Below are 57,671 nucleotides of genomic sequence, written 5' to 3'. Positions count from 1 at the left end.
TCTTTTAATATTTCAATTACTTTTATACTCGATTTTAGAAAACAAAAAAGCCGACAATCTTTTCAGATTATCGGCCGTTATTTTATCTCAGAATTTCAGAGCCCACAACTTTCCCTTTATGAGAAAAATATTGTTTATAGGAGGTCTGAATTTTCATCTCTTTTCTTTTTGCAAAAATAGTAATTTTAAATGAATATTCAAATTCTATTTTTCAAGGATTGTTTCAATGGCTGCAATCTTCTTTATTTTTTCTTTTAACTCACTGTCTTTCTCTTCATTAGAAATTTTCTGAGCTACTTTATCAAAGTTATCATTAAAGAAAGGAAGTGAAAAAGTTTCCACCACATTTCCTCCATGGAAAGGGAAACGCTTTGATGCTGCTTCCAAAACTCCTGCTCCACCTCTACCTCCGGGAGATGTAGACATCAATAGCATAGGTACTTCATTCCAGACTGTTCTGTCTTTGATTCTGGATACCCAGTCGAATACATTTTTGAATGCTGTAGAGTACGTTCCGTTGTGCTCTCCCAAAGAAACCAATAATAAATTTGCACCGTCAATTTTTGCTGCAAAATCATGAGCTTCCTGTGGAACACCACCTGCTAATTCTCTTTCATGTTTATAGATAGGCATTTCGAAAGGATTTAAATCGATCACTTCTACTTCTGCATTTTCAAATAATGTTGATGCATATGCTACCAACTGTTTGTTCATTGAAGCTTCTGAGTTACTTCCTGCTATTGCTAAAATTTTCATAGGTGAGGTTTATTTTAAGATTACAAATTTAGTTTTTTATTTAAGATAAGACGGCAGTTCCATTGGGACTTCCATTAATAATACTTCAGTGTCTTCTACTGCTTCAATATTAAAGCTCTGTGTATCCCAGATTCCCAACCCGTCTCTTTCATTCAGAACGCGGTCTCCGATTTTTGCACTTCCTTTTAAAACAAATGCATACACTCCGTTTCCTTTTTTGTTGAGCATATAATTTTTGCCATTTCCTTTTGTAAAGTTGGCCAAGTTGAACCAGGCGTCCTGATGAATCCAAACTCCGTCATCATTTTTATTGGGAGATAAAATCTGTTGGAATCCATTGATTTTCTCGCCTTCTTTGATGCTTTTCTGATCATATCTCGGCTCAACATTCTGTTCTTTTGGGAACACCCAAATCTGAAGGAATTTTACCTCCTCGTCTTTATTTTTATTGTATTCACTGTGCATTACACCGGTTCCGGCGCTCATCACCTGAATTTCTCCTTTTCTGATCACCGCTGTGGTTCCCATTGAATCTTTATGCTCCAGATCTCCTTCCAAAGGGATTGAAATAATTTCCATATCTCTGTGTGGGTGTGTTCCGAAGCCCATCCCCTGAGAAACGGTATCGTCGTTTAATACTCTTAAAACTCCGAAGTTTGTTCTGTCTCTGTTTTGATAGTTGGCAAAACTGAATGTATGGTAAGAATTCAACCATCCGTGGTTGGCATGGCCTCTTGAATCTGCTTTATGATATACTGTTTTCATTTCTGTGATTATTTATAGTACAAATGTACGGCAAGCAGGCGTTTAAAAAGTTGATGTAGGTTAAGAAAGGAAATTTGGAGAAGTTAAAAAGGTTGAGAGAGCTCAGAAAGTGAGGATCATTTTAGGTTGGATTACGCAAAGACGCGATTTTTTTACTTTCAATATGTTTTTAAGGCGCAAAGATTTTATCTGCGATAAAATTTTATACCGTATATTTTTTCTTCTAAAGGTTGATGGATTACACCAATTGTATAAATAAGTGCAAAAACATCTGTGTTATCGGTGAAAATCTGCGGGAGATTATTATATTCTGAAGATCGAAAACAAATAAATATATAAAGGATAAATATTAAGTTTTGGCTAAAGCCAATGGATTAATACTTAAAGAGAAAGCGGGCTAAAGCCCGCTCCTATTGATACTTATTTAAACCAGTTAACTTATTCCTAATACCCTAGATTAATGATTAACAAAGGTTTCTTATTGATAACCCTTCGACAGGCTCAGGGTGACAACCCGAATACTAACCGGAATTTTTATGCGATGTCAGGCTGAGCCTGTCGAAGCTATTATTACGGAAAAGGATATTTATTTTTAAAAGTGTACCTGCTTGATTTCTTCTTCAATTTCCTTAGGCGTTTCATCTTCAGATTTCACAAAAATCATAGTTACTACGGCTCCAATGAGCATGCAAACACCTCCTACGACAACATAATCCATTGCCTGTTTTCCGAAAATACCACTTACAACAGGACCTCCGAATAAACCATTGATAATCTGTGGAATCACAATAAAGAAATTGAATATTCCCATATAAACACCCATTTTCCGTTGTGGAATCACCTCAATAAGCATCGCATAAGGCATTGCTAAAATACTGGCCCAAGCAAAGCCTAATCCGATCATTGAGATCCATAAATTGTTGACGTCTTTAATAAAATACATGGAAACAAGCCCCAAACCTCCGCACAATAAAGCTAAAGCGTGAGTCTGCTTTTTACCAATCATTTTCGCTATTGGAGTCAACAGAAAAGCAAACGGAATTGCCCAAAGATTATACATTCCGAAAAGCTTTCCGGTAAGGTCTCCGGCATCATTAAATGCTTTGGAATGGGTATCTTCCGGGGAAAGTCCGAAATGATGGGTGGCCAACGCACTGGTTGTGAAAACCCACATCGTAAACAATGCAAACCAGGAGAAAAACTGAACAATTCCCAACTTTTTCATCTGTGCAGGAATCGCAGCAAAATCTTTGAAAATATCTGAAAACTTGGATTTGTGCTGATCTGCTTCTTTTCCATCTTCAAAATCAGCAAATTCCTGTGGAGAATATTCTCTGGTTGTTATAATGGTATACAGAATTGATATAATCAACAATGCTGCCCCGATATAAAAAGAATAAATAACATTATCAGCTACAAACCCTGCTGGTGCTTCATTGGAAATCCCCATTTTTGTTAACCAGTCCGGAAGATAAGATCCTAATACGGCCCCAATTCCGATCAGAATTGTTTGTACAGAAAATCCTATCGTACCCTGATGTTTCGGGAGCATATCTCCTACCAAAGCTCTGAAAGGCTCCATTGCGATATTCACCGAAGCATCCATCATCGCGAGAAATATTACCGCTAACAGAAGAGCATTGGCGGCAAACATCTGGGTAACGGATGCGGCATTCGGAAGTAAAACCAATCCTATCGCGCATAAAACAGCGCCAATCAGGAAATAGGGCTTTCTCCTACCCAACGGACTCCACGTATTATCTCCCATATGGCCGATAATAGGCTGAACAATGAGTCCTGTAATGGGAGCTACCAGCCAGAACCAGGATAACTCGTGCACATCAGCTCCTAAATTCCCCAGAATACGGCTCGCATTTCCATTTTGTAATCCGAATGCCATCTGGATTCCCAGGAATCCCATGCTCATATTAATAATCTGGAGCATTGATAAGTCTGGTTTTATTCTTTTTCCCGCTGCTCCGGTATCATTTTTCCCCATCATTATCGCCATTATGACTTCAGTTTTTGAATTAACGCATCTTCAATAGGTGCTTTTTCAGTAACCACTTTATCTACCACCTCATTAGGTACTGTTACAGAAAGAACATATTGTTTTACCTTCCAGCTGCCATTGATTTTTTCTACCACTCCGGAACCTCTGCAAATTTTCATCTGGGTATCCAATAATTCGTCAAACCAGGCTAATTTTCCGTCTTTGCTGAAATAAATATTTCTTTTCAACGCTTTAAAATTCCAGGTTTTCTTTTTATCGAAGTAAGGTTTTGCCCATACCATAAATGCTTTTTTATCCCAGATTTCGGTAGCATCTGTTCCAATGAACGTGGATTCATCTGCAAAGAGGTTAAAATAGGCATTATAATCTGCTTTTGCAGCCGTTGCATTAAAGGTATCAAGCATGGTACTGATTTCCGTTTTTTCTTTTTCAAATCCGGTTTTTGATTGCGCGGTAAATAAAGAAAAACCCAGTACAACAAGGATTAAGGTATAAGCAGTCGTTAGTTTTTTCATATATATTAATTATTTTTCTAGTTCAATGATGAATGGCGTTTTTGCAGGGATATTCATACTGTTTTGTAATGAAATTTCTTTTCCTGAAATTACTTCTTTTCCTTTTGTATACCCATTCAGTGATTCTGCAAATCGTTTCAAGTTTAACGTCTGATCTTTTTCATTATTGTTGATGACCACCATTACACTTTCTTTTTCATTATATCTGAAATACACAAAAACACCATCCTGAGGAACGAAATTTTTAGTTTTCCCATTATGAATTACGTCTTTTCCTTTTCTCCAGTTTAATAATTTTTGAGTAAACCGAAAAAATTCTTTCTGTTCCGGAGTCTGAGTAGATGGATTGAAGGCATTCTGAGAATCAGACTTCCAGCCTCCTGGAAAATCTCTTCGGATATCCGCATCACCTCCTTTCATTTTATCGCCTCTCATACCTATTTCTGATCCATAATAAATCTGTGGAATCCCTCTCACTGTCGAGATCATGGCAAGTCCTAATTTATAAGCCTCCGGGCTTGCGTTAAAGATTTCATTCCATCTTTCAGTATCATGATTTTCCAGGAAGACCAGAAGATTATTGATATCCGGATAAAGGAAATCACTGGTAAAAGAGTCATAAACTCTAATCATGCCTTTATCCCAGCTTTCTTTTTCTTTGAGTGCCTTAGGTATATTTTCAAAAAGCATAAAATCCATTACCGAAGGTAAATTTGAATTATAATTTTCTATCGCTCCGATTTTCGAATTCTTCTGCCACGCCGCAATTTGTGCTGCCGTATACAGCCATGTTTCTCCTACGATATTGAATTTGGGATATTCATCAGTAATTGCCTTGGCCCATTTTGCCATGGCGTCTTTATCATTGTAAGGATAAGTATCTACACGGAAGCCTCCCAGTTCAGCATATTCGATCCACCAGATTGCATTTTGAATCAGATATTTCAGGACCAGTGGATTTTTTTGATTGATATCAGGCATGGTGGTATCAAACCATCCGTCCAGCGCATATTTTTTATCAATATCAGAAGCATTGGTATCAAATTGCGTTGTCGTTTTATAGTTGGAGCGCTTAAATCCTTTTTCTCCATCCTCAAACCAATGTATCCAGTCTTTGGAAGGAAGATCTTTAATCATCCAGTGTGAGCCTCCCCAATGGTTGGTTACATAATCCATCACCAGCTTCATGTTCCGCTTATTCAACTCCTGGGATAATGTTTTATAATCTTCATTGGTTCCGTAGCGGCCATCAATTTTATACAGATCAGTCTGGGCGTAACCATGATAGGAATACACTTTTTCGTTGTCTTCATTCACGGGAGTAAGCCAAACGGCAGTAGCTCCCAGATTCTGAATATAATCAAGATTGTTGATGATGCCGCGGAGATCACCTCCATGTCTGCCGTTTGGCAAACTGCGATCTGCTTTTTCGGTAAGTTCCGGCCTTGAATCATTCTTCTCATCACCATTGGCAAAACGGTCCGGCATGATCAGATACATAAGATCTTTTGAAGTAAAAGACTCGCGGTTGGCAGATCCCGGATTTCTTTGTTTCAGCTCATAGATATACGAGCCAATATTCTTTTTACCTTTTTTAATATGAATGGTAAACTTTGGAACGTTTATCCCGTGGGTATCAACTGTAATAAAAACGTAATTAGGATTATCAACTTTCCGGATGTCTTTAATCTGTATTCCATCTGAAAGGGTAACCTCGTTATTGCCTACATCTTTTCCGTAAACAAGAATCTGAAGTTCAGGGTTTTTCATTCCCTTCCACCAGAAAGCCGGCTCTACTCTTTCCAGATTTTTCTGGGAAAAAGCGAAGGAAGCTATCGAAAGGGCGAATGCTACATATATTGTCTTCATATTAATGTTCAATTTAGCATTAAATTTTTATATATACATCCAAAAATACAAGAGAAAGTTTCTTTTTTTGAGTTCATTTTATCTGAAATCATAAGTATAAATATCCTTATTTTTGATTTTATAACAAATACTTAAATTTTTCATAAAAAATTCATGTATAAAATTCATTTTCCATGCTTTTTATTTTTAGTTTTATAGAAAAAATGTTGGATTTCAGTAATATATTCAAAACTGAAGGACCAGATGTTGTTTATACATGGACAATCCCTGTGTTTGCTACTATAATTTTCCTGGAAATGGCCTATAGCCATTTTAATAAAGAGAAAATATATGAGACTAAAGATGTTGCAACAAATGTTCTTTTCGCCTTGCTTAATTATGGATTAGATATTATCATGAAAGGATTTTCATTATTCGTGATGATGTTCTTTTACCAGCACCGTCTTTTCGACTGGCAGGAAGGAATATGGTATTGGATCGCTGTATTCCTGGCTCAGGACTTTGCTTATTACGTCCATCATTATGTGGATCATCATTCACGTGTTTTCTGGGCTGTACATATTACGCATCACAATTCTGACTATTTCAATATCAGTACGGGATTCAGAAGCCCTGTATTTCAGCCGCTGTACAGGTATCTTTTTTTCTCCCCATTAGCATTCATGGGCTTTCATCCGTGGCATATTCTGGTAGCGTATTCTTCTATACAGATTTATGGTACATTTGTACACACCCAATCTATTAAAAGTATGGGGTTTTTAGAATATATCCTGGTGACTCCTTCCCATCACAGGGTTCATCATGCCTGTAATATCAAATATCTGGACCGTAATATGGGAATGGGACTGATTATCTGGGATAAAATTTTTGGAACTTTTGAAAAAGAAGATCCTAAGGTTCCTGTGAAATATGGAATCTATCCTAAGATGGAATCTAAAGATCCGGCAACTACTCTATTCTATGAATGGAGAAGAATAGGAAAAGATATCAGACAACCGGGACTTTCTTTCAAAGACCGTATAAAGTATCTTTTCTATTCACCGGGATGGAGACATGACGGAACCGGAAAAACGGTGAAACAGTATCAGAAAGAATATAAAGAAAAGGTAAAAACCGGAACTCCTCTGAAAGTAAAAGAACAGATTCCAGAATCTGAAAATCAATATTCCCAACTCATTCAACAGACAGAGGATAAATAACAAAAAATACCCCGGCCATCGAAAATTCGATAAACCGGGGCACCTTAGTGTATCTTTAAAATTATTTTACTGGTTTGATAGAAATTGCGAAACCGCCGCTTCTTGCCATTTTAAAATTAATTTTTGATTTTCCTGTAATCTCTTTCTTGTAGATGTTATAGCTTTGAGGATTATCAATATAATCAGCATTTTTTCCATCTTCATAGATCGTTGCCTCATATTTCTTTCCTTTATCCAGGAATGAGAAATCTACTGTATACTCACGTTTGTTTTCATCGGTAATACCTCCAACAAACCAGTTTTCAGTTCCTTTTGCTTTTCTTGCTGTAACTACATAATCACCGGGCTCTGCTGACAAAATTTTGGTATCATCCCAATCTGCTGCCACATCCTTGATAAACTGGAATGCATCCATATGCTTTTTGTAGTTTTCAGGAAGGTCTGCAGCCATCTGAAGCGGCATATACATAGTTACATAAAGTGCCAGCTGTTTTACCAGCGTAGTTTTTACAAAACGGTTATCTCCAGGGAAATAATAGTCAAGTTTTGTCTGGAAAATTCCTGGTGTATAGTCCATAGAACCTCCCATCCATCTTGTAAACGGAAGAACGGTCTGGTGATCTGGCTTGTTTCCTCCGAACGCTTCATACTCTGTTCCACGTGCTGCTTCTGCAGAGATGTAGTTCGGATAGGTACGGCTTTCTCCTGTTGGACGTACAGATTCGTGGGAATTAACCATGATTTTATAGTCATTTGCTTTTTCAGCAATTCTATAATAATGATTAATCGTCCACTGAGAGTAATGATGTTCTCCTCTAGGAATAATATCTCCTACATATCCGGTTTTCACAGCATCATAGCCATACTTATTCATCGTCTGGAACGCTTTATCCGCCCATCTTTCATAGTTCGTGGCAGAACCTGAAGTTTCATGGTGCATGATTAGTTTAATTCCTTTCGAATGTGCATATTCATTCAACATTTTGATGTCAAAATCCGGGTAAGGAGTAATAAAATCGAAAACAAATTCTTTTGAGTGTCCGAACCAGTCTTCCCAACCGATGTTCCAACCCTCGATCAACAATCCCTGGAATCCGTTTTCTGCGGCAAAATCAATATATTCTTTTACTTTTGTATTGTTAGCTGCATGTTTTCCGTTTGGAGTTAATTTTGTAAAATCAGTTTTACCCAAATGAACATTCTCCGCAGTAGAATATGCCCACTGTGATTTTCCAATGATCATTTCCCACCAAACACCCATGTATTTTGTAGGGTGAATGTAAGAAGTATCAGTGTACTTCGTAGGCTCGTTAAGGTTGAAGATCATTTTAGAATCCATCACCTGCTCTGCTTTTGGAGCTACTATAATGGTTCTCCAAGGCGTTACCGAAGGAGTCTGGATGTACCCTTTTGCTCCTTGTCTGTCAGCAGTCAAATGCGTTTTGAACTTATAGTTCTGTGCGTCTACTTCAAGATGGGAAGCCGGATAATCTAATACTGCAGCTTCAGCAACATTGATATACAATGGCTCTTTTCCTTCTTTTTTAAGCATCAAGGGAGACTGTACTGCATTCTTCACCAATGACTGGGAAGCGTTTGCATCGTATGCTTTGTCCCATTTTGAAGGGATTTCAGATACTTTGGTCTCCTGATACTGGTATTCCTGAGAATCATAATCCGCAACCATCCACCATGCTTTCATATCGGTAGGGAAATCGATTTCAGAATCTTCTTCTCTGATGACGAAATAATTAAGGTTTTTCTGTTGTGGGAATTCATATCTGAATCCCAGACCATCATTAAACAACCTGAACTTTACCACAATACTTCTGTCTGTAGAAGCCTGGCTAAGGGTAACTGCCAGTTCGTTGTAATGATTGATATAATTTTTCTTTTCTCCTAAAACCGGCTGCCAGGTTTCATTTTTGGAGTCTCTTTTTTCATCTGTCTTTGCAAAACCGTTGTTCAGATCGTATTTTGCATCTTCTGGTTTGGCAATCTCAGAAGCGAACTTGATAGCTGTGTCTTTAAATAATCTCAATCCCAATTTAGAATCTTCTACCACTACCGCTCCATTATACTTAAGGTTGTAGTAAGGTACTCCTTCTTTCAGCTGAAAGTTCATTTCGAACTTTCCGTCCGGAGATTTTAAAGATTGGGCTTTCACACCTGTAAACATCATTGAGAGCAAAAGCGCTCCAACTGTAATTTTCTTCATAATGACTATTTAATTAACTTAAAAAATAAAGTGCTGCGGTAAAGCAGCACTTTGCTTTATTTGAATTTGATTTACAATTTAGTAATGGTTAGCTTGTAATAGGCTGAATTGTGTAAATCCAGTTCAATTTTATAATTACCTGCCTGAGAAACTTTATATCCCGGGTCCCCTGTAACAGTTCCTTCTGCACTTAAATAAGACTGAACAGCAGTTCCTGAAGCCAGAGTCTGCTCTGCATCTTTTGGCTGGAACTTTATTGCCCAATCATCGTTAGCTCTGAACTTAAATACTCCTGTATTGGATAAAGCAATTGAATTGATAACATACGTTTTGGTTGCAGGGTTATAAACAAAATCAGTATCAGATCCCCATCCTGTAGGCGTTGCATCTCCAATAACTCCGAAGTTGGCTAAAACTGAAGAGTATGTATTTGCAGCCCAGTCTACTTTAATATAGTAGGTTCCTGCTGTAGGAGCTTTTATATTAACTTCCCCTGTTTCCACTAATTTACCTGTAAAAGTACCATCGTCTCCTTTATCTCCTGTATAACTTTGATTGATTGTAAATTTATACTCACTGTTAGGATTGGTAACATAAATAAAGCCTCTGTATTTATCATTCTTCTCAGGTGAAAATAAGTTGGGTGAATTGGTTGGCTCCCAATCTGCATATCCTGCTGCTCCGGCATATCCTCCAGGAACATTAATTTTTGGATAAATAAGGTCCGGATTTGGCTTATATCCTGTCATATTCACAGTAACTACATTTGAATAAAAGAAAGTAGTACTGTTTAATGCAGTTCTCATTCTCACTTCAATAGGCTTAGCGGTATCAGGCGCAACATTCAGCTGCGCAAGGATGTTATTAAGCTGTAAATGAGTAAGTGAGAAAGTTTTCTGGTCTGAAGGCAGATCCTGAAGTACATTTGTTGCGAAACCTGTTCCCGCTACTGCAAACTGTAGAGAATTGTTGAAACCTACACTTGGGGTAAAAGTTGGATTTTCCCAGGTAACAGTCAGTGCATTTTGTCCTGCTTTAGTTTCATCAAGCACTACAGAAGATTTATCTGAGGTTATTTTCCCCTGTGAAGTGTTATTTAACTCTAGTTTATCATCCTCTTTAGAGCATGAGATAAGGTATAAACCTACCAGAGCCACTAATAAAACGTTGAATATTTTTTTCATTTTTTTAGTTTTTAAATTAATAACCTGGATTTTGAGTTAAATTAGGGTTTGCCTGAAGGGCTGTTGTCGGGATTGGAAATACCTTATAGTTATCTGAAATAGATGTACCATTTTTAACACCTCCTTTCCAAGGCCATAAATAAGAAGATCCGGTAAACATTCCATATCTGATAAGATCCTGTCTTCTTACACCTTCCAAATTCAGCTCACGTGCTCTTTCATCTAGAACAGATTGTAATGTAATTGAACCTACTGCAGATGCTCCTGCTCTGGCTCTCACCTGATTTACGTATGTTAAAGCCTGGGCTGCATTAGCTGAAGAAGCTCCCCTAAGGGCACATTCTGCATAAATAAGGTATGCATCACTTAATCTGAATAAAGGAAAATCTGTTGATGAGAAAGCTGTGGCTCCACCTGTTCCATCAGAATTTTTATTCCAGAATTTATCTGAAGGGAAACCATTATTCCAGGTTTTGTAATCATCCATTTCCCACTGATGTCCCTGAGTCCAGAATAATCTCGCTCTAACATCATTACTATTCTTAAGATCAGTAGCATTATTACCAAATAAGCCATACCATGCTTTTGTAGCTCTGTGTCCGGCCCATCCGTCAGTTGCTCCAAAATTTGCTAAAACCATTGTTTCTGTACTCAGGCTTCCGTTAACAAGGTAGGTTGTATTTCCATAACTCTGGCTGGAAACTGCATCTGCAATTAATGGGAAAATTATCTCTTTTGAGGTATTATTATCTGCCGAGAAATTTTTTCTAAAATTAGATTCCAATTGATATCCACCTTCATTAATGACTTTAGTAATATAAGTACCTGCATCATTATATCTTGCTGTCCCCGTATAAACTTCTGCATTCAAATATAGCTTTGCCAACAACATTCTCACTACTGATTTATTGGCTCTTCCATAAGAATTAGAAAGAGGAAGCTGGGCTTCAATAGCCAACAATTCACTTTCTACATAATTGAACAAATCTTTTCTTGAAGCCTCTGGCAACGGTATACTTGAGTTAAAGTTATCATCTGTAACCAAAGGTCCTTTTCCAAATAAATCTATCAGATAATAATAAGAAAGCGCTCTCAGGAATCTAAGTTCATTAATAACCTGGTCTTTATTGGCATAATTTATATTGCCTTTTTTCATGATCAGGATAAGGTTGGTAGATTGTGGAATGGTATAATAAATTCTATCATATACATATTTAAAAAACTTATTATTACTGGTCCAGTTTGTGGTAGTGGTAAGTTGGTCCAAGCCATTATCTCCCCATCTGTTTTTCATTGCATCAGCAGTAAAGTCATTCAAATTTACAATACCTCTGATAAAAGGTGATTCTCCCGCATTAGCTCCTTCTATATCAGATTTATCCGGACCTTCCACACTTGAAAGTGCGAAACTTGCATATAATCTTGAAAGTAATCCTTCCACTGCTTTGGGGTCTTGCTGTAACAGATTTTCCAGGGTCAAATCATATTTTGGTTCCGTATCAAGATCATTCAGACAAGATGTAGTAACAAAAGCCAACATAGAGGCTATTGCAATGAATTTTATTTTAAATTTAATGTTTTTCATTTCTCTAATTTTAAATTTTAGAAATTAAAATTGAAACCAAGTGTATATATTCTTGGTCTTGGATAAAAATTGTTATCAATGGCATTGAAGTTTTCGGGATCTTGTCCTTTATATTTTGTGATAACAAATGCATTACTTACAGAACCATATATTCTAACATTCGTACTGCCAAACATATTTTTAACAAGATATCCAATTGTAGCATTGTCTAATCTTAAGAATGAGGCATCTTCCAAAAAGAAATCAGAAAAATATGTATTGTCTGTCAAATTCATAAATGGTGAATTTGCTGTATAATTCAGAACATTATTCAGAGCCACATCATTTTGCGGAACCGCATATGATTTAAAGCCTTGTGCCAGTTTTCTTGAGTTAAATACCTTACCTCCTATCTGTCCTCTGAAATTAGCACTCAAGTCCCAGTTCTTGTAATTCAGGGTGGTACTGAATCCGTAAGTCCAGTTCGGTCTTAAAGCTGTATAATATCTGTCATCGTTATTTATTTTACCATCACCATTTCTATCAACATATACATCTGGTAAAGGATTTCCTGCACTGTCATATACCTGCTGGAATACCCAAGCGGAATAAGGTTGATACCCCTCCACATGATATGCCAGCTGCGTTCCTGTACCTACAGGAAGACCTCCATCCTGCGCAAGAAGAACCGATTCCAGTTTCGTTACCTTTCCTTTATTATAAGATATATTTCCAGAAATACTCCAGCTCAGGTCTTCTCTTTTTATAGGAGTAAACGTTAAGTTAGCTTCAAATCCTCTGTTATTCATTTCTCCTACATTATCAACAAAGCTGTTGGTTAACCCCTGTCCTGGTGGTATAGATCTTCTCGCCAGAAGATTTGTAGTTTTTCTGTCGTATACATCAAAACTACCGGTTAGCATCCCATTTTTCAGGATTGTGAAATCTAAACCTCCGTTAATTGTTGTGGTTGTTTCCCATGTAAGATTTTCATTAAAAGGAAGTGCACTGTAGGTTCCTATTGCAGGAAAATATTGGGAGTTTGTGCTTCCGATCTGGAACAATGGTCTTGATGGGTAGAACCCTACAATACCGGTAATATCCTGTTGTCCTGTTTTCCCCCATCCTAATCTAAGTTTAAGTTCTCTAACTGAAGAAACATCCTTCAGGAAATTCTCTTCATTCACTTTCCATGCAAAACCTACTGCCGGAAAATATCCCCATCGGGAATCTTTTTTGAAGAGTGAAGATGCATCTGCTCTGAATGTAACTGTAAATAGGTATTTATTTAAAAGATCAATATTAGATCTGGCAATAAATGACTGCAGATTTAATTCATTTAAATATTTATCTTCCGGATTTAGAAATGGTAATACAATCGGAACTCTTAAACCTGTACTCGGATCTCCGTCATCATATTTATAACGGTCTTTATCTCCCTCATTTCTGAAATTCTGATATGAATATCCACCCTGGATCAGGAAATTAGAAATAAATCCTGAAAGCTTCTTGTTATACACCAAATAAGCATCCATAGTTTTATTGGAAATATTTTGTATTTCACGATAATCAATACCTGGATTGAAAACGTAAGGTGCTGAACCGTCTGTAGGCAATCTGTAAGTTTGTATTGCGTTATTACCAAATATAGTTTTAAGATCAGATTTTGATGATTCCAATCCTAAGTTCAATACAGCCCTAAGATCCGGTAAAAAATGCATTTTATAATCAAACTCAACATTTCCTAGAAATTTATTAACCCTTTGAGGCGCAGAACGCTGCAATAAAGCTGCTACAGGATTATCCTGTCCAATCTTTTTGTAAGGGTTATTATTATTATCAATATTCTGATAGTATCCTCCGAAGTCAACTCCATATGGAAGATTATTGGAATAAATCGGTAAAGTTGGATTAATATTGATAGCACCACCAATGGCTGCACCTGCATCAATAGCATTTAAGTCGGAAATAATTCCTTTTGCGTTAATATCAACTTTTAAATGGTTATCAAAGAACGTAGGCGTTATTTTTAAAGACCCTGAAAATCTTTCATAATCACTGGTCTTTACCACTCCTTCAGTTCTGTTATAGCCTAATGATAATCTGATTGGAAGTTTTTTGAATAAGTTTCCTGAAATACTTAAGTTATTATCACTGGACACAGAGGTTCTATAGATCGCTCTTTGCCAGTCGGTATCATATATTTGTCCCGGAATTGTAGGATTATCAGGATTTCCACCTACTCCCAATCTATAATTATACTGAGGATAGTAGGTATTAATATAGTTGACGAAGTCTGAAGACTTCATTACATCCATATACTTTGTTACTTCACCTACCGATACATTGGTACTTAAATTAATTTTCAGCTTTCCACCTCCTTTTTTAGTCGTAATAATGATGACACCGTTTGAGGCACGGGAACCATAAATTGCGGTAGCTGAAGCATCTTTCAAAATCGAGAAAGATTCAATATCATTCGGGTTTACCAGATTCAAAGGGTTTCCAACACCAGCAGGGTTACTGGAATCAAGAGGAACTCCGTCAATTACAATCAATGGATTATTCTGGGCATTCAGTGAAGCTCCACCTCTGATCCTGATATTGGGTTTTGAATCTGGAGAACCTCCATCGTTAGTAATTCTTACACCGGGAGCTTTACCGTTGATCAGCTGATCTGCAGATACAATAGCTCCTTTATTAAAATCTTTCTCAGAGACAGCAGTGATAGATCCTGTCAGGTCCGATTTCTTTTTAGCCCCATATCCGATTAATACAACCTCGTCAATCTTCTTCTCCTGAGGAAGAGAATCTTTTTTCTGCGCATGCATTACTGTACTGGCCAGTAAAAAAGCGGGCGCGATTTTTAATACTGTTGTAAAATTCTTCACAATCTTATTTTTTTATAGTTTCGTTTTTTTAGTCATTTTTTGGCCTCAAGCCAGACTTGCAATTTAAAAAAAAATTAGAATTATTATAAATTTAATATAATTTTAGTTAAAATTATGTATATTACGAAACCGATTTTAGTTAGTTTTTTAAAATACAATATTTTACAACGTCTTATGCTTTGCATACTATTTATTTTAATTTAAGAAAATGTTAAACACTTGTTTAACTTAATTTGATATTCGGTCCTCAAAAATTCCATTCTGCAGCATAATAACACCTTCAATAGCGGTATTCAACAGATATTCCTTATCTTTGCAGTCAAAACTTTACTATAAATGTCAAACAGAAAGATGATTACGGCAGCTTTGCCTTACGCAAACGGGCCGGTTCATATAGGACATTTGGCAGGTGTTTATATTCCTGCGGATGTTTACGCAAGATTTCAGAGAAGATTAGGAAAAGATGTAGCGTTTATCTGTGGTTCAGATGAGCACGGGATTCCTATTACCATAAGAGCCAAAAAAGAAGGAGTAACTCCTCAGGATATCGTGGACAAATATCACGAAATCATTAAAAAGTCTTTTGCTGATCTGGGAATTTCATTTGATGAGTATTCCAGAACAACATCTAAAAAGCATTATGAAACCAGTCAGGATTTCTTCAAGGTGTTGTACGAAAAAGGAAAATTCACGGAAGAAGTTTCTGAGCAGTACTTTGATGAGCAGGCAGGAGAATTCCTTGCCGACCGTTATATTGTAGGAACGTGTCCTAATTGCGGTAACGAAAATGCTTACGGAGACCAGTGTGAGAAATGCGGTTCTACCCTTTCCCCTTCTGAGCTGATCAATCCGAAATCAATGCTTAGCGGAAATGTTCCTATCCTTAAAGAAACAAAAAACTGGTATCTGCCATTAAACGAATACGAAGACTTTTTAAATGAATGGATCATTGAAGGTCATAAAGACGATTGGAAACCTAATGTATACGGACAGGTTAAGTCGTGGCTGAATGATGGTCTTAAGCCTCGTGCCATGACCAGAGACCTGAACTGGGGCGTTCCGGTTCCTCTTCCAAATGCAGAAGGAAAAGTATTGTACGTATGGTTTGATGCACCAATCGGTTATATTTCTTTCACCAAAGAATGGGCTGAGAAAAACGGAAAAGACTGGAAAGATTACTGGCAAAATGAAAACAGTGACCTTGTACATTTTATCGGAAAAGATAATATTGTATTCCACTGTATTATTTTCCCTTCAATGATGAAGGCTCACGGAGATTATATTATGCCTGAAAATGTACCTGCTTTTGAATTCCTGAACCTTGAGAACGATAAGATCTCAACGTCAAGAAACTGGGCGGTATGGGCTCATGAATACGTGGAAGATTTCCCAGGACAGCAGGATGTTTTAAGATATGCTCTTCTTTCATCAGCTCCGGAAACCAAAGATAATAACTTTACATGGAAGGATTTCCAAGCTAAAAATAACTTTGAATTAGTTAATAAATTTGGAAACTTTATCAACAGAGTTATTTCCTTTACAAATAAAAATTTTGAAGGAAAAGTTCCAAATGGTATTTTAGATGAAGAAAGCCAAATTGCTATCAAAACTGGAATAGAAGAAGTAAGTAATCATCTGGAAAAATATGAATTCAGAAATGCTTTAAGTGCTTTTATGAGACTTGTGGACTATGGTAATTTATACCTTCAAAACGCTGAGCCTTGGAAAACAATAAAGAACGACCCAAATGAAGCAGGACAAACTATGTTTGTTGGAGCTCAGATTGCAGCGGTTGTTGCTCAATTGTGTGAACCATTCATGCCATTCTCAGCTGAAAAACTATTTGGTTACTTCAATATTGAAAAAAAGGATTGGAATGATTTACAAAATACGAAAATCCATATTGAAGCTGGCCACAAAATTGAAGAAGCTCCACTATTATTCAATAAAATCGAAGATAGTGTAATTGAAGCTCAGATCCAAAAGCTGGAAAACACAAAACAAAACAATAAAAAAACAAACCCTAACGCAAACCCTATGAAAGAGGAGATCACATTTGATGACTTTACTAAAATAGACCTTAGAACAGCTACAATTATTGAGGCTGAAAAAGTAGAAAAAGCAGATAAATTATTAAAACTTACTGTAGATACAGGAGTAGATGTAAGAACTGTTGTTTCGGGGATTGCAGAAAGTTTCACGCCTGAAGAAGTAATCGGGAAGCAGGTAATGATCCTTCTGAACCTTGCTCCAAGAAAAATCAGAGGAATTGAATCTCAGGGAATGTTATTATTAACAACAAAACCAGACGGAAAATTATCTTTCGTGACACCGGATGACAGCAATGTTGAAAACGGTATTGAGATTGGATAATTAGAATCCTTATAAAGATAACAGGCTGTTTCACTAGAAGCAGCCTTTCTTTTATCTACAGCTTATGGTTAACAAAAATGTTTTAAGAAAGCTTTCCGATCAGGAATTAGAGGGATATTTAAAAGAAGGCAACCGTTTTGTTCCGGAAGCCGTTCAGATTGCTTTCGAAATTCTGGAAGAAAGAGGACGTACTTTCAGTGAAATAGAAAAAACAGCTGTTCAGCAATTGATTCAGCATAAAAAAGAAGAAGAGGAAGCAAAACATACAGAAGAGGTAGAAACATGGAAAGATCATATTACACAAGATTCGAAGGCCATCAGGCTGTATTCACGAATGACTATTTTTGTCAGCAGTGTTCTTTTCAGTACGATTCCCGGAGCTATTCTGCTCGCACTTAATCTCATCAGACTCAAAAAATACTTTCCTGCCTTTCTTACGGTGGTATTTGGTTTCCTATTTTTTATATTTCAAGCATATGTTCTGATTTCCCGCTTTGATTTTGGTACAACTTCCAGTTACAGTCCCGAAATTGGAGTCGTTGCAGCGGGTGCTTTGGGTTTACTTGTCATCAGCGTTGTTGTAACTCCTAAAAAACTTCCTTATCAAGCAGAATCCTATATGTTTCCGGTAATTTTATGTGTTGTAACCGCTGTTCTGATGTATTTCTATTTCCCGGAATGGTTTTCTTACAATCCATTTGCAAGGACCATCCATCTGTTCAGACCATAATAAGGAGCTGTTTCCCGCTATCCACTTTTACTCCTCGCGCCCGGCTGTCACCCTGAGCGTAGTCGAAGGGCCTCTTCTTTGCTGTGGGGTAACCGTTCCTATCGGGGCTAGAGAGAAGTACAAAAAACAAAAATTGCCATCCTGTTCACAGAATGACAATATATTATTTGTTGAGATTGCTTCGCTTTCAGCTCGCAATGACTTGTTATCAATTATTTCTTGGTTAGTTTTGCCAAGTAAGAATCTTCGTCCTTCAAAACTCTTTCTATTTTGAAACCATTATTGGTAGCCGCATTTTTCAACGTATTGAAGTCAAGATACAGCCAGGTAATCGGTTCTTCGGATTCTCCTTTGTAGTGAACCACATAATCCAGTTCGCCATAATATCCGCCTGCAGGAATGTATACTCCACCATCTTTATCACGGTCAAACATATAAAGAATATCCGTACTATCGATCAGGATCTGGCCTTTATCACTTACCAAAGTATATAGTTTCTGAAGATAGGTATCAATTTTTGCCAGACTTTCAAAAACGCCGGTACCGTTCATCAACAATAAAATCGTATCAAAAGTCTCTCCTGAAAAGTCAAGCATATTTTCACAAACCGCTTTTTTAATGCCTCTCAGCTGGCAGACTTCAATAGATTTTGGTGAAATATCCAATGCTGTCACATCAAGATTTTTTTCATTCTGAAGATATAAAGCATGAGAACCCGCACCCGCTCCGATATCCAGAACCTTTCCTTCGGATAACTGCAGTGCTTTCTGCTCAATATCATTCATTTCTTCAAAATCTCTGAATAAATATTCTACCGGAAGTTCATCCAGCTCAGAAATTGAGGTTTCAGTCTGCAGGTCTTCAGGACTTTCATTGTGGTAATAATCCCAGATCGCTCTGCCCATTAAATCTTTCATAGCGCAAAGATACGGCTTCAGAATGCAAAGTTCAAAGTTTGAGATTCAGGTTTTTTGAGTTACGTATCTTGCTGTTCATTGTAACATTTATGGACATTATTATATAACGCAGTAGATCGCAATTTTTTTTAAGGACACGCATACTCTTTTAAGATCGCTAAGGCGTTCCACTCAGCAATGAAACAATAATATCTTAGCTAAATGAAATGCCTTTGCGAACGAAATTATTTTCAGGTCGGATTAAAAAACTTTGCGGTCCCAGCGTTAAAAAGAATTTTCATGATAACATCTGAATACATTATTATAACGCAGTAGATCGCAATTTTTTTTAAGGACACGCATACTCTTTTAAGATCGCTAAGGCGTTCCACTCAGCAATGAAACAATAATATCTTAGCTAAATGAAATGCCTTTGCGAACGAAATTATTTTCAGGTCAGATTAAAAAACTTTGCGGTCCCAGCGTTAAAAGAATTTTCATGATAGCATTTGGGCACATTATTATAACGCAATAGATCGCAATTTTTTAAGGATGTGCATATTTTTTAAGAGCGCTAAGGCGTTCCACTCAGCAATGAAACAATAATATCTTAGCTAAATGAAATGCCTTTGTGAACGAAATTATTTTCAGTTCGGATTAAAAACTTTGCGGTCCCAGCGTTAAAAGAAATCTACATTATGCTATTAATTCTTACCTTGTTGAAACTTAGCCATAACTGATTTTTAAATTAAAATCCGGTTTCCGATCAAGCTCAGAAACCGGATTTGAAATACAATATGTTTTCAGATCAGGGTATTTTAAATCCTGATCATTTCTTAAAACTCAAAAGTGTAGGAAAGGTTAAATGTTCTCCCTCTTCCTTTATAATTAAACAGTTCCGGAAGTCCGTAAGTAGCATATAAAACCTGGGAACGCTTGCTCCAGATCGTCTGATAATCGGTATTAAACAGGTTCTGAATTCCTAAGTTTAATTTTCCAAAATGGAATCTGTATCCAACCATTAGATCTGAAGTATTGTAGCCTTCCACCACATTGTTAAGCTCGTCTTTCTGCTTGAAATTCTGTAACGACTGGAATCTGAATGACCAGTTTTTAATGTTATATCCGATATAGGTCACCAATTTTGATGGAGAAGCATTGTAAATTTCCTGTTTCTGCCATTCTCCTTCTTTGTCTACTTCGGATTTGATCAAAAGTCCGCTGGCACCGAAATAAACGCCATTGCTTAAGGAATAAGAAACCTCAGCTTCGATTCCCATATTTCTTAATTTCAAATCATTTACCAGGATCTGGAAGGTCTTTTTATCTACAGCAACCGTTTTATCAGAATTACTCAAAAATCCGGCAATCTGAGCTCTTAAGCCACCTTTATTCACACGGTATCCTACTTCAAACTGATTGGTCTTGATCGCCTGCAGAGGCTGTTCTTTAACATTGATGCTGGATACAACATCCCAGTTTGTCCCCACCAATTTGTACTGCCCGATTCCATAAAACTTTGCAGGATCTGCTAAACTTGCTCCCTGGGAAAAAGTTCCCCAAACCTGATGCTGCTCATTGAATTTATATAATAACCCTGCATTGGCTAAAGTTACATTATAAGAACTTTCACCTCCGGGAATTGCGGATGCCGAGCTTCCATAACCCATTGCAATCTGTGTTTGCTGTTCTGAACCTACAAATTCATCCATTTTCACATTTATATGCTGATAACGGATTCCTGCATTCAATTGTAATTTTGGAAGAATATTGTATTTTGCCTGAACATATCCTGCGTAGCTTTGTGAATGATTGGTTGGATATCTTCCAAGACTGTATTTTGTTTCATTGAGTAAACCACCGCTGGACATTGTCTTTCCAATATCATAAACAGATTGATTCCCTTCAAATTTTTCAAAATCAAAGTCTGCGCCGTACGTAACATTTAAGCCTCTCCATGATTTGGATAGTAAAGCTTTAATCCCGGAATAATAAGTATCCTGCTGAGAAGAGGACATATAAGGTATTTTCCCGGTCTGTAAGGTAACATTTCCCGGAAATGGATAGAATCCTAATTTTTCACCTCTGGTAGCCAATTGCACATATAAATCCTGTCCGCCCAAGATTCCGTTTCCGTTATAGGCTACGGTTGCCATATAACGCTCTGTTCCTACATTTTTATCAGATGAAAAACCATCTCTCATTTCAAGTAATGATGCATTTTTTGTCGTAAATGCATTTAGATTTTCGCCTAAAAATAAACTCCTGTCGCCATTAAATTTAGAATTGTAATACTGAACCGAGGCTGTTATTTTATGCTTATTGTTAAACTGATATCCTCCGGTAGCCAGGATGTCAATGGACTGGTTATACTGAAGGTCAGTCTGGGTAATATCGGTAAAAAGCTGTTTCTGATCGGCTCCATACACACCGCCATTCTGCTGATAAGCTACTCCCAATCTTCCGAAGAACTTATCTCCTTTAGCTGCAATAGACTGAGCAGCACGGAAATCATGGTCGTCTTTTCCCATAAATCCGGTACGCACACCCAGTTCAGTTTCTCCGCTGATTCCTTTTTTGGAAGGTGTTTTTGTAATAATATTGATGATTCCTCCGGTAGCGTTACCTCCATAAATTGAGCTTGCTCCTGAAAGCACTTCAATTCTTTCGATATTAAAAGGATCAATGGCATCCAGCTGACGGCTTATCGCGCGGATACTGTTCAGGGAAACACCGTCAATCATTACCAGTGCCGAACGTCCTCTCATATTCTGTCCGTAATTGGTTCTTCCCTGCGGACCGACATCCATAGATGGGATCAGAATCGATAACATTTCTTTGATCGGAACTCCGCTTTTGGCCTGTTCCTGAATTTTTTCTTTCTGTACTACCCAAACTGTTCCCGGAACTTCAGAAATTTTTGTAGGCTTTCTGGAGGCTACGATTACTACATCTTCAATACCTTTAGAGGCAATAGAATCTTTCACTGTCTGGGAAATCATCACTCCCGAAACTAAAAGACCTATGAATGCATATTGCTTTTTCATTCTTTCTACTTCAACGTTTTATAATTCCACAAAGATAATTCTTATTTAGAAAGAATAAAAATAACAAAATATGAAATTTTCCCTTATTTTATGGTGGTAAACATCTTTTTATAGAAAAGTTTTCTAAATCTGGATATATATAAAAAACATTAAGAGGGATTTAAGCAATAAAGTAGAGTTAAGATAAATTATCCTGATTTTTAAGCTTAAGGCGAAGCTCATCTTACTCCTCTAAACACCTTCATACCATCTTAATGTTTCAAAAAGTTTAAAATTTGACATCTTCTTAAAAGCGTAAAATCCCAGCCCAACGAAGGACCAGGATCTTACTAGTGAAAAACAAGGTATCTTTTATACTGCAGGTCCTGCAGCATCTTTTATTTCTTCTAATAATTTTCTTCTTTCACGAAGTCTTCTCCTTGCGATAACAGATTTACCTCCCAAAACTCTTATAAATCTGAAATATTGGAATCGTTTTGCTCCAAAATGGTGAGTAGCAACATAAATCAATACTCCAAACCCGACTAAAATAATATATCCGAAAATCTTTTTGGTAGCTATAATAATGGCATTAAGCTGAATGGCTTTCATATTAGAAGCCACATTCTGGGGAGTAAACGTCATTCCGTCCATATAAACGGCAAGATCTCCTATAGCCATCACCTGGAAACGGTACTGAAACCATGCATAGAGTGTTGAAAAAATTCCTACGGCAAGGAAAGTTCTCCAAACCAATACAAGTCCGATGGCTGCCAGCATTTCATCCATTTCAAGCTTATCCAGCGTATAAAACCATACGGAGATAAACAGTGAACACATTCCGTACCCCTTTAAAAACATAGGCAGATACCAGTTATCATAACTGAACTCCAATACCATAGAAAAGTACATAATTATGGCATATCCCACCATGGCGGCAAAACCTGAATATATATATATTTTCAATGGTTTTTCTTTTTTAAACCAGAAAATAGCTATGACTCCTGCTAAGATAATTCCGGGAATCATGAGTAAACTCAGTCGGGTATTGGTCAATTGATCATATCCCAATACACCAACCGCAAAAGTGTTCTGAATAGAAGCAGTTCCCAGAAACATTCCCAGCCAGAAAAGCATGAATAAACCGTGCTGTACATTATTTTTTGTAAAAATTCTGAACGAAAGATACGGTCGTTTTAACGTCAGCTGACGGATCGAAAGCAGGGCAAAACTTACAAAAGCTGTAATGCTTGCATAGATAATATTCTTCGAATTGAACCAGTCCTGCTGTCTTCCGAATGAATACACATAGGCCGAAAACATGAACGTAGAAATGAAAAGTAAAATACTCAGCCAGTCAATATAATGCAGGGGAACTTTTAGTGCAAAATATTTATTATGCATAAAAATCCAGTGTATTAAAGCTAAAATAAAGCATAAAACTGCTGTGAAAAGGTAAAATTGCTGCCAGTTGTACATAAGAGCAAACTCAGCGGCATAATAGGTTGCCACCTGATTCATTACCAGAACGAAGGTATAGAAAGCTCCATAAAACATACCACGGTTACCAATCATCACCATTAGTGGCAGGAACAATTCTATGGTTACCATCATCTTCATAAAACCAATCAGCAGAGAAGTAAAAATGAAGATCATTGGCTGCAAAGTAGTTCCGTTTACGTAGCTGAGTAATCCTAAAAGCACCAGCAATAAAACCAGTTTATCCCTTACTTTGAATCTCATTTTGATTCTGAGAACAACAGGCATACAGGCTCCCATCCCAATGGTGGTAGCGTAATTGGCCCACATAAAATATTCTGTCATGGCACCGGTACTGCTTACAAGAGAACTGATATTACCAGTATATACCCCACCGATGGGCATTACCACAGCAAGCAGTAATACTATCAGCAGCAGCTGTACGGGTTTCGGTACCCAATCGCTATATAATCCTTTGTTGTACATGATTTGTTTAAGTAATAGATTTCAGATATCAGATAACAGATTTTCATTATCATCCTTAACTTCCGCAGCATAGGTCCGGAATCTGATATCTTCCGTCTTTTAGTCTTTATTAATATTCACATTCATATTCATTCCTGCGCTCAGCTGATCCAGGTCTTCTTTTTTATTGGAAGCTGTAAACTCAATTCTTACAGGGATTCTCTGCTGTACCTTAATAAAGTTTCCGGTAGAGTTATCTGTTGGTACGCTTGAATATCTTGATCCGGTAGCTGCAGAAACTGCTGTTACCACTCCTTCAAATTTCTTTCCTCCCAAAGCATCAGCTGTCATAGAAATTTTTTCTCCTACTTTGATATTCGGCATCTGGCTTTCCAGGAAGTTGGCAGTTACCCACTTCTGACCATTAAGAACAATCGTTGCAACCTGTTGTCCCGGCTGGATCAACTGTCCTTCAGAAATGGTTCTTCTTCCCATTACTCCATCATAAGGCGCTGTGATAACAGTATATGAAAGATTGATCCTTGCCATATCCAGAGCAGATTTTGTTCTTTTAATTTCAGCATCATTAATTCCTAATCTGCTTTTTACTTCGGTAGTGGAAAGGCTGGCAGATTGCTTTTGATTGACTAAGGTTTCATAAGCAGCCTTTTGAGCATCATATTCCGTCTTCACCTGATCGTACTGTTGTCTGGTAACAGCTTCGGCAGCCAGAAGGTTTTTATATCGGTTTAAATTCTGTTCGGCATTCCACAATCTTGCTTTTGCTCCTGCAATATTGGACTGCATCACATTGATATTATTGGAAACGGTGTTCACGGAAGAGCTTGTTGCTGTTTTTTGAGCCATTGCATTCTGATAAGCTGCTTCGGCCTGTCCCAGCTGCGTAAGAATTTCGCGTTCATCAAGAATGACCAAAGTATCTCCTTTTTTTACACGCTGATGTTCTATGAATTTAATTTCTTTGATGTAAGCAGAAACTCTGGTGTTGATAGGATTAATAAATTCCTCTACCTGTGCCGCTTCTGTATAGGTTTTGCTTCCGATATGGAAATATTCCCGTATTAACCAGAATAATCCGAAACCGATCACCAGAAAGACGATGATATTGGAAATAATAGCTCTTATTTTATTGGTTTTATTTTTCTTTTTTTTATTCTCAGCAGCAGATGCTGCCGGAGTTGGTGTTGTATTTTGAGTGGTTTGTCCCTTGTTTTCCATTGTTGATTTTCAGTTTTAAAAATTAAAGTGTTCCTGTAGATTTCAAAAGGTTGTAATACTGATACAAAACGTTGATTTCTGCGTTGGCATAATCAAGTTCTGCCTGTAGCTTCTGGTTCTGTGCATCAATCATTTCTGCCTGTACAGCCAGCTGATTCAGGTATTTGGCTTCTGTAATCTTGTAGTTTTCTTCTGCCAGTCTTTTGGAATCATTCAGAATATCTGCCTGCTGAATCGCTTCCTGATATTTGGTATAGGCTGCATTCACTCCCATATCCACATTCTGCTGAACCAGAGTCATGGCATCATTTGCCTGGTTCTTTTGCAGTTCCCCTAATTTTACCTTTTCTTTTGTTTTATAAAGCGTATCAATATTGTAGCTCAAAGAAACCCCTGTCTGCCAGCCTCCTGAGTACATATCCAAAACAGGATTTCTCGTTGTAATAGGTCTTTGCAGCGTATATCCGCCAAATCCTGCTACCGTAGGTGAATTGTCTGTTTTGATAATTTCAATATTTTTATCTGCAACAGCTATATTTTTTTGAGCAGATTTCAGTAATGGATTACTTTGGTGGGCAAGATCTGTATAATAATCCATCCCTATTCCGGATTCTTTATTTTCCAGACTTTCTGTAGGTACAATCTCCGTGTCGGAAGATAAACCTAAAGCAATATTCAGATTATAATTAAGGATTTTCTTATTATTGGTAAGGGTTAGAATCCCCTGATCCAGGTTTTTGATAGCCAATTCTCCACGAATGACTTCGTTTCGGGTTACCATTCCCTGCTGATAGAATTTCTGGATATTTTTCAGACGCTCCTGAGCCAGTTTTTTGTTATTCTGAAATACTTCTTCCTGGTTGATAATTTTATAGACATCCAGATAGTTGGAAATCACTAAAAATTTCACGTCCTGTTTGTTTTTCTCTAAATCCAGTTCAGAAAGCTGTTCACGAAGCCCTGCCATTTCGATCGATTTATTTACCAATCCTCCTTTGAAGATCAGCTGCGTAGCCTGTACCGCATATGAGCTTCCGTAATGGGGCATAGGAACGTTTGTAGAATTCGAAAAGTCTTTATCAATTGCCACTGCGTCTCCCAGATAGAACTGGCTTGTAGAAGCCGTAATTGTAGGAAGTTTCTGAAGCTTAACCACATTTGTGTTCTGCTTAGCAATATCTATATTCTGTGCAGAAACTTTGAGCTGCTGGTGATTCTGAACAGCGAGTTCCGCCACCTCACCTGCGGTCATCTGCTTGATCTGTTGTGAAAAAAACAGCGCAGGAAAAGCTGCTATCAATACAGATAGTGCTGTTTTTATTTTCTTTGTCATTTTACCTTGTTTTACAGATGCAAAGTTAGGGCAGCAACAAAATCAATCAAATGTTTGATTTTTGGAAAAAGATGTTCAAATGTAAGATTTCAGCTTTCGAACTGATGTCTGTACTGTGTAGGGCTCACCTCGAGATGCTTCTTAAAAAAGTGAGAAAACGAGTATTGATCGCTGAATCCGAGGATAGAAGAAATCTCTGAAACCGGTTTATTGGAAGAGTTTAGGAGTACTTTCGCCTCGTTGATCACAATTAAGGCAATAATCTGGCTTGCAGATTTTCCCGTGATGGTCTTTACTACAGAAGAAAGATGTCTGGTTGTAATGGATTGTCGCTCGGCATAGAACTCAACAGTTCTTTCGGTAAGATGATATTCCGCAATATCAGTAAGAAATACGAATACAATCTCTTCCTGTCGGGACATCTGATTCATAGAACTATTGTCTTCCTTGGAAATAATGCCCGCCATCTGGTAGCAGAAAACAGAGAATAGATGTTCTACCATTTCTTTTTTATAAAGCATTTCAGTATCAGAATCCAGAATATATTTCAGAAAATTGACACTTTTCCAAACGACTTCCATTTCATCTTCAGGAAAAGGAACTCCTTTATTCATCTGCTGTCTGAAATAACGGTAAGTAATCAGACGGTTAAATTTCAGTGATAAAGCAGAAATAAACTCTCTTTTGTAAGAAACCATCCTCGACTGAAAGTCATCGGTTACCCCCACCACTTCATAAATGGTTTGCGGATCGGTTACCATAAACATATTGGCAGAAACCTCCAGATCACTGAAGTGCTGACGAAGTTTTATAGTTCCTGATTTAATAAAAATAAAAGCAGGATTTTCGGGACGAAATGGTTTACCCACAGCTATCCGCTCGAAAATATTATGTTCGGTAAAAATATCAACGCCAAATTTTTCCAGGGCAGACATAGCACAAATTTACACAATCTTACCAGTGATTACAAAATTTTATTATTTTAGCAGGAATCCAATTTTCCTTCAGCATGAGAAAGGTTGATCTATTATTTGCAGAATACAGTAAAAGCCATAGAAACCCGACCAACAAGTTCATTCACTGGATTTGTGTACCCTTAATTTTTTGGACGATTCTGGGGTTTACCTCCCTGATTCCTTCCCCTCATTTCTGCGCTTCCTACTTCGGATGTGCCAGTATTGTAAGCCTTATTGTGATTATTCTGATCACGCTGTTCTATATAAGACTGTCCTTACTGATCGCTATTCTGATGGTCGTAGTAATGCTTATGATGGAGCATTTCATCTATCTGACCAATATTCATGTCGGAAAGCAATCATGGATCGTTTACCTTTCAGTGTTTATCATCACATGGATTTTCCAGTTGATAGGACATAAAATTGAAGGAAAAAAGCCTACTTTCCTCAAAGACCTGCAGTTTCTTCTGATAGGACCGATATGGCTTTTAGGCTTCGTTCTTAAAAAGACAGGAATCAGATATTAATCTTCCAGCGCATATACCGCAAAACTGGCCAGCCAGTGATCTCCCCCGTAATTCCCCTGAAAAAGCAATGGCAGTCCATTAGCCAAAAATACATCTGCTGTTTTCCTAAAATCTTTCTTTAGCGGATGATGGGCAGGAAGTGCATTGGATATTCCTTTCATACACCATGCTTTAGAAAAAGATAATCCCACAAGGTGAACGGTCTGATAATCGCTTAAATCGCTTACCACAGGAATTTTTTCGACATTTTCCAGACTCCTTTTTTCGTAGAAAGCATTCAGCCACTGTACAAAATCCTTTTGAGGAAGCACTCTTCGCATCAGATCCGCAATTTCAAGACTTGGCGAAAAGAAATCCGATCCGTCCGGCTCCAGATAAGCAGGTGTTTTCTGTTCTTGTAAGAAAAAGTATTTTGCCTTTTCTATCAGCTGGTTTTCAAACTCCTTATCTTTATTGGCTCTGGCCCAATCGATGGCAAAAGACATGGCAAATGCTGTATTAGGATGAACTCCGGTTCTGTTGGGATAAGTTTGCTTTGGAAGGTAAGTTTTCCATGATTTCAGGATCTGACCTGTCAGCGGTTTCAGATTCTGATGCCATATTTTGGCTTTCGGATGATCCCAGTTGGTCAGTTCTTCATCCAGCTTTAAAATCCACGCCCAGCCATAGGTTCTTTCAAAAGTTCCTGTCAGCTGATATTTTGTAAAGTAATCTGCCTCAGTCTGTAGTTTCTCTTTCTGAAATGATTCATCCAGAATTTTTTCAATTTCTTTGGCATTAGACAGATTAGGTTTTGTTTTCAAAAGCCTTGTAAGCATCCAGTGTCCATGAACAGAGCTATGCCAGTCAAAACATCCATAAAAACTAGGGTGAAGATCTTTTGGAGTTAAAGGAACTTCGCCTGCATTATTAATGATATGGGCAGTTTTATTAGGATATTCCTGATTGATACAGTGAAGGGGTTTGTCGGATAATTTCATGGCCATCTCGTCTGTAAGTTTCGGAGCTTCCTGGGCATACATCAGAAATGGAGAGAATGCGAATGCTAAAAGACTTTTTTTCATGAATTAAAAATAGAAATAATTTACCAGTTCCGGTAATTTTTCATGTTGGTTTTGAAGTTATTTCTTCTGTTTATTGATTGCGTATTACCTCTTCTTTTTATTTTAAATTGTCACTCCTCTTACAAATAATCATTTTTGAGCACACTTTTTGATCATACCCATGAAAAACTAACTAACCTATGAAAAAAATTATTTTTCTATTATCAGGTCTTATTCTGATCAATTGCAGCAAATCAGGTGGTGAAAAACAGGAAGTGAAAGCCGACCTGACAGAAGTTCTAACTGAAGATAGAGCACCTTCTCCCGCAGCGGCGCCTCCACCTCCACCACTTTCTATCTCTGAAAAGGTAGTTTCTGATGAAAATGGGACCAACAAAGATGTTTACCCCTCAAAGAAAACAGATACAATCTCCAAAAAAATCATCAAAAACGGAGAGATGAAGATTCAGGTGGGTGATATTAAAAAAACGCAGAACCAGGTTGATGAGATCATCAAGAAAAACAATGCTTATATCCAGAAAGAAGAGTTTCAAAATACAGATATGGATGATAACCTTACCCTGATTATCCGGGTACCTCATAAAAATTTTGATGCACTGATCAATTCCTTTTCAGAGGGTGTAGGAACCGTTTTATCTAAAAACATTTCATCGAATGATGTTACAGAAGAATATACTGATGTCGCCATAAAGCTTGCCAACAAAAAAATATATCTTGAAAAATACCGTGATATGCTTAAAAGTGCTGCTACCACAAAAGATATGCTGGAAATTCAGGAAAATATCCGTGAACTGGAAGATGAAATCGATGTGGCAGAAGGCAGACTTCGTTTTATTGATGACCGGGTGAATTACAGTACTCTGAATTTGAATTTATATAAGGAGAAAGTGAGAAGTTCAGCCACCTCAAAAATAGGTTTTGGAAGCCGTTTTGCAGATTCGGTAACGGAAGGCTGGAACAGTTTTATAAGCTTTCTTCTGGGAATCATTTCTCTGTGGCCATTCTTTTTGATCATTCCTGTCATTGTTTTTATCTGGCGAAAATGGAAATCAAAGAATAAGAATAAAAATTAATGGAATTAAAAATCCGGGCATCTTCGATGCCCGGATTTTTACTGCATTATCAACAATTTATACTGTTTCCAGTACCGTACTAAAATCAATAATAATGCTATAATCCTGTTAAGAGCTGTTAAATATTTCTTTATTTATTCTTTTTATTTTCTGATGGTTTTAGTAATACTTTTTCCATCTTTATACTGGATCTTTACAAAATAGATTCCAGGCTGAAGCCGGCTGATATTCATATTGTCTTTTCCTGGGTTCATGAAAGTAATGATCTGAACTCCCTGAGGGGTAATCACGTCTGCTCTGCTTATTTTATCATAATGGCTTTCCGGTGCAAAATTCATCATATGCGCAGATACAATCACAGAGAGGTTATTCTCCTTATTGATAAGAGCTGATGTCTTACAGTTCTGCCCTTCATTACAGTCACTTACAATTTTCCAAACTGTATTGCTTCCTGGTGTTTCTCCCGGATTCGCATACCATTTATTCTCCCAGATTTTGCAGGCATGGAAAACCTTCGTTCCTGCTGTTGGATATGTTTTTACCGGATTATATTCCTGAGCTCCGCAATACGTAACCGAACCGCCTGATTCACAACCCGGACCTTCGGTACACGTGCTTATTTCTTCCCATACCATATTGGTTCCCGGCAATTCTCCTGGATTTGCATACCATTTGTTTTTCCATATTTTACAGGAGTAAAAGACTTTCGTTCCGGTAGCAGGATATGCATTGGCAGCATTATACTGTTCTGCTCCACAGTAGGTTTGTCCATTTCCGGATGTCACTTTTTTTGTTCTGACTTTTAATTCATTACTGGCATCAGAAAGCTGATCGTTCACCGCAACAGATTTTATGGTATACTGATATTCTGTATCCTGGGCTAATCCTGTTCGTAAAAAACTTGTTTGCATGGTCTCTCCTACTTTGATTCCATTTTCAAAAATCTGGTAATTCTTGATTCCCTGTGAGTGAGCAGAAGCCATCCACATGAGTGAAACTGAATTTTCAGTTACTGCCATTGAATGAAGATTGGAGGGCGCCGTAGGTTTTTCAGGAGTTCCTTCGCTGTTTGTCTTTACATTGAGTGGCAGACTCTTGCCTGAAGTAAGCCCCGAAGAGCCTCTTGCCTGTATTTCATATGTATAAACCGTATTAGCTGTTAACCCAGTATCCTGAAATGTAGCTGTACTTACCTGCTGAATATTCTGTCCGTTGCGGAAAATAGTATAGGATACAGCATCAGATTGTAGATTCCAGCTTATTTTAGCCGAAGAACTTGTTACTCCTACCTGTGCTAATCCTGTAGGAGTGGCAGGTGCAGAAACTCCTGTTCCCGAGGTTACATTGACATCAATAACATTATAGAATGCATTGGTGGTATCTGCTACATCCCACACCGCTAAAATAATATGGTAGCCGGTACGGTTAGCAGGAACCGTAATCTGGTGAGAAACATTATCCTGTGGAGGTGTTCCATTGTGTGTAACAGTACCAATAAGCTCCAGATCCTGACGGGAAAGCGGCTGATTGGGATTCCAGCCCTGCTTTGTCATATAATAATGCCATTTTGCTGTCGCATGATACGCCGAATATTTCCAGATAAATGCATTCACACCCGTGGTAATATTGGTTTTCTTCCACCTGTCGGCAGTCTGGAGATCCAATGTAGTGTCTCCCCCTATGCTTCCATTAGCGGAGGCAATCTTTCCGTCTGCAGGGCCAAATACAGGAAAGCCTTTTGGAGCTTCCAGAGATCCAGGTTCATTAATTACAGAACCATATTTTCCAAATGCCACAGAATAGCCAAGTGTAGCCTTATCCAGACTTCCCTGATATCCTCGTGAGGCAGGACTCATTACATATCCATGTGCTGATACATGAATTAAAGAAGGTACCAGTATGGCCAGCATCAGCAATACCGGAAAAAAAATTTTACGTGTCATCATATTTTAATATTTTGGTGTTGATTGGGCTGAATTGATTGTAAGCAAAACGGAACTTACATCATCTATAATTCAAAAAATACAAGCATTATTAATCTGCAGCATTTAAACCAGTTCAATTATAATAGGTATAATAAAAACCAAACTACATAAAACAACATCGTGAATATTATTAATTACATTAACATTCTAAAATTCATAATGCGTTATATTTAAATATAAAATTAGGGTATTTTGTATTACAAAAATAGATAAATCCCATGATAATTATCACTAATAGTTGAAATATTTTTAGTTAAAATTATACATGAATACATGGAAGGAGAAAAAAAGAGGAGTTTACAAATTGTATTTATAGTATTCCACCCCATTTTAAATAAAAAAGCAAAGGCTGCGAAATATTCACAGCCTTTTTCTCTTTTTCTACTCATAAACTCCTATACCCCTATCTTTGGCTATAAGAGTAAATTTTATTTCCCAAGCACGAATACTGCAGGAATTTTATGAAGCTCCGGCTTTTGTTTTTGCCAGTCTTTTATTGATTTTGTTTTGATGAATTCATGTTCCAGATCATTGATATTGGCAGCGATACAAAGCTTTGTATTGGGTGACAAAAACTTACACAGATCTTCAAACAGCTGATTATTTCTGTAAGGTGTTTCCATGAAAATCTGAGAATATCCGGTTCTCTGAACAAGGCTTTCCAGGTTCATGATCTGTTTCTTTTTTTCTCCTTTATCAATAGGAAGATACCCATGGAAAGTGAATTCCTGCCCATTAAATCCACTGGAAATCAAAGCCAGAATAATTGATGAAGGCCCTGAAACTGGGATCACTCTGATATTTTTCTCATGACACCATTTCACAATCAGATTTCCCGGATCCGCAATACATGGCAATCCTGCTTCTGACAGCAATCCGAAGTCCTGCCCTTTCAGCATCAGTTCCTGAGCTTCTTTGATGTCCGCATTTTCCGTGTATTTGTCCAATAAAAACAACTTCAGATCAGCCTGCTTCTTTTCCGGAGCAAAAAATTTAACAACCTTTCGGGCCGTTTTTTCATTTTCCACGAAGAAATAGTCCGTCTGCATGATATAATCCTTCAGAACAGGCGAAAAGTGGTTGATAGAAGTATTTTCTGATAAGTAAGCAGGGAGTAAAAAAAGCATTGTATTATTTTTTAGTTCTTTCGTTAAGTGAAGGTTGAGGGAAATATTTTGTAAGGTCCATGGAAAAGGTAACGGAAGTAATTTTCCAGGTTCCGTTGATCTTCATCAGCGTCCAGATCTCTTTTCCCCAGTTTTCCATTTTGCCATCGTACCAAAAGCTGTAATCGAAATTGGCAGAAGCTATGGCTCCATCTTCCACGATCTTAATATTGTCAAATTTTTCTTCAGATTTATCATCTTTAAAACTTTTGATAAAAGCTTTATAATCATCTGCAAAGTAGTAATCTGCCTTAGGATTTTTCTCCAGACGTTTCGCCTGTGTTCTGTCTTTATAAATTCCGGTCCAAAGTACAGGTTCCTGAAATAAAGAAAGATATCTGGCTTCATCTCTGGATTTAATACATCCCATAAAGTCATCCATAACTTTACGGATTTCTGTTTCATCTTTGGTTTGAGCGAAAGACAAACCACAGCTAAAAACAAACAGTAACAGCAGTTTTTTCATGGTTATTATTTTGATATTTGGTTTCTGATAGCATCACATCCTTTATCCAAAAGCTGGAAAACCATTTCAAAATCTTTCATATCTCCCCAATAAGGATCCGGAACCTCAGCATTTTGGTGGTCTCCCAATACTTCTAAAAACAAAGATACTTTCTGTCGTTCTTCTTCATTTTTAGTTTTGGAAACCACATCGCCAAGTACATCAATATCCATACAATAGATCTTATCAAAGGTTTCAAAATCTTTTCTGGTGATAGGTCTTGATCTTTGTCGGGAGATATCAATATGGTGATTGGCAGCAGTTTTAATGGCCCTTTTATCAGGATGTTCACCTTCGTGCATTGAAATAGTTCCGGCAGAATCTACCACATAATGATCCGGCAGCTTTGTTTTCATAATTCCTTCTGCCAATGGGCTTCTGCAGATATTTCCGAGACAAACCATTAATATTTTCATATCCTGTTTTTTAAAAAGAGTCTTTTGTCACGACAAAACTAAATAAAAAATGAAGAATAAAACTATCCTTCATTTTAATTTATGTAAGCTCAACCTTATTTATTGTTTGATTCTTTCAGTAAGGTCTTTTACGTATTTCTTGATTTCTTTATCAATTTTAGAAACATCTTTTATGGTATCACAGGCATACATTACTGTAGAGTGATCTTTTCCACCCATTTCTTCACCAATTTTAGTAAATGTAGAATTGGTAAATTCTTTGGAGAAGTACATGGCAAGCTGTCTTGGTAACGCAATCTCTCTTTTTCTTGTTTTTGAAAGCAGCTGTTCTTTTTTAATTCCAAAATAATCACAAACCACTTCCTGAATATAAGGAATATTGATAACTTTCTTCTGGTTAGCAGCAATTCTGTTGATGGTTTCCTTAAGCAACTCAAGACTAAGATCTCTCTTGTATACTGTAGAGTAAGCAATCACCGAGTTGATAACCCCGATAAGTTCTCTTACATTCGTTTTTGCTTCAGCAGCAAGGAAGTCAAGCATATCTCCCGGAAGAACAATTCCGTCTCTGCTTAGTTTATCTTCAATGATCTGTCTTCTTGTTGATAGATCCGGAGATTTGATTTCTGCAGAAAGTCCCCATTTGAAACGGGAAACAATTCTGTCCTGGATATCCATAATATCTGCAGGCGCTTTATCTGAAGTAAGGATAATCTGTTTTCCGTTCTGATGCAAGTGATCAAAAATATGGAAGAAACTATCCTGTGTTGCTGATTTTCCGGACAGGAACTGAATATCATCAATAATCAGTACATCAACCATTTGATAGAAATTCGCAAACTCTGTCTGTTTATGAGCTTTGGCCGCAGAAATAAACTGCTGGATAAACTTTTCAGAAGACAGATAAAGAACTACTTTATCCGGAAACTGGTTTTTTACTTCAAGACCTACAGCCTGTCCTAAATGGGTTTTCCCAACTCCATAACCTCCATATAAAAATAATGGGTTGAAAGCTGTTGCACCAGGTCTTTTTGCAATGGATCTGGCTACAGTGGCTGCAAATTTATTGCTTTCTCCTTCTACATAACTATCAAATGAATAGTCAGGCTTCAGGTTAGAATCTATGTTTACTTTTCTAATTCCAGGAACTACAAACGGGTTTACAATATTAGCAGAAAAACCTTGCGGCATTGTTTCCTGTGTTTTCGGAGTAGGAACACTTTGTCCCTTGATGTTCATGGTAACAGGTTTTTCTTCACCTTTTGGTCTGTTTTCCATCACAGAATACCATAATTTCACTCCTTTTCCAATATTTTTCTTCAGGGCAGCAGAAAGTAAGGACAGATAGTTGTCCTCTATATATTCCTTGTAAAAATCGCTCGGCACGATCAACGTAAGGTTGTTGGCCACCAATGAAAGCGGCTGAACCTTATCGAATAGCATATCGAAAGATTTTTCAAGTTTTTTAAGGTCAGAATTGTCTTCAGCAGCGTTCAGGTTATCGCGCATAAACTGAAGGCATTTCTGCCATATCATCATTAAATTGTCATCCATTTTTTAAGCCCCGATTATTCTTTGTTTGTACTGTGTTTAGAAGGAAGACAAAGGTCCAATATTTTCTTTTCAAAAAAAAATATTGCAGGTATTGATTATTTAAAAATATATTTGTATGTATAATTTAACATCTAAAATGATACACATAACACACTCAATACGAGTACGTTACGCAGAAACAGACCCTATGAAATATGTATACTACGGAAACTATGCAACGTACTTCGAAGTAGCGAGAGTTGAACTCTTCAGAAGCATAGGAATTTCATACGATGAAATTGAAAACCAAGGAATTTGGCTGCCTGTTTCAGACTACAAAATTAAATATATCCGACCCGCTTTGTATGATCAAAAATTAGAAATTCATACTTATGTTAAAAAAATTCCGGGCGTAAGGATTGAATTTGAGTATGAAATTTACAATGAAGAGCATATTAAAATAACCGAAGCCTCCACTACTCTATTCTTTTTAGATGCAAAAACCAACAAAGTGATCAAGTGTCCGGATTTTCTGATGGATCTGATTGAGAAGAACTGGAAGGAAAAGTAGCAAGTTCAGAGATTCAAGGGTTCAAAGTTCAAAGTTTAAGGTTCCGGACAACCGCATCACGTAACCCGAACCCCGCACCTCGTAACCCGCAGCATTCAACTTTAAACATAAAACATTAAACTCTATTTATGAATTAATTCGCACCTTTGTACCTTTATTCTAATCATCCCTTATATATTATATTATGAAGATTGCATTTTTGGGACCTCATGCCAGTTTCACCCAGCTTGCCACAGCACAGCTTTTCCCTGATGACGAAATAGTACCGCAAGCCAGTATTCTGGATTGTTTTAATGCTGTTGAAAACGGAGAAGCAGTAAAAGCAGTGGTACCTTTGGAAAACTCTATTGAAGGAACCGTATCGATGACGCTGGATTATTTATATAAGACTCCGTCTATCAAGATAGAAGCAGAAGCAGTAATGCCCATTGCCCATCATCTTATGATTCATCCGGAAAATTCTATTGAGAATATTGAAAGAATATATTCTCATCCCCAGGCTCTCGCACAGAGCTTCCATTTTCTGGACACTCATTATAAAGAGATCCCGAAGCAGGACTTTTCTTCAACTGCTGCTGCCGCAAAATTCGTTTCTGAAAATCCGGAGACTCCTATTGCTGCAGTAGCCAATCAGTTTGCTGCCAATTTATATGGTTTAAAAATTATAAACCGTAATATTCAGGATTTTGAACAGAACCATACCCGGTTTATCATTATTTCCAAAGAACAGAACAAATATCAAAATGATCAGCTGGAAACACTGGGTGAAAAATCTGGAATGCTCATCACTCTTCCGGAAGATCATCCCGGTGGATTACATCAGGTTTTATCCGTTTTTGCATGGAGAAAAATGAATCTCAGTAAAATTGAATCCAGAACATTAAAAACAGGACTAGGGAATTATTTCTTCTTCATCAATGTTGAAGGACCCTGGAAAGAAGTTTTGCATGGAAATGCACTAAGAGAACTTGAATCAATCAATGCTAATGTTGATTTTCTTGGAAATTACAAAGAATTCCTGCTGGAAAGCTAAAAAATCAAATAAATCTGCTAAAAAAACACTGTCGTTAAGGCAGTGTTTTTTTTTAAATCTATTCAAAATTTCGAATTCAAGTCAGTATTACAATAAATTATTATACAGATATCGTCTGCTGTTTAAATCAATAAATAACCCACACAATGGGGAGAATTATTTTTTAACAAAACACTGATAAACAGAGCTTTAAATAAAAAATAAATATAATAAGTCGTAACTGAATTATATACAAATATTATCGAAAATATAAACATATGTTTAAATATATCACATCATAATAATGTTAATTTTGCAAATATCACAATGCTGGGTATAATTTTTATTGTATATTTGCTTAGCAACTAATTAAAATCTTGATCATGAAAACTAAACTTTACAGCTTAATGTTAGCATGTGCATCGTTACCATTATTCTCACAGGTGGGTATCAATACAGCCAACCCTTCTGCAACTCTGGATGTTAATGGAACCTTGAAAGTTCGTGATACCCCTGCCGCTACAGCATTACCCGGATATCAGATTTTAGGAATTAACCAGGGAACTACCCAGGTATTCTCAGTAGACCCTTCATTGTTAACCGCAGCTGCCGGAACCAATACTTCTGTATATTCTGCAAAAAAAACAACAGGAATAACCCTACTGAATTTAGGAGTTCTACCTTCTGATTTCCAGCCTGTCAGTTTTGTACAAGCTGATAGAACGATAGGAAGTGCTGCTTTATTTACCAATGCTGATGGTTCATACAACATTCCAACTACTGGAGTATATGCTGTTGGATTCGCATTCAGATATGGCACAGGATTACAGGCTTCTTTATTGTCAGGAAGTCCAGGTATCGCAATTGCAAGAACCAGAACTGCAGTAACCACTCTGATAGACACACGTCCATTCAGTGGTATTAACCTTGCATTAGCGGTTAACTTAACGCTTTCCGATTCCAGTATTAATTCTTTGTACTCGTTTCAGGCAGGTGACAAAATTTCTTTTGGACTTGTAGATTCCGGTGTTATTACAGCAGGATTATTAGGATCCAGTATCGCATCATTCTACATTTACAAAGTATCAAACTAGTAAAACATATTGTTAGTTATCTATACCATTTAACCCATCGCTTATACCGCGATGGGTTAATTTTTTTAAATAGCATATGAAACATTTCTTTATATTTGATAAAAACTAATGAAATGAATGAATTTGTTGCGGCCATCATCTTTATCATTATCTTCATCATTTTCAATAACCTGAATACCAAAATCAGAAAATTGGAAAAGGAGATTTCAGATCTTAATGATAAGATCAATACTCCTCCTCTGGCTCAGACTGAAGCAATTCATAAGAAGGCGACAACGGAAGAGACATTCATTCCACAGCAAGAAGAATCTCACCAGGTTTATCATGAGAAAATAAAAAACAGTGAAGAAAGTGAAAAAGGCCCAACATCACTTCAAAAAGACTGGCTTACTCCTGTTTCTGACTTTTTAAAACAAAACATTCTTACCATTATTGGTATTTTTACCCTTGTTCTCGGAATTGGTTATTTTGTAAAATACGCGATTGATAAAAACTGGATTGGTGAAGCAGCAAGAGCGGGAATTGGTTTTTGTACCGGAGCAGGAATCATTATAACCGGACATTTTCTCAGAAAAAACTACCCGGCTTTTTCATCTATTATTACAGGGGGCGGAATTGCTGTTTTATATTTCACAGCTACCATTGCTTTCCGTGAATACCATCTGTTTACCCAGAATACCGCTTTTATCATCACCGCACTGATTACCGCAGCTTCCATTATCCTATCCTATTATTATAAAAGTGAAGTACTGATTATCTTTTCACTGATAGGAGGTTTTGCAGCTCCCCTGATGATCAGCTCGGGACAAAGTAACTATCTTTTCCTTTTTATTTATATCACTCTTTTAAATACAGGAATGCTGGCTGCCTCTTTTCTTCAGCACTGGAAAAGCGTGGGCTGGACCGCTTATATTTTTACAACAGGCTATCTTTTACTTTGGACCAATGAAAGCCCAGAGCTTTTAAGCATTACTTTTTATCTGATCAGTTATGTGATTTTCTACATTTTTGCCCTTCACGATTACTTCAGAAAAAATATACTTGCAACCTCTGATATTTTAATACTTGCCCTTGCTAACTTTTCAAGTATTCTGGGACTGCTTTACATTTTTGATACGTTAAAATATGAACCCCAAATTATTTTCCCTCTTATTTTTGCTGCTGTAAACACTGTTCTTCTGTTCAGAGAATATACCCGCAAGAGCTTTGGAATTACCTATTCCGTATTCGCAGGGCTTGTTACCAGCCTTATAACTGTTGCAATTGCTATTCAGTTTAAGACCCATCTCATTACCAGCATTTGGGCAATAGAAACAACCCTGCTTCTCTTCATCTGGAAAAAAACAGGTCATAAAATTTTCAAAATCTTCTTTTATATCCTGTTTCCCTTCGTGATGATTGCTCAGCTTATCACCTGGACTGCGTATTTTGGAACCAAAGATTTCAATATCATATTTAACGCCCCGTTTATCACCAGCTCTTTCACCATTATTTCTATAATAATTAATTTATATTTATTAAGAAATACAGCCAAAGAGCCACAAGGAAAAGACCGTAACTTTTTCGAAGATCTTATTACAGTAGTCAGCTATGGAGTTATCTACATAACTTTTCTTCTTGAGATTACATATCAGATTTCAGAAATGCCATGGTCCGCCATTACCAGCACAGGACTTTTATTCAGTATTTATTATATTTTTGTTTTATTACTTTTCAGGAAACTGCTAAGCCTCAGAAATGATGTTCAAAACATACTGATTTATCTTTTTTACTTCCTGATCGTCATAAACACATCGGTTTCTACACTTTCCCTTGTGGCTGATATCTTAACAAAAAAACTGCATGTAAGTTTTTATTTCTTCCATCTGTTTCAGTGGATTCCGTTTCTATATATAGGGTACAGGATTATTCCATCTTCAACGTTTCACAAGCAATGGATTTCTTACTGGATCCAGTCTTTGGCAATCATTATCTCTGTAAGCTGTGAACTTCACCATTCATATATTTTAATGACTTCCAGTGATCTTTCTCATTCTTATACCGCAAGTGCACATTTCAATATTCTTTATCTTCCTGTTATATGGACAATTCTCGCCAGCCTATTTATTTATACAGGCCTGAAAAAGAATATTCAGGAATATAACAAGATTGGTTTTGCTCTGATAGGTGTGATGGTATTAAAACTTTACGGGTATGATGTATGGCAAATGGATAATATTTCAAGAATAAGCGCCTTTATTGTTCTCGGAGTTATTTTATTATTAAGCTCTTTCACTTTTCAGCGACTGAAAAATATGATCAGAAATATGGTGGATAAAAAAGATAAAACGGAAGAAAGCAAAGACTAATAATCTGGATTAAAGTTTTTATTTCTAAATTAAATTCAAAACAATTTAATATTTGATTCAAATTTTGTAAAAAATAACTATATTTATCACGTTTTTAACAGTTACATATTCTGATTATGAAAAAATTACTCTATTCTTTTTTATTACTATCCTCTGCTACTTTATTTGCCCAGCAAAAAAATCCTGCGGTAAAGTTTGCAGTGGCTGATAATGCCATTGGGACAGTAGAATTGTTCAATACCAAAAAGAACGTATTGCAGGTTTCAAAGGTATACAGTACTTCCGCCAGCCTTCCCCAAAGCTTAAAAAAATACAGTTCTGTTTTTACGAAAGGGGTGACTGAATATAAGTTCAAAAACGGAGAAAATGTACTGGATAGAATGGCTTTATCCAATATGAATACTCAATACAATATTCCGGCAGACCATCCTGTATTTATTGAAGGATATGAATTCACAGACACCAGTACCATGATTTATCCTGAAATCAAAAAAAGAACAGAAACAAAAGATTATAACGGTAAGAAAACATTGTTTATTTATACTACTGAATAACTTGAATACTATAGAAAGGATGCTGTTTTTCAGCATCCTTTTTTATTTTTAATATTTATTGTTCCATTTTTTCTTAAGCTCCTCGTAAATCTTCTTTTCTGTAGCATTATTACCAGGCTCATACAGTTTTACATTCCTGATTTCTTCCGGAAGAAAATCCTGTTCTACAAAATTTCCTTCATAAGAATGAGCGTACTTATATTCTTTCCCATAATCCAGATCTTTCATCAGTTTGGTAGGAGCATTTCTTAAATGAAGTGGTACAGGCAGGTTTCCCGTCTGTTTCACCAAAGCCAGCGCTTCATTGATGGCCATATACGCAGAATTACTTTTAGGTGAAACCGCAAGATACACCGCTGTTTCACTTAATATAATCCTTGCTTCAGGATTCCCGATCACATTGATCGCCTGAAAACAGTTATTAGCAACCACCAAAGCGTTTGGATTCGCCAAACCCACATCTTCAGCGGCCAGAATAAGCATTCTCCTTGCGATAAACTTAATATCTTCCCCACCGGCAATCATTCTTGCCAGCCAATACACCGCTCCGTTCGGATCACCTCCACGCATAGATTTGATGAAGGCTGAGATAATATCATAATGCTGCTCTCCGTTTTTATCATAGAGCGCCATTGTCTCCTGAAGAACTTCCAACACATCAGAATTAATAATTTCCGTTGTTCCAGAATTTTTATATTGATTTAAAACCAACTCTACGGAATTGATCAGTTTTCTGCCATCCCCACCGGAGTATTGAATAAAAGCTTCTTTTTCAAGGATTTTAAAATCTGTTCCTTCATCTTTATTATATCGTTCGGAAGCAATATCAATTAATTCCTCCAGCTTTTCATAACTCAATGCTTTTAAAACATAAACCTGACTTCTTGAAAGCAATGCTGATACTACTTCAAAACTTGGATTTTCGGTAGTCGCACCAATCAATACAATCCAGCCTTTTTCTACCGCATGCAATAATGAATCCTGCTGCGATTTATTAAACCTGTGAATCTCATCAATAAACAAGATAGGTGATTTTCCGGAGAACAGATTCTGCTTTTTTGCATCTTCAATCACATCCCTTACGTCTTTTACTCCGGAAGAAACTGCTGAAAGCTTATAAAACTTTCTTCCCGACTGTTCTGAGATAATTTCAGCCAGCGTAGTTTTTCCTGTTCCCGGAGGTCCCCAGAATATGAGTGAATTGAGGCTGTTATTTTCAATCATCTTTCTGATTGTTCCTTTGTCGCCGGTAAGGTGCTCCTGCCCCAATACATCATTGAGGGTTTTGGGTCTTAATTTTTCAGCTAATGGAATATTTTGATTCAAAGTAATTCTATTTTTTAAGATCAATGTTTCGGATTTCTGGTGGCCGAAACTTATAACAAATTTAAACTAATTTTCATTTTTTTACCCTATTTTTGCATTGTTTTGAAACTTACATTCAATAAAATCATTACATTTCCGCTGGTAATTTTGATCAAATTTTACCAATGGTTCATCTCGCCCTTACTTCCCAAAAACTGCCGTTACGAACCTACCTGCTCTCACTATATGATTGAGTCGCTACAGGTGCATGGGGTTTTTAAAGGTTTCTGGCTGGGATTTAAAAGAATTTTAAGATGCCATCCCTGGGGAGGAAGCGGTTACGACCCTGTTCCACCCAAACATAAATGTCAATAATCAAACTATCAAATCAATAGAAAATGAATACTATCTTTTTCAGAATTTACCTTGTGCTGTTTGCGTTTACAACGCAGCTTCTTTTTGCACAGGAATACCCTGGAGGTTTATCTGATGGAACCTTAGATATCAACGGAACCAATGTTCCTGTAAAAATCTATTCTACTACAGAGATGGGAGACCTTACGGCTTTTCCGGACAGAGAATCAGATAAAAGCCAGTCTTTTGTTGTGATCCTTAATGAATCCAATTTTGAGCCTGCCTATTACAATTATGGTGCTTCCACTTTAGCAAAGTACAAAGATTCACAGTACCAGTTTTTTGATAAAAACTTTAAACTTATTGATACTGGCGTTACCAAAGAAAACATCACCACTTTCAAATATGCTGTAAAAGCTGTAAAACCTATCACTGATTCTGACAACGTAGAACTTAAAACTTCATTTAAAATATGGGATCCTTCAAAAGGTATTCACATCGGATCATTTACGCTTCACTTTTATAGTTTGATGTTTGTATTTGCATTTGGTTTCGGATATATTTTGATGACAAGAATCTTTAAGATTGATAATGTGAATCAGAAATACCTGGAGCCTCTGTTCACATGGACGTTGATCGGAACCATTCTGGGAGCAAGATTAGGACATGTCATCTTCTATCAGCCGGAATTGTTTAAAGAGGATTTCTGGAGTGTATTTTTACCGATAAGTACAAAAAACGGTTTAAAATTCACAGGCTTTTCAGGACTAGCCAGCCATGGTGCTACCATTGCCTTGATTTTCACTACGCTTTATTATTCATTTAAAATCATTAAAAAAAATCCGTTCTGGGTATATGACAGATTGGGTATTGTAGTAGCTTTAGGTGGAGCATTTGTAAGAATGGGGAACTTTTTCAATTCTGAAATCGTTGGTAAACCCGCTGACCCGAATTCTCCGTTCGCTTTGCTTTTCCCACAACAAAGCAGTGAGTACGGTCTTACTGTACCCCGTTATCCAAGCCAGTTATTTGAAGCGGTAGGATACGTTCTTCTTTTCATTTTGCTATGGATACTGTACAGAAAAACAGATAAAAAATATCAGCAAGGATGGTTATTCGGTTTGTTTTTCATTATTCTTTGGGCCATCAGATTCTTTGTTGAGTTCCTTAAAGAACCACAGGGAGATGAATTCATCCAGATTGGCGGTCTGAATACAGGTCAGGTGCTTTCGATTCCTTTTATGATTGCAGGGGTTGTCATCATGATCGTTTCCAAGAAATTTAAGATCACTGAGGCAGAAAACGAGAAACCGGAATAAGCCACCAGAGAAAAAAAATAAAAAGGCAAATTTGTAGAAATACAGATTTGCCTTTTTTAATATCTTAAAATTATCACAGATTCCTCTCTGTTTTCCTGTTCAGTTCTTCAAAAACAGCTCCCAATGCATCAATGACATCAGTAGGCAGCATCGATTCTTTTGAATGCTTTTCTGAAGCAATATCTGCAGCTCTGCCATGCAGCCACACCCCCAGAATACAGGCTTCCTCTTCGGAATATTTCTGGGCCAGAAGCGAAGTCAGAATTCCGGTAAGAATATCTCCGCTTCCTCCTTTTGCAAGACCTGCATTCCCTGTAATATTATAGAATACTCTTCCTTCCGGAGTAATAACCTGGCTATGATGATCCTTGAGGACAATATAAAGACCCAGCTCTTTTGCCTTTTTCCTTGCCAGCTCAAGTCTTTTAAAAGAATTATCCGTACTTCCGAAAAGTCTCTCAAACTCTTTCGGATGAGGAGTTATGATTGATTTTTTGGGAACTAATTTCAAATTTTTCTGATTTTTTGAAATAATATTCAATGCATCGGCATCTAGAACCAATGGCTGAGAATAGCTTTTCAAAAAACTCAAAAAGCTCTTCTCTGTTCCGGAATGAGCTCCCAAACCAGGACCTGCACCACAGGTAACATCTTTGTCCATCTCAAAATTTGTGATAAACTGCTCTCCTCCTTTTATAAACATGGCCTCAGGGCATGAGGTCTGTAAAATATCATATCCACATTCCGGAGCAAGGGTAAAGGTAAGCCCCGCACCGGTTTTTAAAGCTGATTTTGTAGCCAGTACTGCCGCTCCTATTTTTCCATAGCTACCTCCTATGATGGCTGCCTTACCATAACTCCCTTTATGAGAAAATTCCTGTCTCGGAATGAATATTGAACTGATCAGCTGGTCATCAATTACAGAGTAATCAGAATCGGTTGTGTCTGCATATATTTTACTTAAATCAATATCCAGTACTATTACTTTTCCGGTATATTTTCCGGTTTCAGGATGAAGGAAGGTCTTTTTCCAGCATTGAAAAGTAAGAGTATAATCCGCTTTCAGAATAACAGGATCATAATCAAACATTTCATCAGCAGACAATCCGGAAGGAACATCAATGGATATCTTAATATTCTTTTTGGAATTCAGCTGCTCAATAAGTCCTTTTAACTCTGCTTCCAACGGTCTGGATAAACCTGTTCCGAAAAGGGCATCTACAATAATGGTTTTCTCATCAAAATTATAATGCTCGGAGGAATCAAATTTTCTGACCGAAATTCCTGACAAATCGCGGAGTCTTTTCAGATTAACAGATGTATCTTCTGAAAATTTCTTTTTGGAATCGCTTACAAATATATCTACATCGAAACCTTTAAGATAAAGTATTCTTGCAACAGCCAGCCCATCACCGCCATTGTTTCCATTACCACAAAATACAGCCAGTTTTTTATGGTTTTTACAATGTTCCGAAATCCAGTGAGCTACAGCTATTGAAGCTCTTTCCATTAATTGAATGGAAGAAACAGGCTCTTTGGAAATGGTAAACTGATCCCAGCTTCGGATCTGTTCTGCGGTAAAAATTTTCATAGGTAAAACAAACTTTTAAGCAAATTACAAAAGATTTTTCATTATGATATCACGTCATTAATAAAAATAAAAAGTTATCATTAATGAAACAATGTATTGATATAATGTAGGAATATTCATTAAAGCAGATGATAGAAATTTCGCGTAAAATTCAATATTTAGATACAAAAAACTACAAAAACGTAGTGTTTTTTACATTTTTTAATTATATTTTTGTGTATATACTAATTAAAAAAAATATAAATTATGGGATTTGTCAAAGAATTTAAAGAGTTTGCCTTTAAGGGCAATGTTCTCGATCTTGCTGTCGGTGTGATCATTGGGGCAGCATTTGGTAAAATTGTTTCGTCTTTGGTTGAAGATGTTATCACTCCTCTGATATTAAATCCGGCATTGAAAGCAGCCGGTGCAGAAAATATTGCAAAACTTACATGGAACGGAGTTGCGTATGGAAATTTCCTTTCTGCAGTAATCAGTTTCCTTTGTATTGCCATGGTTCTTTTCTGGATCATTAAACTAGCCAATAAAGTGAACAAAAAAGATGCTCCAGCTCCTGCAGGACCTACAGAGGATCAAAAATTACTTACTGAGATCAGAGATTTGTTGAAAAGCAAAAATATCTAATTTGTAAACTACATTTTAATATAAAAAGCACCTCGGTCTAACCAAGGTGCTTTATTTATAATATCATTTCCAAATTACTGAATCTGTAAGATACTTGAAATCTGCTCTGCAAGAGAAAGCCCGATTCTATCCTGTGCTTCAAGAGTAGAAGCTCCAGTATGAGGAGTAAGAGAGATTTTAGAATGAGTAAGGATCTCCTTAGATGGTGTTGGCTCATTAATGAAAACATCTAATCCTGCAAATCTTACTTTACCTGAATCCAAAGCATGAATCAAAGCTGCTTCATCAATAACTCCTCCTCTTGAACAGTTTACGATAGCCACTCCGTCTTTCATGATTTCAAATTCATTTTGACCAATCATGTAACCGTCTTTCTGAGCCGGAACGTGTAATGTAATGAAGTCTGAATGTTTTAAAACATCCTGTAACGGTTCAGTCTCGATATCAACATTGATGAACTGATTGTTATAAAACTTCACTTTAATACTTGCTTTTCCTACATTATTATCAGCTGCCACTACTCTCATTCCAAGTCCTAAAGCAATTCTTGCCACTTCCTGCCCGATTCTTCCCATTCCTACAATACCAATCGTCTTTCCTCTCAGTTCAATACCGGCAGCATAAGCTTTTTTAAGACCTGAAAATTCAGTATCTCCAACCAAAGGCATTTTTCTGTTGGAATCCTGAAGAAATCTTGCTCCGGAAAATAAATGAGCAAAAACAAGCTCAGCTACCGATTCTGAAGAAGCAGAAGGAGTATTGATCACATGGATTCCTTTTTCCCTTGCATAGTCTACATCAATATTATCCATGCCAACACCTCCTCTACCAATAATGTCGATAGATGGACATCCGTCAATAATATCTTTTCTTACCTGCGTAGCACTTCTCACCAATAGAGTACGGATTTTGTGCTCGTTAATATAATCTACCAAAAATTCCTGTGGAACTTTTGTAGTAATCACTTCAAAGCCTTTTTCTGTCAATGCATCTATTCCGGATTGATCTAGGCCGTCGTTTGCTAAAACTTTCATAAAATATCAAGTATATTAAAAAATGAAAGATTTAAAAATTAAAGGAACCGGGTTCGCATTTAATCTTTAAATCTTTGAATTATATTTTTATTCGCCGTCTTCTTTGAATACTTCAATGGTCACTTGTTTTTCTACCAAATCCGTAAATCTTCCTTTGTATCTTGTAGCTCTTACCAGGTGGTTGTCTATCCAGTGATAATTTCCTCCTCTTGGTTTTCCGCAAAGCACGCTGTGGTATTTGAAGCCATGCTTATCCAGCCAGTCGATTGTGATTTGTTTTAGATTTTCGGTTCTTGAAGTAAAAAAGCAGATCTGGTGCCCTTCATCATACCATCTGTTGACAGTTTCCAGTGCATCAGGATAAGGTTCACAGGTAACCATTCTTTCCGGTTCTTCGTTGGGAACGTCATCTGTAATGGTTCCGTCGATATCTATTAAGTAATTTTTTACGCCATCCTTTAGAATAGGACTAATGTGTTCAATGTATTCTAATTCCATTACTAAATATTAAGTAACAAAGTTAGCGTTTTTACAACTATCAGGCACGTTAATCTTCATTTATATTAAAAATATACTATAAAAAGTGTTATTTAAAGAATAATATTAATATTTTATCACCATTTTATTCAAATTAGTTAAAAATTTTCGTTTTGATATTTCTTTTTTATCAGTAATCTGTAAGAACAATGCCGATTTATGTGTAAGCACTCCCTACCTTCTCAATAGATGACAAAAAGCATGATGTTTATCTAAAAATTTCCAAAATACATTTATTACTCTTACATTTGTAGGAATGGAAGAATTTGTCGTTTTAGTAAATCCTGAGGATGAAGTTTTAGGGCTGATGGAAAAACAGCAGGCTCACATCAACGGCCTGTTACACCGTGCTTTTTCTGTATTTCTTTTCAACAGTAAAGGAGAAATGCTTCTTCAGAAAAGGGCTTCAGGCAAGTATCATTCTCCTAACCAATGGACCAATGCGGTATGCTCGCACCCACGTAACGGGGAAACTTACCAGGAGGCAGCGGTACGCAGACTAAAGGAAGAACTGGGAATTGAAGCAGAACTTTCAGAAAAATTCAATTTTATTTACAAAGCAGATGTAGGCGGTGGTCTTTGGGAGCATGAGCTGGATCATGTGTTTGTAGGAAATCATGAAGCTGATTTCAATTTAAATAAAGAAGAAGTGGAAGAAGTAAGATTCATTTCTATGGAAGATCTGGATAAAGAGATTTCCGAAAATCCTGAAAACTTTACGGAATGGTTCAAAATTATCCTCGAAGAATATAAACACCATTTTTAATGATGAAAAAAATATTGCTTTTTTCTGCACTTTTGACGGGAAGTCTGTTTTTTGCCCAAAATGCAGGTGTATTTGACACTCCGAATTATTCTATCAATGTTCCTGAAGGCTGGAAGTCCACAAATGACAGTGAGATTATCAATATTTTCCCTACCAGTCAGATTGGCGCTATCACCATTTCGGAATACCATGACCTTCCCCTTCCAAAGGAAGAAGTGAAAAAATTCATTCTGGCCCTTTATCAGTCCCATGATGAAGAGAAAAAAGTAAAAGAAAAAAAGAGCCAGAAAGGGTATACAGAATATTTCTATGAGCATTTTGATGAAAAAGAGAAGCTGTTCTGGATAACCAAGGTTTTTCAAAAAGACAAAAACTTATATTTAGTTTCCATTAATTGCGGCCAGAAATTCTGGAACGGAAACTATATGACCCTTTTCAATGAGACTTTTAACAGTTTTAAAATAAAGAAATAAAAATTAAATATGAAGAAAACAGCCTTGTACGACAAACACGTTTCTTTGGGAGCTAAGATCGTACCTTTCGCAGGTTTTGAAATGCCTGTTCAATATTCAGGGGTTACAGAAGAGCATTTTGCAGTAAGAGAAAAAGCAGGATTATTTGATGTTTCCCACATGGGACAGTTTTTCATCGAAGGGCCGGGTTCAAAAGACCTTTTACAATATGTCACAACCAATAATGTAGATGCACTTGAAAATGGAAAAGCTCAATATTCTTGTCTTCCTAACGAAAACGGAGGAATTGTAGATGATCTTATCGTTTACAAAATGGAAGATGACAAATATTTCGTGGTGGTAAACGCATCCAATATTGACAAAGACTGGAATCATATTTCAAAATACAATACTTTCGGAGCTAAAATGACTAACGCTTCTGATGAAATGTCTTTATTGGCAATTCAGGGACCTAAAGCTACTGAAATTCTTCAAAAACTTACAGAAGTAAATCTTTCAGAAATTCCTTACTACCATTTTACAGTAGGAAGCGTTGCCGGAGAAAATAACGTGATCATTTCCAACACAGGATACACAGGAAGCGGAGGTTTTGAGATCTATTTCAACAATGCAAGTGCTGAAAAACTTTGGGATGCTGTAATGGAAGCAGGTAAGGAAGAAGAAATCATTCCTTGCGGATTGGCTGCCAGAGATACTTTAAGATTAGAAAAAGGATTCTGCCTTTACGGAAATGATATTGATGATACGACCTCTCCGATTGAAGCAGGTTTAGGATGGATCACCAAGTTCGATAAAGACTTCGTTTCCAAGGATGTTTTCGCAAAACAGAAAGAAGAAGGTATTACAAGAAAATTAGTAGGCTTTGAATTGACTGACAAAGGAGTTCCGAGACATGATTATCCTGTAGTGGATGCTGAAGGAAATGTGATTGGAAAAGTAACTTCCGGAACACAGTCTCCAATGAAGAAAGTAGGTTTAGGTCTTGCATATGTAGACAAACCTCACTTCAAATTAGGATCTGAGATCTTTATCCAGGTAAGAAATAAGAATATTCCTGCAAAAGTAGTGAAAGCTCCTTTTGTATAACAGATAACTTACTAAATGAGGAAGTTGAAAATTTATTCCACTTCCTATTATCAGAAACTTATAATAAGGCCGTTTCACAACTCGTGAAACGGCCTTATCTTTTTTAGAATATATTGTATTGAAAATTATTGTTTCAGTTGACTAAAAATCTTTTGCAATGACAACCCATTCGTTGGTTGCATTTCCAAATACACCTGCCGCAATTGCAAAAATTGTAATTCTTTTCAGATCATTTACTGTCCCTAGCTTTACTCCATTAGAACTTGTAGGGGTTGAACCAAGTAAACTAACTGCTCCTCCTGCAGCCACAATAGATAAAGATTTTCCAATCTGGCTATTGGAAGGAGTAGGCAATGTTACAGAGATACCAGGATTCGAACACCAGATAACAGATTCATTTCCGGAAGCAGTAAAAGATGCTGGCGTAAAAGTAAGGGATACAGGACCAGCCAACAAGTTGTTTAAAGGTGCTTTTTGAATATCACCGGAGCTATTGATAGTCAATACATCAGTATTTCCACCTCCTGATGTAAGATTTGGAAGATTAGTTACACGAATCGGGTTACTATTTGCACTTACCTCCAGTACCCTTTGAGGGCTTGTTGTTCCAATTCCAACTCTGTTATTGGCAGCATCTACAGACAGACTGCTTCCCGCAACAGAAAAAGCATTTGTGGCTGTCCCTGTAAAAGCGAGTCTATTAGCTCCCTGCGTAACGGCACGGTTTCCGGTAAGAGTCCCATCCGTATTATAAATATTAGTAGACGCAGGTGCTGCTGGCAAAACTTTCCATGTTGCCAAACCATTAGCATCGGAAGTTAAAACCTTATCTGTACCCTGTGTTCCATCTACGATTTTCAAAACTCCACTTGTGGCGGATTCAATATGAAGTTTATTGGTAGGAGCTGTTGTACCAATACCTATATTTCCTGAAGATTTGATAGTCAGCCTTGGCGCAAAATCCGTAGCATTTCTGGTGAAAAACTGCAACCCGGCATAACTATTGGCTACATCACGGTCAATACCTGTAATGGTAGCCCCGGAAAGTCCTGTTTCAGATGTTGAAGGAATGAAACCCAGCTCTGCAAACTGTCCACCGGTGCTATTTAAATTATACAGCGTAATATTTCTTGATACTCCTTGCAGACATGGGGCACCACAATTTTCAATTCCTGCAGAAATGGTATTGGTTGTTGCTCCAGAGCTATTTTGAACAGACAGCGAAGAAGAAGGTGCTATGGTACCAACCCCCACTCTGTTATTTGCAGCATCTACTGAAAAGTTTTTACCATTCACTGAGAATGCATTGGTCTGCGTTCCTGTAAAAGCCAGGGTATTAGCCCCTTGTGCAACGATACGGTTTCCACTAAGAGCGCCATCGGTATTATAAATATTGCCTGCTACTGCATTTGTAGGGTTGTGTAGCTTTACCCATGCTGTCCCATTGTAATAATAATAATACCCGGCAGCATCAATATTTACAGCTGTCCCTGACTGTGATCCGGTAGCTATGCTGTTTACAAAAATTAAGGTTGAAGTAGGAACACTTATCATGCTTTGTGCCCTTTGTCTGTCTAGGCGGGGAATCAGCATTCCATCTACATTGGAGGAAGTACCTGTTGAAGATTTTGCAGTTGCATCAAAAGTGGCAGCAGGATTTGTTGTATTCACTCCAACCTGTCCATAGGCAGATAGTCCTACTCCCATTAAGGAAATAAAGATAGTTTTTTTCATCAGTGTGTTTGTCAATTAATTTTCAAATATACACAAAAAGCAAAAACTTTAGATAAAATTAACTTAATTTAACAAAAATAAAACATTTAAACAATGTATTTTTTATGAAATCAATATTAAAATTTTTAATTTAATACTATATTTTATATAATGTATTTAGCAATTTATATTGTTAAAAAAGAAATTTACACACCATATCTGTTTTTTTCAACATCATAAATCCGCCACAACAGAATCCCTTTACATCTATTGTTCCTGCAACTCACACCCCAATGTTAGATCTGATTTTATCAACTCACCCCAAAGAACATTCTGAGAGTTTCCAGATTTTTCTTATCATTTCCTACGAAGATTTCATTATCTGTTATAAAAACAGGTCTTTTCAGGAAGGTATAATGATCCAATAGTAATTCTTTACAATCTTTTTCAGTCAATGCTTTTACATCCAGGCCTCTCAATTTGATCTGAGTAGATTTTTTACTGAACAAAGCTTCGTATGATTTCGTTTTTTTATGCATTTCTGCCAATTCTTCTTTTGTAATCGGCTCTTTTTTGATTTCGCGAAGCTGCCAGTCTGTGAGATCAAATTGGGCTAAAATTTTTCTGCAGGTATCACATGTGTTGAGATAAAATACTTTCTTCATTACGTTTCTAAATCTGTTATTGGTTAAAATTCCCTTTCATTGAAAGTTTCGTCTTTCAAAAGTAGGATTTAATCTAAAACTTTGGAAATTATTAAATAACTTTATTCAAATTTTATAAAGATGCAGAACAAGCCTATTACTTTTCAGTTTATTTCGGAACCTTCAGATGTTAATTACGGAGGAAATGTACATGGAGGAAGTGTTATGAAATGGATTGACCAGGCCGGCTATGCATGTGCGACAACCTGGAGTGGTAATTACTCTGTTACCGTTTATGTTGGTGGAATCCGTTTCTATGATCCTATTAAAATTGGTGAAGTAGTAAAAGTAGACGCCCAGGTAATCTATACCGGAACTTCAAGCATGCATATCGCGATCAATGTTTTTTCAAGAAACCTGAAACAACCTAATTTTGAGAAAAAAACCCATTGTATCATTGTTTTTGTGGCCGTAGATGAAAATGGGAAAAAGCTCCCTGTACCGAAATGGATTCCGGAAACAGAAGAAGAAAAACAACAGGAAATTTATGCTAAACGTCTGATGGAGCTGAGAACACAGATTGAGGATGAGATGAAGCCGTTTTTGTAGAGACGAGGTGCGGGGTAAGGTGATGCGAGGTTCGGGATGCGAGTTGCGGGGTTCGTGGATTTAAAGTTTAAGGTTATAGCAACTAATTACAAAACTAACCACATTATATGAAGAGTATTTTTACCTTAATGATATTGCTCATGATGGCTTTGGCCCAGGCTCAGACGCATCGGTTTATTTATGAGCTGCAGTATAAGATGGATTCCACAGAAACCACTTATGAGAAGCTGAATATGATACTGGATATTACCCCAAAAGAGGTAAAATTTTATGGAAGAAATCTGATCACCACAGATTCTTTAAATAAAAAATTCGGAATGAATACCAGTCATACCGATATGTCCGGACAGATAGTGAAAAGAAAAATCAATTCTTTTGATAATGAAAATTTCATCAATATTAAAAATGGATATTACTCCTTTAAAACTACGGATAAAATACACTGGTCCATTTCCGATGAAACTAAAAAGTTAGAAAACTATACTTTACAAAAGGCCACGACACAATTTGGAGGGAGAAACTGGACAGCCTGGTTCTGTAAAGATATCCCTTTTAATGAAGGTCCTTTTAAACTCCGTGGGCTACCGGGTTTGATATTTGAATTATCTGATACGAAAAAGAACTTCATTTATCATCTTATTAAAAGTCAGGAGCTGCCGGAAGTATACCCGACCGATAGTTTTGTGGAATCTAATTTCGGAAATAAAGCCATTCCCATCAATGAAAAACAGAAGAATAAGCTGATCATGGAATTTTACAACGATCCTTTTGCTTTTGAAAGAAACAATTTCAGCAAATCCAATACCGATTTGAGAATTAACATCAATGGGAAAGAAATCCGTAACGTGGATGAGCTGAACACCCAAACCAAAAGTATGCAGGAGGTCATAAGAAAATACAACAATCCTGTTGAAATCGATAAGGCAATACATTATCCGATCTATTAAAACTCTGATATATTTTTTAAGTTTGGGCTAAAGCCAGTGGAAATTGTGAAATTTATTTGGGCGGGCTAAAGTCCACCTCTATTGATCCTGACATACGGATATTTAGTGATAATATCTTTTATCTTTTATCTTTTATCTTTTATCTTTTATCTTTTATCTTTTATCTTTTATCTTTTATCTTTTATCTTTTATCTTTTATCTTTTATCTTTTTACCATAATTCATATATTTGTATTATCAAAAGGAAATGGTGTTCTTCCTTACCCAACCGCTTTACAGAAGCTGATGACGCCTGATTAAAAGATTATTAACAAATAACTAATCAGGATTATTATGTCAAAAAGTCAACGAACACTTGGTAAAAAAGCAGTTTTTCACACCCATTTTTTCTTCAGAAAATTTCCGGCGCTTCCTTATATTTTAAAATGGCTCTTCATCAGTATTATTATTGGTGCTTTGGTAGGAACCGCATCTGCAGGATTTCTTCAGTCGTTGGAATGGGCAACCCGTTTCAGGGAAAACCACCTCTGGCTGATTGCTCTGCTTCCTGCTGCAGGATTTCTGATAGGACTTCTTTACTATTATTTCGGAAAAGATGTGGAAGCAGGAAATAACCTTTTGATTGATACCATTCATGAATCTAAGGGAATAATTCCGTTTAAAATGGCACCTTTTGTGTATCTGGGGACAATTGCAACTCATTTTTTCGGTGGCTCAGCAGGTCGTGAAGGAACAGCACTTCAAATGGCAGGTGCTATCGCAGACCAGCTTACGAAACCTTTTAAGCTTGACAGAAACGAAAGAAAAATATTGATTATTTCTGCTATTGCCGCCGGATTTGGTTCTGTTTTTGGAACTCCATTAGCAGGAGCTGTTTTTGGCCTTGAGGTTTTCCTGATCGGAAGAATTCGTTACAATGCTATCTTTCCTGCATTTGCTTCTGCAATTCTGGCAGACTGGGTTACCAATCTCTGGAAAGTAAAACATACTCATTACCATATTGATTTTATTCCCAAACTTGAGTTTTTACCAATTTTGTACAGCATCCTGGCCGGAATAGCTTTTGGAATATGCGCTGCTGCTTTCAGTAAACTCATTCATTGGATGGGATCCTTTTTCAAATCGAAAATTAACTATCCCCCGCTTCGCCCTGTTGTGGGAGGAATCATTATAGCGCTTGCTGTTTTTGCAATAGGCACTACCCGCTATATAGGATTAGGAGTTCCTGTGATTGTAGAATCTTTTGAAAAGCAACTTCCTTTATATGATTTTGCTTTAAAAATGATCTTTACCATTATTACGCTTTCAGCTGGATTTAAAGGCGGAGAAGTTACTCCTTTATTCTTTATCGGAGCTACATTGGGCAGTGCTTTGTCTCTGTTTATTCCCCTGCCTTTCGGATTATTGGCAGGAATGGGATTTGTAGCTGTATTTGCCGGAGCAACCAATACTCCTTTGGCCTGTATGCTGATGGGAATTGAATTATTCGGAGCTGAATCCGGTGTGTATGTAGCGATCGCCTGTGTTGTTTCCTATCTTCTTTCAGGACATAACAGCATTTATACAAAACAAAAGATTGGAGAAGCAAAAAACAGAAGATTTGAGAGTCAGCAGGACAAGTCAATTTCAGATTTTTTATAATGGGTTACGAGATTCGTGGTGCGGATTGCGAAGTGAATGATTCGGGATTCGGGATGCGAAATCACAGCTATTGGTTTATTTTGTTACTGGTTATGGGATTCTGGTTATGTATTGGTTCTTAGTTGTACACTTATAACACCTTGAAACCTGAAACCCCGAATCCCGGATCTCTCAAATCCTTAGAATCAAAAACCCCCGAAACTCGCAAACCATCAGACTCCAAAACCCCGAAACCCGCAACACGCATCTCATCACCCTCAAACCTCCCACTCTCAAACTCTCCGCTCCCCTTCTCCATTTCCAACAATAATTCGTAATTTTACCTCATGTTCGATTACAGATTAAAAGTTTTCCATACGGTAGCTACCCGATTAAGTTTCACTAAAGCTTCAGAAGAGCTGCACATTTCACAACCCGCTGTTACTAAACACATTAAAGAAATCGAAACTCAGATAGGCGCCAAATTATTTGACCGTAAAGGAACTTCTATCCAACTGACTCAGAGCGGAAAAATTTTGTTTGAACATGCAGAGAAGATCAGAAATATCTACCGTGACATGGAGTTTGAGATCAGTCAGATCAGTCAGCAGCATAAAGGGAAACTGATTATCGGCGCAAGCACAACTGTTGCCCAGTATATTTTACCTGAAATTTTAGCCAAATTCAATTCTTATTATAAAGATATTAAAATTGAACTTCTTACAGGAAATACGGAAACAATCTCAACCCTTCTAAAGGAAGAAAAAATTGATCTGGGTATCATTGAAGGAGAGTCACAGTCTTCTTATTTTGAATATACAACTTTTAAGCCTGATGAAATTGTTCTGGCTGCCAAATCTGATCACCCTCTTGCCCATAAAACGTTACATTTAAAAGATTTGTATCAATTGGATTTGATCTTCAGAGAACAGGGTTCCGGGACTTTGGAATTTATACAAAACAGACTTAAAGAAAAGGAAATCAATATCCATGAACTGAATACCATTATGCAGCTGGGAAGCAGTGAAAGCATTAAGAATTACCTTCTCCACTCGGAATGTATGGCATTTCTTTCCATCAGTACCATTCTGAATGAATTGAAAAATAATATCCTGACCGTTATTGATATTAAAAACTTTAGTATTGAAAGAGATTTTCATTTTATCCTGCCAAAAGGAGACCAGTCTGAACTGATTAAGCTTTTTCTGAGATTTGCAGAATAATCCCTTATGATGTAAAATCCTATTATTTTTTAGCATGATTATTAAAAATATACGAAGCTTTTAAGTTTTGGCTAAAGCCAATGGAATTTTATTTTCTTTTGGCTGGGCTAAAGCCCAACCCTATTGATGCAGCCAAGCAAATAGTAAAATTTAATGACAAGATCTTTTATCTTTTATCTTTTATCTTTTATCTTTTATTAGTTATAACTTTTAGTTATCCGACATAACAAAATACAATTTACTTTGTAATACTATTTTCCGGAATTTTGGTGCAGATTTTAAAAGTTCGCATTATGAAAAATTTCATCCGGAATGAAATGACCCGAAAAGTATTTTTTATTGTATTGGCCGTTTTATGCCTTACTCCGCTTATATCTTCACCAATCGCTCTGGCTCTAGGTTTTTTCCTGGTTGTCCTTATCGGAAATCCTTTTGAGAAACATCTTCATCAATATATTCATTTACTCTTACAGATTTCAATTGTAGGTCTGGGATTCGGGCTGAAAC

At 36.9% G+C, this 57,671-nt stretch carries 48 protein-coding genes and 1 riboswitch (1 of these 49 only partly in view); of the genes, 21 read left to right on the top strand and 27 right to left on the bottom strand.

Annotated features, from left to right (window positions below):
* Positions 1–204: 204 nt before the first annotated feature.
* The 5 genes from J2786_RS02025 to J2786_RS02005 form a co-directional block, all read right to left on the bottom strand.
* Positions 205–756, bottom strand: a complete 552-nt coding sequence (locus J2786_RS02025) for an NADPH-dependent FMN reductase (RefSeq protein WP_047432024.1) — start codon at positions 754–756, stop codon at positions 205–207.
* 36 nt (positions 757–792) lie between these two features.
* On the bottom strand, positions 793–1,521 hold the full coding sequence (locus tag J2786_RS02020; protein ID WP_047432027.1) for a pirin family protein: 729 nt from the start codon (positions 1,519–1,521) through the stop codon (positions 793–795).
* Positions 1,522–2,113: 592 nt separating this feature from the next.
* The gene (locus J2786_RS02015) at positions 2,114–3,532 is read right to left on the bottom strand and encodes an MFS transporter (protein WP_052186994.1); all 1,419 of its coding nucleotides are present in this window, start codon (positions 3,530–3,532) and stop codon (positions 2,114–2,116) included.
* Positions 3,532–4,050 carry a nuclear transport factor 2 family protein gene (locus J2786_RS02010; protein ID WP_047432030.1) on the bottom strand — a complete coding sequence of 173 codons (519 nt, stop codon included), beginning with the start codon at positions 4,048–4,050 and terminating at the stop codon, positions 3,532–3,534. Before J2786_RS02010 ends, J2786_RS02015 begins: the two co-directional genes overlap by 1 nt.
* Before the next feature lie 9 nt (positions 4,051–4,059).
* The gene (locus tag J2786_RS02005; protein ID WP_052186995.1) at positions 4,060–5,919 is read right to left on the bottom strand and encodes a glycoside hydrolase family 13 protein; all 1,860 of its coding nucleotides are present in this window, start codon (positions 5,917–5,919) and stop codon (positions 4,060–4,062) included.
* Between the two features lie 203 nt (positions 5,920–6,122).
* Between J2786_RS02005 and J2786_RS02000 the strand changes: the two genes are divergently transcribed.
* Positions 6,123–7,118, top strand: a complete 996-nt coding sequence (locus tag J2786_RS02000) for a sterol desaturase family protein (RefSeq protein ID WP_047433338.1) — start codon at positions 6,123–6,125, stop codon at positions 7,116–7,118.
* 61 nt (positions 7,119–7,179) lie between these two features.
* Here the strand turns inward: J2786_RS02000 and J2786_RS01995 are convergent, their stop codons facing one another.
* The 4 genes from J2786_RS01995 to J2786_RS01980 form a co-directional block, all read right to left on the bottom strand.
* On the bottom strand, positions 7,180–9,336 hold the full coding sequence (locus tag J2786_RS01995; RefSeq protein WP_047432036.1) for a glycoside hydrolase family 97 protein: 2,157 nt from the start codon (positions 9,334–9,336) through the stop codon (positions 7,180–7,182).
* 71 nt (positions 9,337–9,407) lie between these two features.
* Positions 9,408–10,520 (bottom strand): SusE domain-containing protein, encoded by a 1,113-nt coding sequence (locus J2786_RS01990; RefSeq protein WP_047432038.1) that lies wholly within the window; start codon positions 10,518–10,520, stop codon positions 9,408–9,410.
* A gap of 16 nt (positions 10,521–10,536) precedes the next feature.
* Positions 10,537–12,105 (bottom strand): RagB/SusD family nutrient uptake outer membrane protein, encoded by a 1,569-nt coding sequence (locus tag J2786_RS01985; protein WP_082001974.1) that lies wholly within the window; start codon positions 12,103–12,105, stop codon positions 10,537–10,539.
* A 17-nt stretch (positions 12,106–12,122) separates the two neighbouring features.
* The gene (locus tag J2786_RS01980) at positions 12,123–14,975 is read right to left on the bottom strand and encodes a SusC/RagA family TonB-linked outer membrane protein (RefSeq protein WP_047432041.1); all 2,853 of its coding nucleotides are present in this window, start codon (positions 14,973–14,975) and stop codon (positions 12,123–12,125) included.
* Positions 14,976–15,311: 336 nt separating this feature from the next.
* On the opposite strand from J2786_RS01980, the gene metG reads away from it, so the two are divergent.
* Entirely contained in the window at positions 15,312–17,348 is a 2,037-nt protein-coding gene (gene metG / locus J2786_RS01975) for a methionine--tRNA ligase (protein WP_047432044.1), read from the top strand.
* A 64-nt stretch (positions 17,349–17,412) separates the two neighbouring features.
* Positions 17,413–18,078: a hypothetical protein gene (locus tag J2786_RS01970; RefSeq protein WP_310023738.1), complete on the top strand. Its 666-nt coding sequence runs from the start codon at positions 17,413–17,415 to the stop codon at positions 18,076–18,078.
* 212 nt (positions 18,079–18,290) lie between these two features.
* Here the strand turns inward: J2786_RS01970 and J2786_RS01965 are convergent, their stop codons facing one another.
* The 6 genes from J2786_RS01965 to J2786_RS01940 form a co-directional block, all read right to left on the bottom strand.
* Positions 18,291–18,995 (bottom strand): class I SAM-dependent methyltransferase, encoded by a 705-nt coding sequence (locus tag J2786_RS01965; RefSeq protein ID WP_047432049.1) that lies wholly within the window; start codon positions 18,993–18,995, stop codon positions 18,291–18,293.
* An 815-nt stretch (positions 18,996–19,810) separates the two neighbouring features.
* On the bottom strand, positions 19,811–22,021 hold the full coding sequence (locus J2786_RS01960; protein ID WP_047432051.1) for a TonB-dependent receptor: 2,211 nt from the start codon (positions 22,019–22,021) through the stop codon (positions 19,811–19,813).
* Positions 22,022–22,372: 351 nt separating this feature from the next.
* Entirely contained in the window at positions 22,373–23,965 is a 1,593-nt protein-coding gene (locus J2786_RS01955; protein WP_047432054.1) for an efflux MFS transporter permease, read from the bottom strand.
* Between the two features lie 99 nt (positions 23,966–24,064).
* The gene (locus tag J2786_RS01950) at positions 24,065–25,183 is read right to left on the bottom strand and encodes an HlyD family secretion protein (RefSeq protein ID WP_047432057.1); all 1,119 of its coding nucleotides are present in this window, start codon (positions 25,181–25,183) and stop codon (positions 24,065–24,067) included.
* A gap of 22 nt (positions 25,184–25,205) precedes the next feature.
* Complete coding sequence (locus J2786_RS01945; RefSeq protein ID WP_047432059.1) at positions 25,206–26,516, bottom strand: TolC family protein; 1,311 nt, start codon at positions 26,514–26,516, stop codon at positions 25,206–25,208.
* 89 nt (positions 26,517–26,605) lie between these two features.
* Positions 26,606–27,451 carry a helix-turn-helix domain-containing protein gene (locus tag J2786_RS01940; RefSeq protein ID WP_047432061.1) on the bottom strand — a complete coding sequence of 282 codons (846 nt, stop codon included), beginning with the start codon at positions 27,449–27,451 and terminating at the stop codon, positions 26,606–26,608.
* Positions 27,452–27,525: 74 nt separating this feature from the next.
* Here J2786_RS01940 and J2786_RS01935 point away from each other — a divergent pair, with 74 nt between their 5' ends.
* On the top strand, positions 27,526–27,999 hold the full coding sequence (locus tag J2786_RS01935; RefSeq protein WP_047432064.1) for an Mpo1 family 2-hydroxy fatty acid dioxygenase: 474 nt from the start codon (positions 27,526–27,528) through the stop codon (positions 27,997–27,999).
* On the opposite strand, the gene J2786_RS01930 is transcribed toward J2786_RS01935, so the two are convergent.
* The gene (locus tag J2786_RS01930; protein WP_047432067.1) at positions 27,996–29,063 is read right to left on the bottom strand and encodes a DUF2891 domain-containing protein; all 1,068 of its coding nucleotides are present in this window, start codon (positions 29,061–29,063) and stop codon (positions 27,996–27,998) included. The two genes, J2786_RS01935 and J2786_RS01930, sit on opposite strands and share 4 nt — an antisense overlap.
* Before the next feature lie 179 nt (positions 29,064–29,242).
* On the opposite strand from J2786_RS01930, the gene J2786_RS01925 reads away from it, so the two are divergent.
* Positions 29,243–30,136 carry a DUF4349 domain-containing protein gene (locus J2786_RS01925; RefSeq protein ID WP_047432070.1) on the top strand — a complete coding sequence of 298 codons (894 nt, stop codon included), beginning with the start codon at positions 29,243–29,245 and terminating at the stop codon, positions 30,134–30,136.
* A 143-nt stretch (positions 30,137–30,279) separates the two neighbouring features.
* Here the strand turns inward: J2786_RS01925 and J2786_RS01920 are convergent, their stop codons facing one another.
* The 5 genes from J2786_RS01920 to dnaA all read right to left on the bottom strand — a co-directional run bounded on the left by J2786_RS01920 (position 30,280) and on the right by dnaA (position 35,762).
* Positions 30,280–32,082, bottom strand: coding sequence for a lytic polysaccharide monooxygenase (locus tag J2786_RS01920; protein WP_052186997.1), 1,803 nt, complete (start codon positions 32,080–32,082; stop codon positions 30,280–30,282).
* A gap of 467 nt (positions 32,083–32,549) precedes the next feature.
* The gene (locus J2786_RS01915; RefSeq protein ID WP_047432072.1) at positions 32,550–33,248 is read right to left on the bottom strand and encodes an SAM-dependent methyltransferase; all 699 of its coding nucleotides are present in this window, start codon (positions 33,246–33,248) and stop codon (positions 32,550–32,552) included.
* A gap of 4 nt (positions 33,249–33,252) precedes the next feature.
* Positions 33,253–33,753, bottom strand: coding sequence for a Cif family virulence factor (locus tag J2786_RS01910; RefSeq protein ID WP_047432074.1), 501 nt, complete (start codon positions 33,751–33,753; stop codon positions 33,253–33,255).
* Between the two features lie 5 nt (positions 33,754–33,758).
* The gene (locus J2786_RS01905) at positions 33,759–34,208 is read right to left on the bottom strand and encodes a low molecular weight protein-tyrosine-phosphatase (RefSeq protein WP_047432076.1); all 450 of its coding nucleotides are present in this window, start codon (positions 34,206–34,208) and stop codon (positions 33,759–33,761) included.
* Positions 34,209–34,307: 99 nt separating this feature from the next.
* On the bottom strand, positions 34,308–35,762 hold the full coding sequence (gene dnaA / locus J2786_RS01900) for a chromosomal replication initiator protein DnaA (RefSeq protein WP_002980474.1): 1,455 nt from the start codon (positions 35,760–35,762) through the stop codon (positions 34,308–34,310).
* 136 nt (positions 35,763–35,898) lie between these two features.
* Between dnaA and J2786_RS01895 the strand changes: the two genes are divergently transcribed.
* The 5 genes from J2786_RS01895 (at position 35,899) to J2786_RS01875 (ending at position 41,320) form a co-directional block, all read left to right on the top strand.
* On the top strand, positions 35,899–36,312 hold the full coding sequence (locus tag J2786_RS01895) for an acyl-CoA thioesterase (RefSeq protein ID WP_310023733.1): 414 nt from the start codon (positions 35,899–35,901) through the stop codon (positions 36,310–36,312).
* Positions 36,313–36,496: 184 nt separating this feature from the next.
* Complete coding sequence (gene pheA, locus J2786_RS01890; protein ID WP_047432082.1) at positions 36,497–37,345, top strand: prephenate dehydratase; 849 nt, start codon at positions 36,497–36,499, stop codon at positions 37,343–37,345.
* A 362-nt stretch (positions 37,346–37,707) separates the two neighbouring features.
* Complete coding sequence (locus J2786_RS01885; protein ID WP_047432086.1) at positions 37,708–38,418, top strand: hypothetical protein; 711 nt, start codon at positions 37,708–37,710, stop codon at positions 38,416–38,418.
* Between the two features lie 113 nt (positions 38,419–38,531).
* Entirely contained in the window at positions 38,532–40,766 is a 2,235-nt protein-coding gene (locus J2786_RS01880) for a DUF2339 domain-containing protein (protein WP_310023731.1), read from the top strand.
* 116 nt (positions 40,767–40,882) lie between these two features.
* A complete protein-coding gene (locus tag J2786_RS01875; RefSeq protein ID WP_047432093.1) occupies positions 40,883–41,320 on the top strand; it encodes a hypothetical protein in 438 nt (145 codons plus the stop codon).
* A 48-nt stretch (positions 41,321–41,368) separates the two neighbouring features.
* Here J2786_RS01875 and J2786_RS01870 read toward each other — a convergent pair whose 3' ends face one another.
* Entirely contained in the window at positions 41,369–42,646 is a 1,278-nt protein-coding gene (locus J2786_RS01870; RefSeq protein ID WP_047433341.1) for a replication-associated recombination protein A, read from the bottom strand.
* A gap of 102 nt (positions 42,647–42,748) precedes the next feature.
* On the opposite strand from J2786_RS01870, the gene yidD reads away from it, so the two are divergent.
* Positions 42,749–43,000, top strand: a complete 252-nt coding sequence (gene yidD, locus J2786_RS01865) for a membrane protein insertion efficiency factor YidD (RefSeq protein WP_034695943.1) — start codon at positions 42,749–42,751, stop codon at positions 42,998–43,000.
* 449 nt (positions 43,001–43,449) lie between these two features.
* The gene (gene lgt / locus J2786_RS01860) at positions 43,450–44,298 is read left to right on the top strand and encodes a prolipoprotein diacylglyceryl transferase (protein WP_047433342.1); all 849 of its coding nucleotides are present in this window, start codon (positions 43,450–43,452) and stop codon (positions 44,296–44,298) included.
* 73 nt (positions 44,299–44,371) lie between these two features.
* Here the strand turns inward: lgt and J2786_RS01855 are convergent, their stop codons facing one another.
* The gene (locus J2786_RS01855; protein WP_047432097.1) at positions 44,372–45,889 is read right to left on the bottom strand and encodes a bifunctional ADP-dependent NAD(P)H-hydrate dehydratase/NAD(P)H-hydrate epimerase; all 1,518 of its coding nucleotides are present in this window, start codon (positions 45,887–45,889) and stop codon (positions 44,372–44,374) included.
* A gap of 246 nt (positions 45,890–46,135) precedes the next feature.
* On the opposite strand from J2786_RS01855, the gene mscL reads away from it, so the two are divergent.
* On the top strand, positions 46,136–46,513 hold the full coding sequence (mscL, locus tag J2786_RS01850; protein ID WP_047432100.1) for a large conductance mechanosensitive channel protein MscL: 378 nt from the start codon (positions 46,136–46,138) through the stop codon (positions 46,511–46,513).
* Positions 46,514–46,587: 74 nt separating this feature from the next.
* Here the strand turns inward: mscL and J2786_RS01845 are convergent, their stop codons facing one another.
* Positions 46,588–47,547 carry a D-2-hydroxyacid dehydrogenase gene (locus J2786_RS01845; protein ID WP_047432103.1) on the bottom strand — a complete coding sequence of 320 codons (960 nt, stop codon included), beginning with the start codon at positions 47,545–47,547 and terminating at the stop codon, positions 46,588–46,590.
* A gap of 87 nt (positions 47,548–47,634) precedes the next feature.
* Positions 47,635–48,045 carry an LNS2 domain-containing protein gene (locus tag J2786_RS01840; protein ID WP_047376850.1) on the bottom strand — a complete coding sequence of 137 codons (411 nt, stop codon included), beginning with the start codon at positions 48,043–48,045 and terminating at the stop codon, positions 47,635–47,637.
* A 295-nt stretch (positions 48,046–48,340) separates the two neighbouring features.
* Here J2786_RS01840 and idi point away from each other — a divergent pair, with 295 nt between their 5' ends.
* From idi to gcvT, 3 genes are read left to right on the top strand one after another with little or no spacing between them, the layout of a single operon-like run.
* Positions 48,341–48,850 carry an isopentenyl-diphosphate Delta-isomerase gene (idi, locus tag J2786_RS01835; RefSeq protein ID WP_047432106.1) on the top strand — a complete coding sequence of 170 codons (510 nt, stop codon included), beginning with the start codon at positions 48,341–48,343 and terminating at the stop codon, positions 48,848–48,850.
* Positions 48,850–49,323: a hypothetical protein gene (locus tag J2786_RS01830; RefSeq protein ID WP_047432109.1), complete on the top strand. Its 474-nt coding sequence runs from the start codon at positions 48,850–48,852 to the stop codon at positions 49,321–49,323. The genes idi and J2786_RS01830 overlap by 1 nt, the downstream gene beginning before the upstream one ends.
* Before the next feature lie 9 nt (positions 49,324–49,332).
* Entirely contained in the window at positions 49,333–50,409 is a 1,077-nt protein-coding gene (gene gcvT / locus J2786_RS01825) for a glycine cleavage system aminomethyltransferase GcvT (protein WP_047432112.1), read from the top strand.
* 141 nt (positions 50,410–50,550) lie between these two features.
* Here gcvT and J2786_RS01820 read toward each other — a convergent pair whose 3' ends face one another.
* Both J2786_RS01820 and J2786_RS01815 read right to left on the bottom strand, forming a co-directional pair.
* Positions 50,551–52,143 carry a phage tail-like protein gene (locus J2786_RS01820; protein ID WP_310023729.1) on the bottom strand — a complete coding sequence of 531 codons (1,593 nt, stop codon included), beginning with the start codon at positions 52,141–52,143 and terminating at the stop codon, positions 50,551–50,553.
* Positions 52,144–52,433: 290 nt separating this feature from the next.
* On the bottom strand, positions 52,434–52,787 hold the full coding sequence (locus tag J2786_RS01815) for an arsenate reductase family protein (protein WP_047432115.1): 354 nt from the start codon (positions 52,785–52,787) through the stop codon (positions 52,434–52,436).
* A 120-nt stretch (positions 52,788–52,907) separates the two neighbouring features.
* Here J2786_RS01815 and J2786_RS01810 point away from each other — a divergent pair, with 120 nt between their 5' ends.
* The 5 genes from J2786_RS01810 to J2786_RS01790 all read left to right on the top strand — a co-directional run.
* Positions 52,908–53,375 carry an acyl-CoA thioesterase gene (locus J2786_RS01810; RefSeq protein WP_047432118.1) on the top strand — a complete coding sequence of 156 codons (468 nt, stop codon included), beginning with the start codon at positions 52,908–52,910 and terminating at the stop codon, positions 53,373–53,375.
* Positions 53,376–53,482: 107 nt separating this feature from the next.
* Entirely contained in the window at positions 53,483–54,322 is an 840-nt protein-coding gene (locus tag J2786_RS01805) for a GLPGLI family protein (RefSeq protein ID WP_082001975.1), read from the top strand.
* A gap of 233 nt (positions 54,323–54,555) precedes the next feature.
* A riboswitch (Fluoride riboswitch) is annotated at positions 54,556–54,623 on the top strand.
* 31 nt (positions 54,624–54,654) lie between these two features.
* Positions 54,655–55,962: a voltage-gated chloride channel family protein gene (locus J2786_RS01800; protein ID WP_185097542.1), complete on the top strand. Its 1,308-nt coding sequence runs from the start codon at positions 54,655–54,657 to the stop codon at positions 55,960–55,962.
* Between the two features lie 326 nt (positions 55,963–56,288).
* Positions 56,289–57,164: a LysR family transcriptional regulator gene (locus J2786_RS01795; RefSeq protein WP_047432120.1), complete on the top strand. Its 876-nt coding sequence runs from the start codon at positions 56,289–56,291 to the stop codon at positions 57,162–57,164.
* 293 nt (positions 57,165–57,457) lie between these two features.
* Positions 57,458–57,671: the beginning of a YeiH family protein gene (locus tag J2786_RS01790; RefSeq protein ID WP_047432126.1), read on the top strand. Its footprint extends 722 nt past the window's final position; 214 of the gene's 936 nt are visible here — the first part of the coding sequence; it begins with the start codon at positions 57,458–57,460; its stop codon lies off the right edge, out of view.

The sequence above is a fragment of the Chryseobacterium vietnamense genome (assembly GCF_031454475.1).
GTDB lineage: Bacteria > Bacteroidota > Bacteroidia > Flavobacteriales > Weeksellaceae > Chryseobacterium > Chryseobacterium vietnamense.
Note: the sequence above shows the minus strand (reverse complement) of the source record. Positions and strands in the feature narration are given on the sequence as shown.

Excerpts from the sequence above, each read along its gene's own strand:
- J2786_RS01810 (WP_047432118.1), top strand. The coding sequence starts at position 52,908 with ATGCAGAACAAGCCTATTACTTTTCAGTTTATTTCGGAACCTTCAGAT.
- J2786_RS01985 (WP_082001974.1), bottom strand. The coding sequence starts at position 12,105 with ATGAAAAACATTAAATTTAAAATAAAATTCATTGCAATAGCCTCTATG.
- J2786_RS01930 (WP_047432067.1), bottom strand. The coding sequence starts at position 29,063 with ATGAAAAAAAGTCTTTTAGCATTCGCATTCTCTCCATTTCTGATGTAT.
- J2786_RS01955 (WP_047432054.1), bottom strand. The coding sequence starts at position 23,965 with ATGTACAACAAAGGATTATATAGCGATTGGGTACCGAAACCCGTACAG.
- J2786_RS02015 (WP_052186994.1), bottom strand. The coding sequence starts at position 3,532 with ATGGCGATAATGATGGGGAAAAATGATACCGGAGCAGCGGGAAAAAGA.
- J2786_RS01815 (WP_047432115.1), bottom strand. The coding sequence starts at position 52,787 with ATGAAGAAAGTATTTTATCTCAACACATGTGATACCTGCAGAAAAATT.
- metG (WP_047432044.1), top strand. The coding sequence starts at position 15,312 with ATGTCAAACAGAAAGATGATTACGGCAGCTTTGCCTTACGCAAACGGG.
- J2786_RS02020 (WP_047432027.1), bottom strand. The coding sequence starts at position 1,521 with ATGAAAACAGTATATCATAAAGCAGATTCAAGAGGCCATGCCAACCAC.
- J2786_RS01820 (WP_310023729.1), bottom strand. The coding sequence starts at position 52,143 with ATGAAAAAAACTATCTTTATTTCCTTAATGGGAGTAGGACTATCTGCC.
- dnaA (WP_002980474.1), bottom strand. The coding sequence starts at position 35,762 with ATGGATGACAATTTAATGATGATATGGCAGAAATGCCTTCAGTTTATG.
- J2786_RS01920 (WP_052186997.1), bottom strand. The coding sequence starts at position 32,082 with ATGATGACACGTAAAATTTTTTTTCCGGTATTGCTGATGCTGGCCATA.
- J2786_RS01940 (WP_047432061.1), bottom strand. The coding sequence starts at position 27,451 with ATGTCTGCCCTGGAAAAATTTGGCGTTGATATTTTTACCGAACATAAT.
- J2786_RS01965 (WP_047432049.1), bottom strand. The coding sequence starts at position 18,995 with ATGAAAGATTTAATGGGCAGAGCGATCTGGGATTATTACCACAATGAA.
- J2786_RS01950 (WP_047432057.1), bottom strand. The coding sequence starts at position 25,183 with ATGGAAAACAAGGGACAAACCACTCAAAATACAACACCAACTCCGGCA.
- J2786_RS01915 (WP_047432072.1), bottom strand. The coding sequence starts at position 33,248 with ATGCTTTTTTTACTCCCTGCTTACTTATCAGAAAATACTTCTATCAAC.
- pheA (WP_047432082.1), top strand. The coding sequence starts at position 36,497 with ATGAAGATTGCATTTTTGGGACCTCATGCCAGTTTCACCCAGCTTGCC.
- J2786_RS01800 (WP_185097542.1), top strand. The coding sequence starts at position 54,655 with ATGTCAAAAAGTCAACGAACACTTGGTAAAAAAGCAGTTTTTCACACC.
- J2786_RS01970 (WP_310023738.1), top strand. The coding sequence starts at position 17,413 with ATGGTTAACAAAAATGTTTTAAGAAAGCTTTCCGATCAGGAATTAGAG.
- J2786_RS01880 (WP_310023731.1), top strand. The coding sequence starts at position 38,532 with ATGAATGAATTTGTTGCGGCCATCATCTTTATCATTATCTTCATCATT.
- J2786_RS01875 (WP_047432093.1), top strand. The coding sequence starts at position 40,883 with ATGAAAAAATTACTCTATTCTTTTTTATTACTATCCTCTGCTACTTTA.
- J2786_RS01995 (WP_047432036.1), bottom strand. The coding sequence starts at position 9,336 with ATGAAGAAAATTACAGTTGGAGCGCTTTTGCTCTCAATGATGTTTACA.
- mscL (WP_047432100.1), top strand. The coding sequence starts at position 46,136 with ATGGGATTTGTCAAAGAATTTAAAGAGTTTGCCTTTAAGGGCAATGTT.
- J2786_RS01945 (WP_047432059.1), bottom strand. The coding sequence starts at position 26,516 with ATGACAAAGAAAATAAAAACAGCACTATCTGTATTGATAGCAGCTTTT.
- J2786_RS01925 (WP_047432070.1), top strand. The coding sequence starts at position 29,243 with ATGAAAAAAATTATTTTTCTATTATCAGGTCTTATTCTGATCAATTGC.
- J2786_RS01855 (WP_047432097.1), bottom strand. The coding sequence starts at position 45,889 with ATGAAAATTTTTACCGCAGAACAGATCCGAAGCTGGGATCAGTTTACC.
- J2786_RS01795 (WP_047432120.1), top strand. The coding sequence starts at position 56,289 with ATGTTCGATTACAGATTAAAAGTTTTCCATACGGTAGCTACCCGATTA.
- J2786_RS01885 (WP_047432086.1), top strand. The coding sequence starts at position 37,708 with ATGAAAACTAAACTTTACAGCTTAATGTTAGCATGTGCATCGTTACCA.
- J2786_RS01805 (WP_082001975.1), top strand. The coding sequence starts at position 53,483 with ATGAAGAGTATTTTTACCTTAATGATATTGCTCATGATGGCTTTGGCC.
- J2786_RS02000 (WP_047433338.1), top strand. The coding sequence starts at position 6,123 with ATGTTGGATTTCAGTAATATATTCAAAACTGAAGGACCAGATGTTGTT.
- J2786_RS01990 (WP_047432038.1), bottom strand. The coding sequence starts at position 10,520 with ATGAAAAAAATATTCAACGTTTTATTAGTGGCTCTGGTAGGTTTATAC.
- J2786_RS02025 (WP_047432024.1), bottom strand. The coding sequence starts at position 756 with ATGAAAATTTTAGCAATAGCAGGAAGTAACTCAGAAGCTTCAATGAAC.
- J2786_RS02005 (WP_052186995.1), bottom strand. The coding sequence starts at position 5,919 with ATGAAGACAATATATGTAGCATTCGCCCTTTCGATAGCTTCCTTCGCT.
- gcvT (WP_047432112.1), top strand. The coding sequence starts at position 49,333 with ATGAAGAAAACAGCCTTGTACGACAAACACGTTTCTTTGGGAGCTAAG.
- J2786_RS01935 (WP_047432064.1), top strand. The coding sequence starts at position 27,526 with ATGAGAAAGGTTGATCTATTATTTGCAGAATACAGTAAAAGCCATAGA.
- J2786_RS01910 (WP_047432074.1), bottom strand. The coding sequence starts at position 33,753 with ATGAAAAAACTGCTGTTACTGTTTGTTTTTAGCTGTGGTTTGTCTTTC.
- J2786_RS01895 (WP_310023733.1), top strand. The coding sequence starts at position 35,899 with ATGATACACATAACACACTCAATACGAGTACGTTACGCAGAAACAGAC.
- J2786_RS01960 (WP_047432051.1), bottom strand. The coding sequence starts at position 22,021 with ATGAAAAAGCAATATGCATTCATAGGTCTTTTAGTTTCGGGAGTGATG.
- J2786_RS01830 (WP_047432109.1), top strand. The coding sequence starts at position 48,850 with ATGATGAAAAAAATATTGCTTTTTTCTGCACTTTTGACGGGAAGTCTG.
- J2786_RS01845 (WP_047432103.1), bottom strand. The coding sequence starts at position 47,547 with ATGAAAGTTTTAGCAAACGACGGCCTAGATCAATCCGGAATAGATGCA.
- J2786_RS02010 (WP_047432030.1), bottom strand. The coding sequence starts at position 4,050 with ATGAAAAAACTAACGACTGCTTATACCTTAATCCTTGTTGTACTGGGT.
- J2786_RS01905 (WP_047432076.1), bottom strand. The coding sequence starts at position 34,208 with ATGAAAATATTAATGGTTTGTCTCGGAAATATCTGCAGAAGCCCATTG.
- J2786_RS01840 (WP_047376850.1), bottom strand. The coding sequence starts at position 48,045 with ATGGAATTAGAATACATTGAACACATTAGTCCTATTCTAAAGGATGGC.
- idi (WP_047432106.1), top strand. The coding sequence starts at position 48,341 with ATGGAAGAATTTGTCGTTTTAGTAAATCCTGAGGATGAAGTTTTAGGG.